The organism is Microbacterium sp. NPDC057741 (assembly GCF_042798735.1).
Lineage (GTDB): Bacteria > Actinomycetota > Actinomycetes > Actinomycetales > Microbacteriaceae > Microbacterium.
The window spans coordinates 1-54,382 of record NZ_JBHVJW010000008.1; the positions used below are offsets into that span (position 1 = coordinate 1).

Sequence of the window (54,382 nt, forward strand, 5' to 3'; positions counted from 1 at the left end):
CTTTGATCCAAAGGAATCTCCCCCAGCCGAAGCCGAGGCGAGGTTATTTGGCATTTGACAAGTGCACGCTGTTGAGTTCTCAAGGATCGGACGCACCCACACACCCACCAGAACCTGGAGGAGACGCGCAGGGCAACTTCACTATCTTATCCATCTCGCCCGATCTGTCAAACCGACGGATCGAAGGAGGAGGAAGCATGTCCGCCGCTTGGTGGGGAGCTGGGCCTTCCGGCCTTTCGCTCAACCGCTTGGGGCGAACAGGTAATAACTTACGCGGATCCCGAGGATCGGGCAAATCGACTCCGACGCTCTGGCGTGTCGCGCGCTGCTCCCCCGGATCGACGCGGGTCAGGCGCCGGTGTAGCCGGCGATGAACCCCTGCGCGAAGAACACCCCCGCAGCGAGCGTGCCGATCACGCTGATCGCAATACCCGCGATGCCGGCCCACCGCGGTCGGCGGAACACCGCGACGATCGACAGGACGAAACCGACCACCAGGACCAGTCCGCCGAGCAGCTCGGGGAGGATCCACGGTGTGCAGATCCCGACCGTTCCGATCACCGCCAGCGCAGTCCCCACGAACCCGATGGCGCTGCGACGTGGCTCTGTCGTCGCACTGGTGGTGATCTGCTCGGCCTCGCCGCCGATGGGCGCGTCACTCGACATGCCACGATCCTCGCAAAGATCACGGCCGATGCCCACCGCTCTCGCGGCACGGCGTGGACAGAGACGCGAAAAGCCCCGGCGATTGCCGGGGCTTTTCGATCTGGTGGACCCAGGGGGATTCGAACCCCCGACCTCTTCATTGCGAACGAAGCGCGCTACCAACTGCGCCATGGGCCCGAGGACTCAGCAACACTATCACGTGTTCAACCGGCCGCACGCCGCTCGAGCAGCTGACGCACGTGCGCCTCGATCTCGGCGTCGTCGACGAAACCCATCCGCGCGTAGGGTGAGGCGCTCTCGGCAGCGGGCAGGCTCACCGGCTCGGGCGGGGCGATCTCTTCGGCGCGTCGGCGGAGTTCTTCCCGCCGCGCCGCGCGCCGCAGCTCTTGCTGAGCTTCCAGTTGGGCCTGCGCCACCTGCGTGCGTGAGCCGGCGACCTGTGCCATCGACTGCGGCACCGGCCTGGGCGTCCAGGTCGCTGCGCCCTGGTCGTGCAGGGGCGGGGACACACGGACATCCGCGACCTCGGGCGTCACGACCCGTCGGTGGACTCGTGCGGCGACGCGACCCATCTGCACCAGCACGACGATGCCGGTGAGCATGGTCACTCCCCCCGCGATCAGCCACCCGAAGCCTCCAGTCGCCACCAGCTGCCATGCGCCGATACCGCTCATGCCGATTCCGAGCAGCAGGACGCCCAGCGCCACCTGGCGCGTCCGGCGGCGAGCACGCGCCTGTCGCAGCACAGGATCGTTGCGGGTCGCGGCGAGCTCCTCGCGCAGTCTGGCGAGCTCCACGTTCTCCCGCTCGTTCTGCACCCGCTTGGCCAGCCTCTGCTGCGCCAGAGCGGTGCGGGCGTTCAGCTCGAGACGCACCTCCTCGGGCGTCTCGCTGGTCTCGGCGAGCACTCTGAGGGCCTGATTCAGCCGCACTGCGTTCCGCTCGGCGGCGTTGTACTGATAGCGGCCGCGCCAGCTGGGCAGCAGGTAGAGCATCCACAGCAGCGCGGCTACGAGGACGATCACTCCCCCACTCAGAACCGGCCCGTTCATAGCTCAACGGTAAGCGACCGCGTCGGCGTGCCGTGCGCAGCGCCTCGCGTGTCGCCTCAGCCGGGAATCGGACCGGGCGAGGAATCCCGTCCGGGTGCGTTCGGGAGCGGGGGCACCGCCCCGGCATCCTTCGGCACCCCGCCCTGCAGCCACCGGGCCAGCACGCCCTGCGGGACGTCCTCCGACGTGAGTGCGAACGCGTGGTGGTCGCGCCAGTCGCCGTCGATGTGGATGTAGCGGCGGCGCAGCCCCTCATACCGGAACCCGAGCTTCTGCACGACCCGCAGGCTGGCGCGATTCTCAGGCCGGATGCAGATCTCCATGCGGTGCAGTCCGAACTGCGTGAAACAGGCGTCGGTGGCGAGGGCGACCGCGGTGGGAGTGACTCCCTTGCCCGCGAAGCGCTCGCTGACCCAGTACCCGATGGTCGCCGAGCACAGCGACCCCCGGGCGATGCCCCACACGTTGAGCTGCCCGGCGATCTCGCCGTCGTATTCCATGACGAACGGGTAGCCCGCACCGTCGCGGTACTGCTGCAGCAGCCGGCGGATGCCGACGCGCATATCGAAGGTGGGGACACCACCGGGGATGGTCGCCTCCCAGGGCTGCAGCCAGGAGCGGTTCGCGAGCAGCTCGTGCTGCAGGATGCGGGCGTCACGGGAGCGCACCAGGCGCAGCCCGATCGGGCCGTGCTGCAGGGGTGCCGGGGTGTCGAAGGGCATGGCCGTCTGCGCGATCGCCTAGAGGCGCTCCGCGAACTCCTTCAACCAGGGTCGCAGCTCGGGCCCCAGGTCGTCGCGGTCGGAGGCGAGCTGGACGATCGCCTTGATGTAGTCGACCCGATCGCCGGTGTCGTAGCGGCGACCGCGGAAGATCACGCCCACGACGCCCGGACCGCCGGGCGTGGTCGCGAGCTCCTGCAGCGCATCCGTGAGCTGTATCTCGCCGCCCTTGCCCGGCGGCGTGTGCTCCAGGACCTCGAACACGGATGCCGGCAGCACGTACCGCCCGATCACGGCGAGATTCGACGGGGCATCCTCTGGCGCCGGCTTCTCGACGAGCCCTGTGACGCGCACGACGCCGTCGTCGCCGGTTGGCTCGACGGCCGCCGCCCCGTACATCTGGATGCTGGCGGGGTCGACCTCCATGAGCGCGATGACGGCGGCACCGGTGCGCTCGTGCGCGGCGATCATGTTCACCAGCAGCGGGTCGCGCTCGTCGATCAGATCGTCGCCCAGCAGCACGGCGAACGAGCTGTCTCCGACATGGGTGCGGGCGCGCAGCACCGCGTGGCCGAGGCCCTTCGGCTCGCCCTGACGGACGAAGTGGATGTCGGCGATGTCGCTCGACGCCACCACGCGCTCGAGACGACCGGTGTCGCCCTTCTCCATGAGCTTCACCTCGAGCTCCGGCACGGAGTCGAAGTGGTTCGAGATGGCGTTCTTGTTGCGTCCGATGATGACGAGGACATCGTCGATGCCGGCGTTCGCCGCCTCTTCGACCACGTACTGGATCGCCGGTTTGTCGACGACGGGCAGCATCTCCTTGGGCATCGCCTTGGTGGCGGGGAGGAAACGCGTGCCGAGACCCGCCGCAGGGATGACAGCCTTCATGGGGGACTTCGCCATTCGGCCAGCTTAGCGGGGAGGCCGACGCAGGCCGCCTGTAAGATCGGAGGCATGCCGAACGAGGTCGAGCAGGAGAAGCGCGCGCTGCGGGCGGAGCTGCGGGAGCGCAGGCAGCTGCTCTCGGACGCACAGCGAGAAGCAGCGGCATCCGGCATCACGGAGCAGCTGGACGCGCTGGTCGCCGCGCACGGCGCATCGTCGGTCTCATGCTTCCTCTCCACCACCACCGAACCCGGCACCTGGGAGTTCGTCCGCGGGGCCGTGGCGCGCGGCATCCGGGTTCTGCTGCCGGTCACTCGTACCGACGGGCTGCTCGACTGGGCCGTCGCAGACGACTCCGACGAGGTCACCGAGGGGATGTTCGGCCTGCCCGAGCCGACCGGCGAGGTGCTCGGACCGATCGCCGTGAACGACGTGGACCTCATGATCATCCCCGCGGCTGCGGTCGACCGCGGCGGGATGCGGCTCGGCTGGGGCCGCGGCTACTACGACAAGACCATCGGATCGATGGAGCGCTGCCCGCCCGTCTACGCGGTGATCTATGATTCCGAGGTACTCGAATCGCTGCCGAGCGAGGTGCACGACCAGCCGGTGACCGGCGTCGTCACCCCCACGCAGACCGTCACGCTGCCCCTGCCGCAGCACTGAACACCCGGGGGAACCTTGCCCACCTACGCCTACGCCTGCACCTCATGCGGGCACAGTTTCGACGCCGTCCAGAGCTTCTCCGACGCGGCGCTCACCGTCTGCCCGGAGTGCGGCGGCGCGCTGCGCAAGCAGTACGGCTCCATCGGCGTCACCTTCAACGGCTCCGGCTTCTACCGCACCGACTCGCGAAAGGGTTCCGGTTCTGGCGGATCGAGCTCGGATTCGGCATCATCGAAGACGGCCTCGTCGTCGGCCGGATCGGCCGCTTCGAAGGCTTCGGCCTCGAACTGAGGCCAGACACCAAGAAACAGGGGGAACATCCATGATCAAGGGTTTCAAGGAATTCATCACCAAGGGGAACGTCATCGACCTCGCTGTGGCGGTCGTGATCGGCGCGGCGTTCGCCGCGGTCGTGAATTCGCTCGTCGAAGCCATCATCAACCCGCTTCTGGGCGCGTTCGTGCCCAGTGGAGACCTGGCGAAGTGGACGATCGACTTCCCGGGACTGTTCGCAGAGGTCCACCTGGGCATCGGCGCGATCATCTCTGCGGTCATCACGTTCCTGGCCACCGCGCTGGTCGTCTACGTGGCGCTGGTCCTGCCGATGAACAAGTACAAGGAGTTCCAGGCCGCGAAGAACCCGGCCGTCGAGGAAGAGACCCTTCCCTCCGAGCAGGAGTTGCTCATCGAGATCCGCGACGCCCTGCGCAAGAACGCCGCGAACTGACGAACGTCGTCGAGAAGGCCGTCCCACCGGGGCGGCCTTCTTCGTATCAGGGCGTCTCAGTAGTGCGGCGGCACCTCGCGCCGCATCCGCTCGTCGTTGGGCCCCTTGTCATCGGATGCCGCGGATTCCGCGGCATCCCGATCCCGTTCATCCGGCTCAGCCCAGGTGTCGGGCGCAGGGGTCAGCTTCGCGCGGCGTGAACCGGGGACCCGCACGACATGCTGACGCTCGTCGTCAGCCATCCGCCCCGAAATCCATCGGCTCGGTGTCGTGCTCGGCTCGCGCGGTCTCGGGCGAGATGCCGAGCACCTCGGCGATGCGCGCCGCGACGCCCGCCGGGTCGCTGTACAGATCGAAGGCGTGCACACGCACGTAGTGCCAGCCCAGCCTGCGCAGCACATGCGGGCGCAGGCGCAGGCTCTCGCGCAGCGACTCGCCGCGCGACTCGGGATCGGGTTCGATCACGACGGCCTTGCCTGCGTACTGGGCGACCAGCGGCAGCAGGCCGCGGTAGTCCACGTCGACGGATGCTCCGAGCCGGCGCAGCTCTCGGGCCAGGGCCAGCGTCAGCGGGTCGGCGAGATCCTCGAGCCGTGCGTCGCGGCCGCGCACGGCGAGTCCGCCGAGGATCGACATCAGCGTCGCAGCACCGTACTCCAGCCGACCCTCGTCGAACGACGACGGCCGGATCGACGACACGATCACCATCGAGCGACGCGCCCGCGTCATCCCGACCGTGAGCAGCCGCTCGCCGTCGGCAGAGGACAGGTCCCCGAAGTCGCTGAGCACCCGGCCGTGCTTGGTCAGGCCGTAGCCCAGCGAGAAGATCACGCGGTCACGGCTCTCCGCGACCGACTCCTCGAGCGTGAGCACCGCGAAGGGCTCCGCCGTGTCGCGGCCGACGAAGCCGGCGACATCCGAGCGTCCCGCGAACGCCGTCGTCACCGCCGCTCGCACGCGCTCTGCGTGCCGACGGCTCGCGGTCACGACCATGAGCGTGTCGTCCGGCCGGTGCACGGCGTGCTCGACGACCAGTGTGACGACCCTGGCGACCTCGGCATCCGGGCTCTCCACCGCGCCGGTCACGGGGTCGGGGGCTCCGACGCCGCCCTCGACGTAGTCGACGGTCAGACTGCCGCGGCCCAGGTACGAGCCCGCCCAGGGCAGCGACACGATTTCGCCGCCGTAGAAGGCATCGTTGATCAGCTCGGCGAGGTCCTCGCCGCCGGCACGGTAGCTACGGGTCAGCGTCGTCACCGGGAAGAGCTCCGCGAGCCGCTCGAACACCGAGACGTCGTCGAAGGCGACCTCGGGCTCCCAGGATTCGTCGCGGTCGGTGGCGACCTCGAACGGCGTCGGACGCTGGGTCACAGGATCCCCGAAGGCGACGACCTGCCGTCCGCGACGGATGGCGGGAGCCGCCTCGGCGAGGTTGATCGCCGCGGCATCGACCAGCAGCACGGTGTCGAACCGGATCTGCTCGGGGATGTCGGGCACCTCGTAGGGCGACGAGATCCACACCGGCGCGAGCACCTCGGTCAGCCGGGGTGCGGCCGCGACGATCTCCGCCGCGCTCGCCTGTCCGTGCTTCAGTGCGCTGCGCAGGTGCCGAGCCTCCTGCGGCTCATCGACCACCGCGATGCGCCACTGGTTCGCGAGATTCCACGCCAGAAGCGGTCCCGACATCGCGGCGTGCGCCTCGTCCACGAGCCGGAAGTCCTTCTCGAGCCGGTCGATGACCGCGGTGTTGGCTCCCAGCAGGGCGCGGTCCTCCTGCAGCGAGCGCTCGAGCAGCGACTGCCACCACGCGAACTCCAGTTCGTCGGCGACGCGCTCCTCCGGCACGTGCCGAACCGAGAGCTCGGTCAGCAGCGGCTCCAGCCCGAGCGCGTCGAGCTCGTCACGAAGCGTCGCCCTCTCGACGAGGTTGTCGAACACGTCGGACTTCGCTGCCAGGCCCGAGAGCGTACGTACGAGCCGATCGACGGGGAGGGACGAGAGCGGCTCGCGTCGGCCGATCGCGGCATCCAGCTCAGCGAGCTCGGCGTGCACGCGCTGCCAGGCGACCTGCACGTCGGCGAGTCCGAGCGGCACCTCGGGTGCGACGCCGGCCTCGACGTAGCGCTGCCACTGCGTGCGCTGCTGCTGGATGCGCAGCAGCGCCTCGTGCATCTCGGTGACGTGCGCGCCCGGTCGGACGTACTCGCGCGCCAGCCGCTTGAGCTGGCGACGGGATACCGCCGACATACCCGGCGAGTCCCGGCGCGAGCCGTGCGCCTGGATCAGCTCGCCGAGGGGCCGTTCGAACACCGTCGGGCTGAACCTGTCGAGAGTGTCCCTGATGCCCTGCAGCAGCCGCAGGTACTCCCCCAGCTCGTCGATGGTCGCGAACGGACGCATACGGGTCTGCGCGATCAGCTCGTACCCTCGCTCGAGCAGCGCAGGGACCGCGGTGCTGTGCAGGCGTCCGGCGAGCGCGTGCGCGCTGCGCGCTGCCTCGGTGGTCGCGAAGCTCACGCCGTACCAGGGCGAGTCGTCCGGTCCGAACCGGAACTCGCCGAGCCGTGCCGCCTGAGTGAGGCGGTCGGCGGCGGCGCCGCGCTCGCCCGCCAGCCGCTCCAGCGTCGGCAGCGAGAGTCGCGCCGTGGTGGACGGCGGCACCTCGAGCAGTGCGAGGCGGGTCAGATTGCGCGTGGCATCCAGCACCGAGGCGCCGGTCGAGCCGACCGGCGAGACCAGCGCATGACGATACGAGCGCAGCACGGTGCGCAGGCGCACCAGGGCGTCGTCCACGTCGGCGACCTTCGGCTGGGAGGCCTTCTCACAGCGCGCGATCGCCCGCACGAGGTCGCGGCGGACGGATGCCGGGGACGCAGCGAGTCCGTCCAGGCCGATGCCGCCCAGCCGGTGCCGCACACCGTGCAGGGTGGATCGGCGCGCGGAGACGACGAGGACCCTCTTGCCCGCGCGCACCAGCTCGCCGAGCGCGTTGATGACCGTCTGGGTTCCGCCCGTGCCCGGCAGCGTCGCGACGATCAGCGACTGACCGGCGACGATCCGTGCCAGGACGGCTTCCTGTTCTCCGTCGGCGTCGAGCAGCAGCGTGTCGGATGCCGGTGCACGGTCATCCGGGCTGCTCACGGGCGCCGCTGCGCGACTCGCCTCGGCGCGCCGTCCGACCAGGCTCTCACGGTCGTCGACATGACCGGCGAGCGCGTTCAGCACCGGATGGTCCAGGTCGGCCATGTCACGGACCATCGGACTGGCGACATCGGCGAACGTGGAGACCACCAGCCGCGGCTGCACGGCGAACGTGTCGATGTGCTTGGTCAGCGCGCGGAGCTGGTCGATGACGGGCTGCGGTTTGAAGATCCCGCCGTCATAGGCCAGTGCGGCGAGGTCGGCGGCGTCGAGCGAGAGCCCGAAGTGCTCGCGCACCAGACGTACGAGCTCGGGGTTCACCGCGAAGGAGCCGTGCAGCTTGAGCTCGAAGTCGGAATGATGCCGGCGGATCGCGAGCGGCCGGAGCAGCACAGGTGCCGAGAAGTCCGCGCCTCCGATGCGCCAGCGGGCGAGCCCGACGGCCAGTCGCACCGCGTCGATGCCGCGGACCGTGCGCAGCTCGGTGTTGCGCGCCGTGATCCGCTCCGCCGACAGACGCGCGGTTCGCAGCCCGACTTCGTCGCGGAACAGGTTCGAGAGCAGGGTGGAGCGTCCGGTGATGAACTGCGGCAGGCTCCCGGGATGCGCCTTGGAGATGTCGATCCCGTTGTCGCCGCGGTCGCGGAAGCCGGTGAGTGAGGACAGTCCGCCGAGGTCGGCCGCCTCGGCACGCAGGCGGGTGCGCTCGGCTTCGGCGGCATGCGCGATATCGACCCCGGTGCCCGTCTCTCCGAGCTCGCCCAGGGTCACCGCGGCATCCGTCTCTGCGTCTCCCGCCGGTTTCCCTTCACGTCGCCACACACGTCACAGACTAGGCGCGACGATGCGCCTGCGCTGGTATCCCTGGCCGCTTTCCCGTATTCCCGGGGTTTTCGACTCGTCCTGCACAGGCCGCTCGAGGTGATGAGTTCTCCACCGAGACGAGGATGCCGCAGGCGATCACTGCGCGAAGAACCCGCACGGCGACAGGATGGAGTCATGACCTTCCGCTACGACTTCGCGCCGACGCCGTTCGGCGACGCCCTCGCCGTCTTCTCCCCCGACGGCCTCGTCGCGCTCGACCTCTCCGAGACCGTCGATCCGCGTGCGCCGTGGCTGCTCGACGAGATCTCCCAACGGCTGCACGCGCTGCCGCAGCCCGATCCTGGCGCGGCCGATGAGCTCGCGCACCTGCTCGACCAGTACTTCGAGGGCGAGCCGATCCGGCTCGACGAGCGGGTGCGACTGGACTGGCGCCTGATCGACGGCTTCCCGCGCGCGGCGCTGCAGACCATCTGCGGCATCCCGTGGGGCGAGACCCTCAGCTACGGGGAGGTCGCCGTGCTCGCCGGCAGCCCCGGCGCGGCGCGAGCAGTCGGCACTGCGTGCCGGAACACTCCGTTCTCGATCGTGGTGCCGGTGCACCGGGTGATCCGCTCAGACGGAACACCCGGTCACTATGGTGCGCATCCTGAGCGCAAGCGGTTCCTGCTCGATCTCGAGCAGCAGGCGGCCGCCTGAGGAACGACGCGGACCCCGGTGTGTAGGCCGCCGGGGTCCGCGTATGAGTGTCTCCCGTGTCTCCGGACACATGGCTCCGGTCAGGGGCCACGCGCCCGGAGGCTCCGCGCAGCGCGCAGCGATGCGTGGAGTGGGCGTGGGGATCTAGTGCTCCACGGCCTTCTCGGCTCCGAAGCCGGTAAGCGAGCGCACCTCCATCTCGGCAGCCAGCTCGCGGGACTCGGCCGCCTTCGACGTGACCGTTCCCAGCCAGCCCAGGAAGAAGCCCAGCGGGATCGAGATGATGCCCGGGTTGTTCAGCGGGAAGATCGCGATGTCGATGCCCGGGATCATCGACTTCTCCGAGCCCGAGAACACCGGGGAGATCACGATCAGGGCGATCGCCGCGATCAGGCCGCCATACATGCTCCAGACCGCGCCACGGGTGTTGAACCTCTTCCAGAACAGCGAGTACAGGATGGTCGGCAGGTTCGCCGAGGCCGCGACCGCGAAGGCGAGCGCCACCAGGAACGCGATGTTCTGGTTCTGCGCCCCGATACCACCCACGATCGCCACGATGCCGATCACGATCACCGTGCGGCGCGCGACCTTCACCTCGCCGTTCGGGTCGGGGACTCCGTCACCCTTCTTGCCGCGCTTGATCACGTTCGCGTAGATGTCGTGCGCGAACGACGCTGCCGCAGTGATCGTCAGGCCGGCGACGACCGCGAGGATCGTCGCGAAGGCCACCGCGGAGATGAAGCCCATGAGGATCGGGCCGCCGAGCGCCTGCGCGAGCAGCGGGGCAGCCGAGTTCACGCCGCCCGGTGCCGCGAGGATCTTCTCCGGGCCGACCAGCGCACCGGCCCCGTAGCCGAGCACCAGAGTCAGCAGATAGAAGATGCCGATCAGCCAGATCGCCCAGACCACCGAACGACGGGCCTCCTTCGCGGTGGGGACCGTGTAGAAGCGCATCAGCACGTGCGGCAGGCCGGCGGTGCCGAGCACCAGTGCCATGCCGAGCGACAGGAAGTCGACCGGGTTCGCTCCGTACTGCAGACCAGGACCGAGGATCTTGTCGCCCGAGGGCGCCACAGCGACGGCCGACTCGAGCAGCGTGTTCAGGTTGAAGCCGTTCAGCGCGAGGACCCAGATCGTCATTGCGATCGCGCCGGCGATGAGCAGGACCGCCTTGACTATCTGCACCCACGTGGTGCCCTTCATGCCGCCGATCAGCACGTAGACGATCATCAGCACGCCGACGACGGCGATCACGATCGATTGCCCGATGTGGCTGTCGATGCCGAGCAGCAGCGAGACGAGGCCGCCCGCACCCGCCATCTGCGCGAGCAGGTAGAAGAAGCAGACCACGAGGGTCGTGATCGCCGCAGCCATGCGCACCGGCCGCTGCTTCAGGCGGAACGAGAGCACGTCGGCCATTGTGAACTTGCCGGTGTTGCGCATCATCTCCGCGACCAGCAGCAGTGCGACCAGCCAGGCGACGAGGAATCCGATCGAGTACAGGAAGCCGTCGTAGCCGTTCACGGCGATCGCGCCGCAGATGCCGAGGAAGGAAGCCGCCGACAGGTAGTCGCCGGCGATGGCGAAGCCGTTCTGCGGGCCGCTGAACGAGCGACCGGCCGCGTAGTAGTCCGCGGCGGTCTTGTTGTTCCGGCTGGCCCGGATCACGATGAACAGCGTCACCGCGACGAATGCGCCGAAGATCGCGATGTTCAGAACAGGATCGTTCTCGACGGCGGTGACTGCGGAATGGATGTTCATGCGTCAGCCTGCACCTTCTCGAGTTCATCCCTGATCGCTGATGCCTGCGGATCCAGCTTCTTGTTGGCGAAGGAGACGTACCACATCGTGATCACGAATGTGGTGACGAATTGACCGAGACCGAATAGCAGCCCGACGGTGATGTCTCCCCACACGCGCTGGCTCATGAATTCCGTCGCGAAAGCGGCGAGCAGCACATAGGCGAAGTACCAGATGAGGAAGAACGCAGCCAGCGGGAAGATGAACGAGCGCTGCGTCTTCTTGAGCGTCTGGAACTGCTCCGAATCCTGCACCGCGATGTAGTCGATCCCGTCCGGGGGAACGGGGTCATTCAGATCTGTCATGAGGCCTCCTTGCCGCATGTCATGGGCACGCACGGGCGTGCCGCACGGGTGATAGGGTCGACGCTACGAAAGGGCGGAACGGTGTCGTCACCCCCGAAAGTTGGTACTCGGTGAACACGACTTCGCAGCTGGAGTCCGAAGAGCAACTCGTCGCCGGCGCGGTGCGCGAGCTCTCCCGCCGCACCCGATTCCCGGTCGCGTTCGGCGGACTGGTGGAGCGCGGCGTCGTCTCGGTCACCAGCATCGTCGGCAACCGCACGCGCAGCCTCGACGGCCTGCGGGTGCGCCCGGATCGCGGCCTCGGCGGACGCGCCATGACCGAGCTGCGTCCGCGCATGACCAACAACTACCGCACCTCGCAGCAGATCACCCACGACTACGACATGTTCGTGCTCGGCGAGGGCCTGAGGACGCTGCTCGCGGTGCCGATCATCGTCGGCGGCCGGCCCCGCGGGGTGCTCTACGCCGGCGCGTGGGACGAGTCGCAGATCGGCGGCATCACCACAGCACCCGCGATGACAGTGGCCCAGTCGCTCTCGAGCGAGCTGCGCATCAGGGATGAGGTCGATCGGCGCATCGCGTCACTGTCGGCGCCGGTCGACCTCGCCCCGTCGCAGAAGGAGGAGCTGCGCGAGAGCTTCGCAGAGCTGCGCAGTGTCGCCGCCTCGGTCGACGACGCGGAGCTGCGCGAGCGCCTGGGCGGCGTGGAGCGCCGCCTGCTCGCGCTCACCGGAGACTCCCTTCCGCCACTGACCTCCCCGATTCCGACCGTGCATCTGTCTCCTCGAGAACTCGACGTGCTCTCCTGTGCCGCGCTCGGTTCCACGAATGCCGAGATCGCTGCGCAATTGGGCCTTCGAGAGGGAACTGTGAAGGCATATCTCGGGACGGCGATGTCGAAACTCGACGCCTCCACCCGGCATTCCGCCGTCGCCCGCGCCAGGCGCGCGAATCTTCTTCCATGAAACGCGCGGGAATTCTTGCCGATTCGAATTCCCTCCCTTACGTTTGTCGACATGGCTCGTAGAATTGTGCATCAACTGGTCGACGATATCGACGGAACCCTGCTCGAAGTCGGCGACGGTGAAACCATCCATTTCTCGATCGGCGGCACCGCCTACGAGATCGATCTGAACGACGCGCACGCGGAGGAGTTCCACGCAGCGCTTGCTCCCTACATCCAGGCGGGGCGCCGCGCAGGCTCGGCCGGCGCCGGCCGCACGACCTCGACGCGCAGGAGCGCCCCCCGCAACCCCGACACCGCGGCCATCCGCGAGTGGGCGGGCGCGAACGGGTACAAGGTGTCCGAGCGCGGTCGCATCTCTGCAGAGGTCGTCGACGCGTACCGCGCAGCGCACTGACTCATCAGCGAAGGCCCGGATCCCGCAGGACGCGGGTCCGGGCCTTCGTCGTGTCCGGCGTCAGGCCAGAACCGTCGTGCTGTCCGCCGCATCGATGAGGTGCCCGTCGTGCGACGCGACCAGCACGGCGATGCCGTCCTCGGCGAGCCCGCGCAGCAACGCGATGAGCTGATCGGCCGTCGCACGGTCCAGGCTCGCGGTCGGCTCATCAGCCATGATCACCGCCGGCTCGAGCAGCAGCGCCCGTGCGAACGCGACGCGCTGGCGTTCGCCCCCGGAGAGCCGATCCGGGTAGTGCGTCGCCCGCGGGCCGACGCCGAGCCTGTGCAGCAGGTCGCGTGCGCGGCGTGACAGAGCCCTGGTGCGCCGGTCCGGCACCGCGGGCAGAAGCACGTTCTCGAGCGCGGTGAGTCCGGGCACCAGACTGCCACGCTGGTCGAGATACCCGACGTGCTGCCGTCGTCGCGTGGTGACGACGTCATCGGCGAGTCCGGTGATCTCCATCCCCTCCCAGCGCACCGAGCCCGCAGCGGGCGGGACGAGCCCTGCGGCGACGCGCAGGATGCTGGTCTTGCCCGACCCGCTGCGCCCGGCGAGACAGTGCATGCTCCCGCGCTCGAGCGCCAGGTCGTAGTCGGCGACGATGCGCAGCGGATCGGCACCAGGGCGCTCGAACTGGACCCCGACCCCGCGCAGTTCGAGTGCGGCTCCGCCGCGATCGGGAATGGACCTGTCCGCTGCGGCATCCTGCGCATGCGTTGTCATCGTGAAGCTCCTCGTGGACGGAATGCGAACGTGACAAGTGCACTCAGTGCGCCTGCGGCGAGCGCGATCGCCGCGGAGTACCAGGCCACCTCGAGAAAGGTGATCGCCGTCGTCACGATCACGGCGACGACGAGCAGCGCCGGAAGCGCGATCGCCAGCCCCTCGGCGCGCTGGGCGCGTGCGATCTGCCGGCCGGTCCAACCCATCGCGCGAAGCGCCTCCCACTGCTCCGCGCGCCGGGCGAGGTCCGTCCGACGGGTGATCCGCGCGAGCAGCACACCGCCGATGACCCCGATGCCACCGAGCACCAGCTGCGGGCCGAGCTGCTGAGCGGCGACCAGCACGGCGAGACTGCTGAGGCCGATCGCGGACTGCCCGGTGCGCGCGGACTCCGCCACCGCGCCGGCAGCTAGCCCGATCACGACGATCGCGACGAGCTGCACGACCGCCGTCAGCGGGTGCACGCCCAACTGACGGATTCCGAATCCGAACACAGTGCGTGCCCCGTGAGTGCGGGAGCGCGCGTCCCTCGTTCCCGGGGACCGGGTGCGTGACGCGGACACGACGGCGATCCCGGCTCCGACGGTGATCGCGGCCATGGCAACCACGGACGAGATCGTGCTGACTGCGCTCCGTCCCGACAGCAGCCACGCACCGAGTGCGATCGCGAAGACCACGAGGATCCCGGGCAGTTCCTCACCCGCGAACCACCGCATGATCCGGGACCGCCGGAACCCGATCTCACGCATCACGAGCGATTGGTCGCGGCGGCCTGGGACGGCCGCGAGCTGTGTCGCGATCATCATGAGGACTCCCGCGCCCAGGGCGATCGCGAGGACCGCCCAGGAAGCCGCGGAGATCGACAGGGACACCCGTGCAGCAGCCCCCAGCTCCGACCATTTCTGGGTCATCGTGCCCAGGGTCGCGACTTCCTGACTCCCGGCCGGATCGTCCGTTCCGAACGCGTAGCCGTTCACGTGCACATCAGCATCGGCCGGACTCGACCCCGCGACGATCGTCGCCGTGAGACCGAGCCGCTCGATGCTGCGCGCGACCTCGATCACACGCTGCCGCCCGGCATCGTCGTAACCGTCGATACCGGCGACGCGCACGCGGATGGCGCTGATCGGGGCCTTGTCGTTCCAATAGGCCGCGGAGTGGATGGACCCGATCGCCACCGTGCGGGCGGAGACCAGACCGAGGCCGGACAGGCTCGGACGCATCGTGGTGCCGGCGTGGTCGCCCGCGGTGAGCGTGGTGCCGACGGGAGCATACGCCCCGAGCGGCACGTGGTCGGCCGCGTCCTCGTCGACACCGAGGTCTGCGGGATCGAACGAGCCGATCGGCAGTGCCAGCGAGTAGTCCTCGTTCCGCGTCGAGGCGTCGCTGATGATCCTCGGCTCGGCGTACATCGACTCGACACCGGGCCGGGTGCCGTCGCCGACGATGTGGAGCTTTCCCTCGGGCGTGTTCGCCGGTCGCATCGGATCGATGAATCCGGTGGCGTCCAGACGAACGCCCCCGCCGGGCGCCTCGCCGAAACCGGCGCCCTCCTGCTTGCCGACGACGCGCAGGTACCGGCCGTACGCCGACAGCGTCACGTCTTCCTTCGCCCCCGCGTCCTCGCCGGGCCAGGTGAGCACATCGGCCGCGGACGAGAACGGATTCAGGATGCCCGAGACGTCCCCCGCGGTGCTCCCGATCTCCACGCCCGGAGCGCCGGACGTCACGCTCTCGGGCACGACGTAGCCGAGAGCGGCAGCGTGCTCCGTCGGGCCGAATGCCTCCAGATCCACCCGCACGGTGAGCTGGGCGATCTGCGCCTCGTTGACGATCAGCGGCGTGATTCCCTCGCCCTCGAAACTCGCTCGGATCGCGGCGTCGTAGTCGAGATCGTTCTCCGCGTACAGCTGCCGCCACTCGCGGACCGTCTCCTCATCGGAGTCGGATGGGTGGATCAGGTCGCGCAGCATCCCCTCGAGCTGCTCCGCGGACGTGCCGCCCTTCTGCTCTGCCCAGGACGACACCCGATCGATGTCGACGCGTGTGGTCGTGTCGACATCGATGAGCGGGTCGAGGAACGCCCCGCGATCACCGAGCAGGTGCCGTTCCGATTCCGGATCGACCAGTGTGATGCGAGTGGTCGAGTCCGGAACGGCAGGCAGATTGAAGGCGATGGCGTCATCACCGGATCTCGCGAATCGCGAACTCCACGCGTCGTCGGACGGGAAGTTCACCGAAGGGCCGGTCCCGAATATCCGCCACCCGGAGGCACCGCACATGTTCTCGACGAGCGCGGGGTAGCGCGCGGGATCGACGTTGACCTGCACAGTATCGGTGAGGCCGAACGCCACAGTTCCAGCATTCGCACGGCAGGTCTCGATCTCCGCCGCGTTGGGCGACGGCTGTGCCGTGCCGTCGAAGACCAGCGGGATGCTGCGCCGGTCGACGATCCGCTCCCCCAGACCGTCATCGGTCGTGTACGTCGTCGTCAGGCGATAGGCCTCCGGTGCGGCCGCAGCCGCTCGCACCTTCTCTTCGGGGATCGCCAGCCACACGTCGGCGCGTTTCAGCGCGGGCACCAGCACCTCCCCGATCGGCGCCGCGACGTCCACCCCGTCGAGCTTTTGCACGCGCTGCCACTGGTTGAGACTCATCCCCGCTCCGCCACCGGAGAGTGCGTTCGGCGGCAGCATCCCGTCCACATCCGCCAGCTGTTCGCTCGCGGTGACGAGGATGTCGTAGTCGCCGCGCCAGTTCTCATCGACCGTGCTCGCCAGCATCGTCGCCGCGCCGCCATGCACACCCGCCGCAGCGATCGCGGTCGTGGACAGCAGCACCACCGACGTCACACGCAGCGGCTGCCGCAGGAGGCGACGCAGCGGCCCCGGCACACTCGTGCGGCTCACCGAGAACCCGCCGAACACACGGCGATCGGGCCTGTGGAACCGGCCTCGGTCGGAGCGACGAGCACGACCGTCGCGTCACCGTCACCGCAGATGTTCTCCGGGGCTGCGGGGATCGCGGAAATGCTGCCGAACGTCGCCCTCTCGACTCGCAGCGGGTCGCCGGCATCCGCCTTAAGCAGGTTCGTCGCGATCGCGACCAGCTCCGCAGGACTCGCCTGCGCGATCCGCGCCGCATCGGATGACAAGGTCGCGCGAGCAGCCGCGCAGACCGCCATGGCATCGACGGAGGACTCTTCGTCGATGCGATAGGAGACGGTGAAATACGCCGGATCCCCGGCATCCGCGCCCTCCACGCAGCTCAGCTGCCTCGATACGGACTCGCCCGCGACGGGTGCCGCGGTCTCCGCGCGCTGACTCTGCACGATCGCGACCGCGGCGGCCGACCCGCTCAGCAGCGTCGCGGCGATCAGCGCCGCCACCCCGGCGCGCGCCCTGCGGTGCCGGCGCCGGCCGAGTTCGTCGATCCGCTCCTCGACGTGCTCGCCGATCACGGCCAGCGCGGCGTCGAGGTAGACGCCCTCCTTGGGCCGTTCGCTCATGACTCACCTCGCAGCGACAGGCGGATGCCGGCGCGGGCGCGCTGCAACCGTTTCGCGAGCGCCGTCGTGCTGAGCCCGAGATGCTCGGCGGCCTCGTCGTACGAGTACCCCTCGACCAGGCAGAGCTGGATGATCCGCTGATCCATGCCGCCGAGCCGATCCACGGCCTGACGCACCCAGCTGAGCTCCTCGACCCGCTCCTGCCTGGTGGCATCGCCGGGCAGCAGCGACTCATCGAGTGGAAGCGCTCCGCGGCGCCCGCGGATCACGTTTCTGGCGTGGTTCCGGGTCGTGACCAGCAACCACGGCAGCGCCGAGGAATCCACGATCCGGATGTGCCTCAGCTTCCGCCAGGCGACGACGAAGACCTCCTGGGTGGCATCCTCGGCGTCATCGTCGGCACGCAGCATGCTCCAGGCATACAGATAAACCGGCTTCACGTGCCGCGAGTACAGCGCGGCGAACGCCCCGCGGTCGCCGCGTCGTGCCAGCCGGATCAGCTCGGCGTCGGCGTCGGTCTCGTACATGCATCCTCGCGATGGCTCGATGTGCTCTCACCCTGAAGTGTCGGCAGCACTCGAATCATGACATGCGAGTTTCTCGCTCTAGACTTAGACAGCGCCTTCGTAGCTCAGTTGGATAGAGCAGCCCTCTCCTAAAGGGCAGGTCGCAGGTTCGAATCCTGTCGAGGGCACGGATGTGTAAGGGGCCGCCCGGAGGGTGGCCCCTTACACATCCTCACCGCTCGTCAGCCGGGCCCCGTCGCGCAGGAGGCTACGCGCGTCGCCCTTCCGCACAACGCGACCTGCCTGCATCCCGCGGCGCGTGGAGGGCGCGATGGGGACGCGAGGGCACGGTGGGGACGCGAGGGCACGAACGCGAAGTCTGCTCCTTCGCATCGAAACCGCTCGGTCTCGCCGCCGTGGACGAGCCGTCATTATGCACCGGATCGATCCGCTATGTTCGTCCTTATCAGCCCGCACCCCCGAGCGGGCAACGACCTTGAGGATTCGACGACGATGACCGACCCTGCAGGCGCATCCGGCCAGCCCCCTTACGCCCCGCCTCCCGCTCCCGGGCCGACGTCTCCGGCGTCCTCTCCGTACCAGGGGGGCTCCCCTGTTCTTCCCGCGGCGAAGAAGCAGACCAGCCCCCGCACCTACAGCATCATCTCGCTGGTCGCCGGTGCCGTGTCGTTCCTGCTCTTCCCGATGATCGCGGGATTCGTCGGCGTGGTCGTGGGGATCACCACCATCGCTCAGAACCGCGGCGACATCAAGGCGGGTGCGCCGGGTTCCAGGGCTGTGCTGATCATGTCGAGTCTCGGCATCCTGCTCGGCGCCACCGGTCTGGTGCTCAACTACTTCATCCTCGACTGACCTGCAGATCACGCCGCGAGCGCCAAGTACGGCTCCCAGCACGGATCACTCCGCTCGGTGCCGCGCACGGTCCACGCCGTGCCATGTGGCGGACGCGGCGTGCTGCGCAGTTCCCAGCCCATCTCCTGGGGAGTCCGGTCGCTCTTGACGTTGTTGCAGCGCAGGCAGCAGGCCACCAGGTTCTCCCAGGAGTCCGCTCCCCCGCGCGAGCGTGGCATCACGTGATCGATGGTCGACGCAGTCTTGCCGCAGTACCCGCACCGGTGGCTGTCCCGACGCAGCACACCTCGTCTCGTGACGGGCACGCGACGCGACAGGGGCACGCGAACGTATCTGGACAGAATGATGACCGCTGGACGATCGTAGAAGCCGTGGGACGCCCAGACGGGGTCGTCCTCCACGCGTTCGATGACCGTCGCCTTGTCGTTCATGACCAGGACAAGGGCTCTCTTGAACGAGACCACCGCGAGCGGCTCGTATCCGGCGTTCAGTACCAGTGTGCGCATCGTCATCCTCTCGATCCGCCGGGATGGCTTCCCGGCACTCTCGACTCACACGACGTCGTACAGACAGCAGGCGACCCCAGGAGGACGAAAAAGGGCGCCGTCTCAGAGACAGCGCCCTTCGCGCTCGGCGGAACCGAGGCATCCGTGCGGACGATGCCGGAGCACCAGACGGCCAAGCGCATCCATGGTGCGGATGCTCGGCTTCTGATCCATCGGCTTCTCCCGTCAGTACGACGACGGGTTCAGGCTAACCCATGCGCGACACGCCCGGACGAAATCGCGGTGAACGCGCGGGGGCGTGTCGGCGCTTAGCCGGCGTTGGCGCGCAGCCAGGCGATCGGCTCGACGAGCGATCCGTTGATCTCCACCTCGAAGTGCAGGTGCGAGCCGTAGGAGCGGCCCGTGTTTCCGCGCTTGCCGATGAACTGCCCCGCGCTGACCGTCTGGCCGGTCTGCACCGCACGCGAGCCGTTGATCATGTGCGCGTACAGGGTGGAGACGCGCTTCCCGCCCACGACGCCGTCGATGACGACGGCGACGCCGTAGCCGTAGTAGCTCTCGCTCGAGATGCGCACACGACCGGCGGTGGCCGCGAAGATCGGCGTGCCTGCGGGCCCGGCCATGTCGGCGCCGTTGTGGCTGCTGCTGAGCGTGCGGCTGACGGTGTACGAGCCGGCCGGCAGCGGATAGCGCACCGCGCCCGAGCCCGCGGCGACGAGCTGCAGGTCGCCGCTGCTCACGCTGCTGCCTGTCGACGCCACACGAGCGGCCGCGGCAGCGCGATTCTTGGCTGCCTCCTCGGCCTTCTTCTTCGCGATCTCGTCCGGGGTCGTCGCGGAGTAGTTGCCCCGCGCGATCGGAGCGGCGGTGGCCTCCGAAGCCACCACGAGCGACTGGGCGTCGTCGACTGCGGCCTGGCGCAGCGACGTGGCCGATGCCGTGGTGGGCGTGGATGACGCCGCGTACGCCGGGAGGGCGACGGCGGCCACAAGGGCGCCGACCGCGGCGAAGATCGCCACGGTTCGCATCGGCTTCACGTTCCGAGTCCTGGGCTTCGCTCCGCGCTTGGCGGAGGTGCGCTGTTCAGATGTCGTATCGGGCTTCTCGATGTCTGCGGCCAAAAGGTGGTCCTCCTGCGCCTCCGCGCTTCGGGTGAGCGCAGGCTCGTCAGCAAGTCGTCAGTCGCGCACGCAAATATTGCGGCACGTTGTGCGTTCTCCGCGAAGACGACGAGCCCGGGAGGCAATCTTCACGTCAGTCGCCGGCGGGCTTCTTCGCCGACGACCCGAACGACGTTACCGGAAGATAACGATTCTGTCACCCTGCGAACCTGGCAATCCCCAGGATGAAGGTCGAAGGTCACGCGGGGCGACCCGGATCAAGCAGGGTCTCCGACCAGGAAGATGTGCGAGGCCAGCTCGACAGGCAGCTCCAGCCCTTCGTCCTGGCCCTCCATGCGGATCAGCACATACCCCTCGTTGTAGCGGTAGTCGCCGCGAGCACCGGGCACGACGCCCGCGTCGCGCAGCTGCTCGAGCAGCTCGGGGTCGACCTGCGCGGGCTCGGCGAGGCGTCGCACGGTGCCGTCGATCGGCGCGCCGGCGGCATCCAGCTTCTTGACCAGACCGATGACGCCCTCGTCGAAGGTGCGCGCGGGGACGTCGCCGAGCTGATCGAGCCCGGGAATGGGGTTGCCGTAGGGCGACTCGGTGGGATGGCCGAGCAGCTCGACCAGGCGGCGCTCGACCTGCTCGCTCATCACGTGCTCCCATCGGCAGGCCTCGTCGTGCACGAACGCCCAGTCCAGGCCGATCACGTCCGAGAGCAGGCGCTCGGCGAGGCGGTGCTTGCGCATGACATCGACCGCCTTGCGGCGCCCGGCATCCGTCAGCTCGAGAGTGCGGTCCTCGGACACGACCACCAGACCGTCGCGCTCCATGCGGCCGACGGTCTGCGACACCGTGGGCCCGGAGTGCCCGAGGCGTTCGGAGATGCGCGCGCGCAGCGGAACGATGTTCTCCTCCTCGAGTTCGAGGATGGTGCGCAGGTACATCTCGGTGGTGTCGATCAGGTCGGCCATGGAATCCCTCCGAAGTCTTCTTAGGCAAGCCTACATTCCAGGTCCGACACCGGGCGTCACAGGGTCGGGGGCGGATCGCCACCGCACCTACAATCGATCCATGGCGATCGAGATCCCCCGAGAACTCCTGCCCGTCGACGGCCGCTTCGGCTGCGGTCCCTCGAAGGTGCGTCCCGAGCATGTGGCCGCCCTGGCCGAGGTCGGTGCATCTCTACTGGGCACTTCGCACCGGCAGGCGCCGGTGAAGAACCTGGTCGGCAGCGTGCGCGAGCAGCTGGCGACGCTGTTCCGTCTGCCCGAGGGGTACGAGATCCTCCTCGGCAACGGCGGATCGACCGCGTTCTGGGATGCCGCGGCCTTCGGCCTGATCGAGAACCGTGCGCAGAACCTCGTGTTCGGAGAGTTCGGCGGCAAGTTCGCCAAGGCGGCAGCGGCCCCCTGGCTGCAGGCCCCCGACGTGCGCAAGGCCGAGCCCGGCTCGCGTGTCGATGCCGAGGTCGTCGAGGGCGTCGACGTCTACGCCTGGCCGCACAACGAGACCTCGACGGGTGTCGCCGCGCCGGTGCGTCGTGTCGCCGCCGAGGGAGCACTGACCGTCGTCGACGCGACGAGCGCCGCGGGCGGAATCGACGTCGACATCGCCGAGACCGACATCTACTACTTCGCCCCGCAGAAGAACTTCGCCTCCGACGGCGGCCTGTGGCTGGCCGCGGCGTCGCCGGCCGCGATCGAGCGCATCGAACGCGTCGCCGCCGGAGACCGCTACATCCCCGAGTTCCTCAGTCTCAAGAACGCGGTGGACAACTCCCGTCTGAATCAGACGCTGAACACTCCGGCGCTGACGACGCTGCATCTGCTCGACAGCCAGCTGCGATGGATGCTCGAGAACGGCGGGCTCTCCTGGGCGGCATCCCGGACGGCGGAGTCCTCCGGCATCCTCTATGACTGGGCCGCCGCATCGCCTGTGGCGACCCCCTTCGTCGCCGACCCGGCTGACCGCTCGCAGGTCGTCGTCACGATCGACTTCGACGACAGCGTCGACGCGGCTGCCGTCGCGAAGGAGCTGCGCGCGAACGGCATCGTAGACACCGAGCCCTACCGCAAGCTCGGCCGCAACCAGCTGCGCATCGCGACGTTCGTCTCGATCGAGCCCGACGACGTCCGACAGCTGACCCGCTCGATCGACCACGTGCTGGAGCACACCGCCGGCTGAGCGTCGCCGGTTCTCATGCGCCGGCGGCCCGTTCGCGCTGCTCTCCCCCGCCTGCGCGGCGCGAAACGGCGCCGCGCAAGCAGAGAAGTGCAGCGCGTGCCAGGTTCGGCGCAAAGGCCTGCAGCGCAAGCAGAGAGAAGCAGCGCGAACGCCGATGAACGGTGCGCCACGCGGACGCCCTTCACAACACCGAGACCCCGCCTGATTCGCGAATCAGGCGGGGTCTCGGCGTTCGTACGGGATTCCGTCTACTCTTCTTCGTCGGATGCCTCATCATCGGCATCACCGTCGACGTCGGTGTCCTCGTCGAGCTCGTCGATGTCGACGCCGTCCAGGTCACCGGCGTGCAGGATGTCGGCTTCCTCGGCATCGAGATCGTCGTCCTCGGCATCGAGCTCGTCCACGTCGAGCTCCTCGTCCGCAGCACCCTCTTCGGCCCCTTCAGCGGCGGCCTGCTCGGCCAGCTCGGCCTGGTGCGCACGGTACTCGGCGAGACGCTCGGCCCACGGCACCCAGTCCGGTGCGAGCAGTGCGCCATCGCCCGGCAGCAGCTCGACCTCGAGCACGGTGGGCTCTGCATCGTCCAACTGCGCGACGGTCACGGTCCAGTACCAGCCCGGGTATCCGGGGAGGCGGTTCTCGAAACGCAGCGAGACGGCACCGTCGTCCTCGGCGGAGTAGCCTGCGGCCGGTCCGACGGTCGCGGGAGCGGTGATCTCGTGCAGCGCGGCGATCGCCAGCTCACGGGATGCGGTGGCCAGGGTCTCAGGCGTCGAGGTCATCAGCGACCTTGCGGAGCACGGCCGCGATCTTGCGACCCTGAGCGGACGAGGGGTAACGGCCATGACGCAGATCGCCGCCGATGCCGTCGAGCAGCTTCACGAGGTCCTCGACGATGATCGCCATGTCATCGGCCGGCTTGCGCTTCGCCTTGGCCAGGCTCGGCGGGGCGTCCAGCACGCGCACCGAGAGCGCCTGCAGACCGCGCTTGCCGTCGGCGACGCCGAACTCCACCCTGGAGCCGGATTTCACGGCCGCCCCCGCGGGCAGGGCAGAGGCGTGCAGGAAGACGTCCTGGCCGTCATCGGTGGAGATGAAGCCGAACCCCTTCTCGTCGTCGTAGAACCTGACCTTGCCGGTGGGCATGCGAACAACCTCTTCTGCTGAGAGAAACGAAGACGTCGCGCGGGTGCGCGACGTCTCCAGCCTACCGGGTGAGCGCGGCCAGGGCCGCGGGCAGGGACTAGTCTGAGAAGGATGAGTGCGCAGCGGAGAAGGCCGGACGACAGCAAGCCGACGGGCGAAGTGCCCGACCTCCCGGTGCGCACGATCGACAAGGTGCTCGCGTACACCGCGCTCGGTCTTGCCGCAGCATCCGTGCTGTGCTTCTTCGCGATCATCATCGGCACGGCCTCCGGCATGAAGCAGGATGCGTTCGCGCACGGGGCCTGGCCGATCATCGCAGGACTGCCGTTGTATGGCCTGCCCATCGCCTTCGTGCTGATCATCACGCTGCTGGTCATGAGCATGATCCGCCGAGGACGCGCGGCGAAGCGGTCATAGGGCGCTTCGACATGAGCACTCATGCGCGTCCACTGGCCGTCAGGCTGGCTGCGGCGAGTGCTGACGAGCTGAGCACGCTGTTCCTGGCCCGCGGCGTCAAGGCGGATGCCCCCTGGCAGGACTTCTTCGATGCTGCCGAGGCGCTGTACGAGCCGGCCTCGATCGAGCGGGCGCTGATCGCGCTCCCCCGCCCGGATGCCGCTGCCCTGCTGCGCGCGGCAGGCGGCGGATCCGCGCCACTGCCCCATCTGACCGCGCTCGCGCTGCAGGACCCGACCGGCGCCGTCCCCGTACCTGTCGCGGAGCAGCTGGACGGACGCACGCTGCCGGATGCTGCGGACGAGCAGCCCCCGGCACCCGCCTCCGCCCGCGACGCCGCACCCGTCGCCGAGCAGGCGTTCACCACCGCGTCCCGCGTCGCGGACATGCTGCTGGTGGCGCGCGAGGTTCCGCTGGCGCTGCTCGCCACCGGATCGCTCGCCGCCGGCGAGAAGAAGCGGCTCGCCGAGGCCGGCATCGAGCACGACGCGGACGATCTGCGCACGATCGCTCAGGATGCCGGCCTGCTCGGAACGAGCGAGCGCCGAGTGCAGGTGACGACCGGATCGGATGCTTGGCTCGGCCTGCCCTTCGCCGAACGCTGGGCACGGCTGGCGACCGCATTCCGCGATACGCTGCCCACCGGCATCCGAGACGGTGCCGGCTGGCTGCCGCCGGCAGCCTGGGCGCAGGGCTATCCCTGGGACCCGTCATGGCCGGACCGCGAGGCCGGTCTGCAACGTCGGGCGCAGCTGCTCGGCCTGATCGCGGGGAACGGATCGGAGCCGGAATGGGCCGCGGCCCTGCGGCTCGGCAGGGCAGCGGACACCACGGCGCTCGAGGGTCTGGTGCCTGCCGAGGTCGACAAGGTCTTCCTGCAGAACGATCTGACCGCGATCGCCCCTGGTCCGCTGCAGCCGGGGCTCGAGGTGCGCCTGCGCGGTATGGCCGAGCGCGACTCCGCGCAGTCCTCGTCCTACCGGTTCACCGCGGAGTCGGTGAACCGGGCCCTCATCGAGGGCGAGACCGAGGCATCCATCCTGGAGTTCCTCGCCGCGCTCTCACTCACCGGTCTGCCGCAGCCGCTGGCGTACCTCGTGGCCCAGACCGCACAGCGGCACGGTCTCGTTCGTGTCTGGGCATCGGATGGCGGAACCGTCGTGACAAGCAGCGATCCCCATCTGGTCGAGGCGATCGGCATCGACCGCGGCCTGCGCCCGCTCGGCCTCACGGCCGAGGACGGCATGCTGGTCTCGCGCGTCAGCGCCGAGACCGTGTACTGGGCGATGGTGGATGCCCGCTACCCCGCGACGCTGGTCGACGCCGAGGGCAGCGCGATCTCCATGCGTCGCACGCCGCCCATCGAGCCTGCAGTCGCCGCCCTCCCGTCCTACGACGCCCTGATCGCGAGGCTGCGCGAGCGGCAGGGGCCGGACGCAGATGCCGCATGGCTGGACCGCGAGCTCGAAGCGGCCGTGCGCGCGAAGGCCCTGCTGATCGTCGACGTCGGGATGCCGGACGGCTCGACCCGCGAGCTGCTGCTCGAGGCCACCGGTCTCGGCGGCGGCCGCCTGCGCGGTCTGGACCGCGGCGCCGATGTGGAGCGCACGCTGCCGGTGCGCAGCATCCGCGCCGTGCGCCTCGCCGACGTGCCGACGCCCGGGTGACGCGCGACCGGTAGACTGGACAGCTATGTCTGACGGCCCTCTCATCGTCCAAAGCGACCGCACCGTGCTGCTGGAGGTCGCGCATGCCGATGCCGAGTCCGCACGGCACGAGCTCGCGATCTTCGCCGAGCTGGAGCGGGCGCCCGAGCACATCCACACCTACCGGATCACCCGGCTGGGCCTGTGGAACGCCCGCGCGGCAGGCCATTCCGCCGAGGACATGATCGACACACTCGATCGCTGGTCGCGCTTCCCGGTGCCGCCGTCCGTGGCCGTCGATCTGCGCGAGACAGTGAACCGGTACGGCCGACTCGTCATCGAGCGCGACGACGAGGGCACGCTCATCCTGCGCTCCACCGACCCGGCTGTGCTCACCCAGGTGGCGGGCAACAAGCGCATCCAGCCCCTGCTGATCGGCCACCCCGCTCCCGACACGTTCGTCGTGGATGCATGGGCGCGCGGCCAGATCAAGCAGGAGCTGCTGAAGATCGGATGGCCGGCCGAGGACCTCGCCGGCTACACCCCCGGCACCCCGCACGAGATCGACCTCGATGAGGACGGCTGGGCCATGCGGCCGTATCAGCACGACGCGGTCGACGCCTTCTCGAAGGACGGCTCCGGCGTCGTCGTGCTGCCCTGTGGTGCGGGTAAGACGATCGTGGGCGCCGGAGCGATGGCGGCCACGAAGACCACCACTCTGATCCTCGTGACCAACACGGTCTCCGCGCGGCAGTGGCGAGACGAACTGCTCAAGCGCACCTCGCTCACCCCCGAGGAGATCGGCGAGTACTCCGGCCAGGCCAAGGAGGTCAAGCCGGTCACGATCGCGACGTACCAGATCCTCACCGCGAAGCGGAAGGGCCAGTACGCGCACCTCGCGCTGCTGGACGCCATGGACTGGGGCCTGATCGTCTACGACGAGGTGCACCTGCTTCCCGCCCCGGTGTTCAAGCTCACCGCCGACCTGCAGGCTCGCCGCCGCATCGGCCTGACCGCCACCCTGGTGCGCGAGGACGGCCGCGAGGGCGACGTCTTCAGCCTGATCGGACCGAAGCGGTTCGACGCGCCGTGGAAGCAGATCGAGGCGCAGGGCTTCATCTCCCCTGCCGCCTGCTACGAGGTGCGCGTCGACCTGCCGCCGGGCGACCGGCTGGAGTACGCCGCGGCCACCGACGACGAGCGCTACCGTCTGGCGGCATCCGCTCCGGCCAAGATCCGCGCGGTGAAGGAGCTGATCGAGAAGCACCCCGATGAGCAGGTGCTGGTGATCGGTCAGTACCTCGACCAGCTCGACGTGCTGGCCGATGCCCTCGGCGCCCCGCAGATCACCGGGGCGACCCCGGTGGACGAGCGCGAGGTGCTTTACCAGCAGTTCCGCACCGGCGAGATCAAGGTGCTGGTCGTCTCGAAGGTCGCGAACTTCTCCGTCGACCTGCCGGAGGCGTCGGTCGCGATCCAGGTGTCTGGCTCGTTCGGCTCACGGCAGGAGGAGGCTCAGCGTCTCGGCCGCCTGCTGCGCCCGAAGCAGACCGACCACACCGCGAGCTTCTACACGCTGGTCGCGCGCGACACCGTCGATCAGGACTACGCCCAGAACCGGCAGCGCTTCCTCGCCGAGCAGGGCTACAGCTACACGATCATGGACGCCACCGACCTGCAGGCGGCCTAAGCGCGGGGCTCCTCGCCGGGCTTCAGCCCGCACCGCCAGCACGGCGCGGCGAGGTCGTCGAGCAGGGCGCCGCATTCCGGGCACACCTGGGCGAGCCAGCAGGCCGCGTCGCCGCCATCCTCGTCCTCGTCCATGTTCCGGATGCTACCCCTGTGACGGCGCCGCAGCGGGCGGAACCGGGAGCGGCGCGAGCACGGCCCGGCGCACGGTGCGGGTGCGCGCGATCGGCGTGCGCCGCTGCATCCATTCGACGGCCGCCACAGTCACCCCCAGCACGAGCACCGAGACGAGCAGGTCGACCGGTCCGCCCCCGGACGAGTTCGCATCGGCCAGCCCGAACGACGACAGCACGAAGATGCTCACATTGTTGACCACGTGCAGCGCGATACCGGCCTCAAGACCGCCGGTGCGCCAGGTCAGCCAACCCGCGGCGAGCGCGAATGCCGCGACGCTGAGCATGCCCCACACGTCGTAGAGGTGCCCGAAGACGAACAGCGGCAGGGGCAGCAGGATCGCGAACGCCGGATGCTTCAGCCACGACCCCACGGCCTGCATGAGGAATCCGCGGAAGACATACTCCTCGGTCGCGGACTGGAGCGGCACGAGCAGGATCACCAGCAGCAGCATCAGCCAGGGCTGCACGGTGACGCCGGTGACGAAGAGGTCCTCGCCCTGGGCCAGTGACACCCCCATCGAGATGCTCGTCTGCAGGGCGAAGACTGCGGCGGCGATGCCGAGACAGCGCAGCATCCATCCCCAGCGCAGTCGGCCCGTCACTGAGGACAGCAGCCCGAGGCCGCGCCCGGAGACGATCCGAGAGGCGATCAGCAGCGCGGGCAGCAGCAGGATGATCGACAGCATCGCGACCACGAAGGTCACCGGGTCGGTCAGATCCATGCCGCCGCTGGCGGCGACCTTGGTGAACGCCTGCATGACCTCGGGGACGAATGCCGCCATCACGGCGAACGGGACGACGAGCACGATGATCATGCCGATGTACAGCGCGAGTCCGAGCAGCCCGACCAGGATCGGACGCCACCAGCGCGGCTCGCGACCGCGTGCGAGGTTCAGGCGGTGGTATTCGACGTCGGAGGCGTCCTCGATGATCTCGACGATCGGAGCAGGCGCGGACGGCGCCTGCGGGACAGGTACTGCGACCGCAGCCGTCCACACCGGCGGGACAGCCGCCCCGGCGGGAACCCGCGGAGCGGGCGGAGGCGGAGGCGGGAACGGCGTCGACGCGGAACCGGGAGCGGTGTCGTCCGAGGGGAGCATGCTTCGATCATCGCGGATCAGGCTGGACCCCGCTGACCATCGCTCCGTCGCCCGTCGGTGGCCGCCAGTCGACGACCGGGATCAGCTGACGGATCGCGGTGTCCGATGAGAGGCTGCCCACGGTCCTGAGAAAGGTGTCCCGCAGCGCCCTCGCGACCGGACTGCGCAGCAGCGCCAGGGTTCCCATCCGGTGAGAGCGCCGGACGATGTCCGTGGTTCGGGGGTGACGCGCAGCGGTGTAGCCGACCAGCCCGTCCGGGCCGTCCAGTGCGTCGGCGAGTACGACGGCGTCTTCGATCGCCTGGCACGCCCCCTGCCCGAGGAACGGAGCCATGGGATGCGCGGCATCCCCGAGCAGCGCGACCCTGCCCCGATGCAGCGTGGTCAGCGGCGCGGCCAGTTCGGCGATGTCACCGCGCAGGACCGAGGCGGGCACGGCCGACTCGATGAGCTGCCGGATCGGTGCGTGCCAGTGCCCGAAGCGCCGCAGCAGCTCCGCTCGTTCATCATCTGCGGCGCGCTCGCCGGCAGGGGCGACGGCGGCGGCATAGAAGTAGGTGCGGTCATCGGCCAGCGGAACCAGCCCCACCACTCCCGCACCGCCCCAGGTCTCCCCGGCCTGCACAGCGACGGAGGCGGCGACGATGAACCGCCAGGCGGTCCATCCGGTCGAACTCGTCCCCGGGTGGTCGGGGAAGAGCACGCCACGAGCAGCGGAGTGCACCCCGTCCGCCGCCACCACCAGTTCGGCCTCTTCATCGCCTTCGGCGGTTCGGACGACAGCGGGGTGCTCTGCGTCACCTGCGTGGAGCACGGCGGCCGGCGTGTCTGCGCGCAGCGGGACATCGGCGGCGGCGGCGCGCAGGATGGCCGCCAGCCGAGTGCGCTCCAGCACCACCATCGGATCGCCGAACCGCGCCTGCACGGCCGCGGCGCTGGTTCGCGCCAGGTAGCGCCCGTCTGCTCGGCGCAGACCGCCGTCGCCCTGGATCGCGGCGAGGCCTCGCACGGTGTCGCCCGCGCCGAAGGCATCCAGCGCTCGCAGCGCGTTCGGCATCATCGCCAGTCCTGCACCCGCCGAGCCCGGCCATGGTCCCTTCTCGTACATGTGCACGGCCCAGCCCCGGCGACGCAGCGCCGCCGCCGCCGCGAGTCCGCCCAGCCCTGCCCCGATCACGATCGCGCGACGCCCACGCATGATGGCCTCCTGACCTCGTCGGAACCCGCGCTACCCGCCCGCCGTGGCGATGATGCACACGACGAGACACGGGAAGAAGACGAGCGCCGAGAACAGCATGTGGAACCTCGTGCGCCCGCCGAGGCGACCGGCGAGCGACACTCGCGCAGCCGGGATGTAGTCGCCCATCCCCGGGCGGGACTCCCCCAGCACTGTGCGCGCCCGCCGCACCATCGTCGCGTCCCCGAGTCCGATGAACAGCACGAGCACGACGAAGCCCACCCACGCCCACACGGGCGCGCCGGTCACGATGAAGACGATCCAGAGCGCGGCGAAGGCGATCATCGCCGCGGCATGGGTCAGCACAAGGCCGGCGTTGCGGCCCTTCGCGTACCGCGCCCACGAGACGAGCAGCGACACCCCGACGGAGGCCTGGATGATCCAGGCGACGAGCACGATGTATCCCATGCGCACACTGTACTACGTTCATAGTGCGATGGGTACTATGAATATAGTGTTATGCTCACCGAATGGCTACGACCCGCGAACGCGCCCTCGACGCGGCAGTCCGTCTCGTCGGCGAGCAGGGCGTGCGGGCGCTCACCCACGGCCGCGTCGACGCGGCCGCCGGGCTGCCGAAGGGGTCCACGTCGAACTGGTTCCGCACCCGCGACGCGTTGATCGCCGGCGTCCTGGTGTGGATCGCGGAACGCGAGCGCGCGGACCTCACCGCCGCCATGGATCCGGTGCAGACCCCGGACGAGCTCATCGACGTGCTGACGCGCATGCTCGAGGACGTCACCGGACGCGAGGCTGGGCGAACCCGGGCACGATACGCGCTGTTCTTCGAGACCGCGAACGCCCCGGGGGCGCGACCCTCGATGCGCGATCAGCGATCGATGTTCGAGAACTGGACCCGCGATCGTCTCGCGCTGCTCGGCGCGACCGACCCCACCCTCGCCGCCCGCGCCCTTCTCGCCACGAGCGCAGGCATCATCGTGAACCGTCTCACCGTGGCACCCGACGCGCCGATCCGCCCCGCCGTCGAGCTGGTGGTGCGCGCCTCACTGCCTCCGAGGTGACCAGGATTCCCTCGGCTGATCACCGCCGATCCGCACACAATCAGACACGGCATGGGTGGAGTCACCATAATGGGGGCATGACTGATGCGCGCATCCTGGTCGTCGACGACGAGCCGAACATCCGCGACCTGCTCTCCACGGGTCTCAGCTTCGCCGGTTTCCAGGTGAAGACCGTCGCCAACGGGGCGGCCACCATCTCCGCGGTCCTCGAAGAGGAACCGGACCTCATCATCCTCGATGTGATGCTGCCCGACATGAACGGCTTCAGCGTCACCAAGCGGCTGCGCGGTGCCGGATTCACCGCGCCCATCCTGTTCCTCACCGCGAAGGACGACACCCAGGACAAGATCGAGGGCCTGAACGCCGGCGGCGACGACTACGTCACCAAGCCGTTCAGCCTGGACGAGATCGTGGCCAGGGCGCAGGCCATCCTGCGCCGCACCATGCAGGCCGATGAGGAGTCCGTCATCCGCGCCGGCGAGCTGTCCATGGATCAGGACACCCACGACGTGTTCGTCGGCAAGGTCCCGATCGAGCTGAGCCCGACCGAGTTCAAGCTGCTGAAGTACCTGATGCTCAACCCCAACCGCGTGCTGTCGAAGGCCCAGATCCTCGACCACGTCTGGGAGTACGACTTCAACGGCGACGCCGGCATCGTGGAGAGCTACATCTCCTATCTGCGCCGCAAGATCGACCCGCACACGGAGGAGTCGCTGATCCAGACCAAGCGCGGCTTCGGGTACATGCTCAAGGTCGGCAAGACCGTCTGATCCGGCCCGGAGCACCCCATGGCGCACAGATCTGATGCCGTCACCTCCTGGTGGCGGCGTATCAGTCTGCGCGCCAAGGTGACCGGCGTCACCGTCGCGGTGCTCGCCCTGGGGCTTCTCGTCGCCGGGATCGGCACCGTCCCGATCCTGCGCAACGCGATGATCGGCAACATCAACGCGCAGCTGCCGGGACTGGTCTCCACCAGTCAGGCCGACCGGTTCTTCGTGGTCACCAACGAGGGCGGCAAGGCTGCCTTCACACCGCGCGACGGCGCGGTCTCGCGCGCCGACTACTTCGCCGCCTTCTACGACACGACGGGCAAGAAGGTCGCCGAGGCCGGCGGCCAGCCCGGCGCTGAGCGGCCGATGTTCCCTGAGACCTACACGCTGGCAGAGGCGCAATCCGCCTCCGACCAGGTGATCCCGCTGCGGGGCGAGGACGGCGGGGCGTTCAGCGCCGCCGCGGCGACCCAGGCAGCGGTCGGCGCCTCGGTCACCTATGTGCAGATCGTCGCGCTCCCCCTCGACGAGGCGGACCGGATCGTGGCCACGTACTTCGGCGTGTACACGACGGTCGCGCTGGTGACCATCCTGATCGCCGCGCTGCTCACCCGCGGTCTGGTGACGCTGACCTTCCGACGCCTCGGTCAGGTGGAGTCCACGGCGATGTCGATCGCCGCCGGGGACCTCAGTCAGCGCCTCACCGACCTGGAGCCGACCACGGAGGTCGGCAGGCTCAACTCCGCGATCAACACGATGCTCGACCGTGTCGACGGCGCGATCGCGCAGCGGGACCGCACGGTGCAGCACATGCGCCGTTTCATCGGCGACGCCAGTCATGAGCTGCGCACGCCCCTTGTCAGCGTGCGCGGCTACGCCGAGCTGTACCGGATGGGAGCCATCCGCGGTGACGAGGATGTCGCCAGGGCGATGGAGCGCATCGAGAAGGAGGCCATCCGCATGGGTGCGATGGTCGAGGACCTGCTCGCGCTCGCACGCCTGGACGAGGACTCCGGCCGCTCACTGGAGATCGTGCCGCTCGACCTGCGTCCGATCGCCCGCGATGCCGCGCTCGACATGCGGGTCACGGCCCCCGGACGCACCGTGACGGTCGTCGACACCACGGTGGATCTGCCCGCTGCGCCTGCTGCGCCACCGCTCGAGCCCACGACGCCTGCCCCCGATGCGCAGAAACCGGCCAAGACGAAGGACGCCACGACGCGCGGCACGGGCACGCGCGGGCTGACCGGTGCGGCGCTCGCGCGCCTGCGGCGTCGTCCCCGTGCAGAGGTCGTTCCGCAGATCGATTTCCACGAGACGCTCGACATCCCGGTGCGCACGCCTCCGATCGTGCTCGGCGACGAGAACAAGGTGCGGCAGGTGGTGACCAACCTGCTCGGCAACGCCCGACGGTTCTCACCCGAGGACAGCCCGATCGAGATCATCGTCGGCGTTGACAGGCTGCGCGGTATCGGCACGATAGCGATCGCCGACCACGGCGAAGGGGTGCCCCCTCAGATCCGGGACCAGATCTTCCAGCGGTTCTGGCGCGCCGACACGTCGCGCGCCAGGGAGACGGGTGGTTCCGGCCTCGGCCTGGCGATCGTCTCGTCGATCGTCGAGGCGCTGAACGGCTCGGTGCACGTCGAGGAGACGCCCGGCGGCGGCGCGACCTTCATCGTCGCCCTGCCCCTGGCGCCGGCCAGCGCGACGCCCGAGCACCTGCTCGAGGAGACCCAGCCGATCGAGCCTCTGGACCTCTGAGCGCCACTCTCCCTCCCCAATCGGGTTTCGCCCCGCTCTGTCCCGGAGACCGGAAATCCGGCATCGTCCGGTGCGCGCCGCGCTCTAGCGTCGGAAGCCCAACGAGAGGAGATCCCCCATGTCCGTCTTCACCGTCGACACGGAAGCGGTCCACGCCGCGAACGGCGCGACCAGAGCCACGATCGAGCGCCTGCAGTCCGAGTCGGCCGCCCTGATGTCGCAGCTGACGCAGCTGCAGTCGTCATGGACCGGCAGCGCTTCGATCGCATTCCAGCAGTGCAGTGAGCAGTGGCGCGGCGCACAGCTGCACGTCGAGCAGGTGCTGGCGTCGATCGGCACGGCGCTGGGCTCCGCGGCGACGCAGTACGCCGATGCCGACCAGTATTCCGCGAACCTGTTCCGCTGACCCCCAGCCCCTCGCGGAACGCAGAACGCCCCCGGCTCGAGAGAGCCGGGGGCGTTCTGTCAGTGAGGATGGATCAGAAGTCCATGCCGCCCGACGGGTCTGCCGGCATCGCCGGAGCCTTCTCGGGCTTGTCGGCCACGACCGCCTCGGTGGTGAGGAACAGGCCGGCGATCGACGCCGCGTTCTGCAGCGCCGAGCGGGTGACCTTGGCCGGGTCGATGATGCCCTGTGCGAACATGTCGCCGTACTCACCGGTCGCGGCGTTCAGGCCCTGGCCCGCGGGGAGCTCGGAGACCTTGTGCGCGACGACGCCGGGCTCGAGGCCCGCGTTGATGGCGATCTGCTTCAGCGGAGCCTCGATGGCGACGCGGACGATGTTCGCACCGGTCGCCTCGTCGCCGACGAGCTCGAGGGTGTCGAGCACCTTGGCCGACTGCAGCAGCGCGACGCCACCACCGGGGACGATGCCCTCCTCGACGGCAGCCTTCGCGTTGCGGACGGCGTCCTCGATGCGGTGCTTGCGCTCCTTGAGCTCGACCTCGGTGGCCGCGCCCGCCTTGATGACGGCGACGCCACCGGCGAGCTTGGCGAGGCGCTCCTGCAGCTTCTCGCGGTCGTAGTCGCTATCGGTGTTCTCGATCTCGCGGCGGATCTGGGTCACGCGACCCTCGATCTGCTCGGCGTCACCGGCACCCTCGACGATCGTGGTCTCGTCCTTGGTGACGATGACCTTGCGCGCACGGCCGAGCAGGTCGAGCGTGGTGTTCTCGAGCTTGAGGCCGACCTCTTCGGTGATGACCTGGCCGCCGGTCAGGATCGCGATGTCCTGCAGCTGCGCCTTGCGACGGTCGCCGAAGCCCGGAGCCTTGACGGCGACGGACTTGAAGATGCCGCGGATCTTGTTCAGCACCAGAGTCGCGAGAGCCTCACCCTCGACGTCCTCGGCGATGATGACGAGCTCCTTGCCGTCCTGGATCACCTTGTCGACGACGGGCAGAAGGTCCTTGATGTTGCCGATCTTCTGGTTCGCGATGAGGATGTACGGGTCCTCGAAGACCGCCTCCTGGCGCTCCGGGTCCGTGACGAAGTAGGGGTTCAGGTAGCCCTTGTCGAAGCGCATGCCCTCAGTGAGCTCGAGCTCGGTGCCGAAGGTCTGCGACTCCTCGACGGTGACGACACCCTCCTTGCCCACCTTGTCGATGGCCTCGGCGATCAGGGCGCCGATCTCGGGGTCGGCGGCGGAGATCGACGCGGTGGCGGCGATCTGGTCCTTCGACTCGACCTCCTTGGCGGTGGCGAGCAGGTCGGCGGTGATGGCGGCGACGGCCTTCTCGATGCCCTTCTTCAGGCTGATCGGGTCAGCACCGGCTGCGACGTTGCGCAGACCCTCGCGGACCAGCGCCTGGGCGAGGACCGTGGCGGTGGTGGTGCCGTCGCCGGCGACGTCGTCAGTCTTCTTGGCGACCTCCTTGACGAGCTCCGCGCCGATCTTCTCGTACGGGTCGTCGAGCTCGATCTCCTTGGCGATGGAGACGCCGTCGTTCGTGATCGTGGGGGCGCCCCACTTCTTCTCGAGCACGACGTTGCGGCCGCGCGGGCCGAGGGTCACCTTGACAGCGTCGGCCAGGGTGTTCAGGCCGCGCTCGAGACCGCGACGGGCCTCCTCATCGAAAGCGATGATCTTTGCCATGAGTAGTGTCGTCCCTCCTGGACGTAGACGTTGGGGTTTAGCACTCACCATGAACGAGTGCTAACGCCATTCTGGCACTCGCCTATGGAGAGTGCAAGCCGCGGACGCGCTACTCGGCAGGGGTCTCCGTACCCGCGGCCGCGCGGTCCATGCCGATCACGACGGCGAGCTGCTTGCCGCCGGATTCGTTGTAGTCCTTGTAGGCGTCGCTCTGCTGCACGTCAGCCCCGCCGATGACACCGGCCAGCCCGAGCGCGGCCTCCTTGTCAGCGGGGTCGGCGTAATACACCGTCGTCGTAGGGAAGTCGCGTGTGGAGGCGTCGATGCTGGAGATCTGACCACCCTTCCACCCCGCCTTGATCAGCTCATCCCGCATCGCGCCCTCCAAGGCGTCGTCCGGGGTGCCGTTGAGGATCAGCACGGCATAGGACGTGTCCACCGCTCCGGTGTCCTCGGGCGCGGGCGTCGCGGCCTGGCTCGGCCCGGCATCTCCGCCGAACGAGATGCGGTCCATCGCCACCAGCGACCCGAAGATGCCGAGGACGACGAGCACGAGCACGGCCGCAGCCGACCACAGCAGCACGATCCATCCGTTCATGCCAGGAACCTCGGCACGGTGCGCTCCGACACGTCCTGTGGCGTGCGGGACGTCGTCGAATCGATCACTGCGGGGCTTTGACACCCCTCGATGCTAGGGCATGTCCTCTGTGAAACCCCGTCTTCGCGTCAGCCGACGAAACCGCGCATTCGGGCGACGCGGCGATCCGTGCGCGCATCACGGATGCGGCGCAGGCGGCGCACCAGCAGCGGGTCGAACTCCAGCGCCTGCTCGGTCTCGATGAGACGTCCGAGCAGTTGGTAATAGCGTGCGGGACTCATGCCCAGCTGCGTTCGGATCCGCTCCTCCTTCGCGCCGCCGTGCCGCGGCCAGGCGGCTTCGAGGGCGAGGATCGCACGGTCGCGATCGGTGAGGTCTCCGAGCATGGCCCCAGGGTACGCGGCATCCTGCCCCTCATCCGCGCGCCACTCCCTGGCTGCGCGAGGGAGAATGGACGCATGGGTTACGACGTGGACAAGACCGAGAAGGAATGGCGCGAAGAGCTCGGCGACGCCGAGTACGCGGTGCTGCGCGAGGCGGCGACCGAGCGCCCCTGGACGGGTGAGCTGCTCGATGAGAAGCGCGACGGGCTGTATCGGTGCGGCGCCTGCGGCGCCGAACTGTTCCGGAGCGGCACGAAGTTCGACAGCGGATGCGGGTGGCCGAGCTTCTACGAATCGGTCAGGCCCGAGGCCGTGACGCTGATCGAGGACCGCACCCTGGGCATGGTGCGCACCGAAGTGCGCTGCGCGGCATGCGGCTCGCACCTCGGCCATGTCTTCCCCGACGGCTTCGGCACCCCCACCGGCGACCGGTACTGCATGAATTCGCTGGCGCTGTCGTTCAGCCCCACCGAGTCGTGAGCGCCCTCGACGCCGTCCTCGCCAGGAAGTCCTGGTCGAAGGTCGACGATGTCTCACCGACGCACGAGCAGCTCCTGCCGCTCGTCGCCGCAGCGGGGCGTGTGGCCGACCACTCGTCGCTGCGCCCGTGGCGGCTGATCGAGCTGCGCGGCGAGGACCGTGAGCGGCTCGGCGCCGCGATCGCGAAGGCCCAGGGCGACGACAAGCCGTCGTCCAAGCCGCTGCGCGCTCCGCTGCTGATCGCCGTCGTCGTGAGTCCGCGCAAGAGCGAGAAGGTGCCGTACTGGGAGCAGGAGGCCGTGGCATCCGGTGTCGCGCACACGCTCAGTCTGCTGCTTGATGAGGCGGGTTGGGGTGTGATCTGGCGCACGGGCCACTACACCCGCTCGAAGGCCGTCGCGAAGGCGCATGGGCTGAAGAAGAAGGAGCAACTGCTCGGCTGGCTCTACGTCGGCGGCAAGCCGGCCGGCAAGGACGGCGGGCGCCGCAAGGCGATCGACGCCGAGAGCGTGCTCGGCCGGATGCCGCGAAGCGGCGACTAGGCGCGCGCTACGCGGCGGCGACGCGGCAGGGCGACCACGACCGAGGCCACCGCGACGACGACCATGGTGATCAGCTGCCAGGGCGCCGGTCCGGCAGGCAGCGGCCAGATGAGATCGATCGCGATCGACGTGGTCAGCTGGCCGAGGACCGACCCGAGGCCGAGCAGCAGCACCCCCGTGTGCGCGACGAGGAACGCTCCCAACAGGATGTAGGCGAAGCCGAGCAGGCCGCCGAGATACAGCCACGGCTCCGTGGGCAGCGGCTCCGGCGGGCCGCCGACCGCAATGGTCGCGGCGGCTGCGACGACGAGCACGAGCGTGCCCGCGATGAAGCTCGTCAGCGTCGCGGTGAGCGGCGACTCCACCCGCTGAGCGAGCCTGCCGTTCGCGGCGGCCTGCCACGCGATCCCGCCCCCGGCCAGGAACGGCAGCAACAGGAGCCAGAGCGGTGCGGAGGCCAGCACTCCCCCGCCGAGCGAGACGCCGACGGCAGCGAGCGCGAGCGCGCCTCCCGTCACACGCCCCGGCGTGACCGCCACCACGCCGGCCGGCCCGACGCCGATGCGGTCGAGCACCAGACCGTGCACAGTCTGGCCGGCGACGACGCCGACCGTGAACAACGAGACGCCGAGAACCCCGGCGACGAGCCCCTGAGTGGAGACGGTGAGGGCGCCGCAGGTGCCGCCGAGGAGCATCCAGACCGGGATGCTGCGGCTGCGCACGCCCGAGACGAGGCGGCGCACACCGGCTCGACCCGCTGGCATCGCAGCGATGACGATGACGAGGAAGACGAGTCCCACGAGGAACGAGACGAGGCCGGCGACGACCCCGTCGCCCAGCCGGACGCCCAATACACCGTTGATGCGCGCCTGTACGGCGGTCATCATTCCGATCGCGACGGCGCCGCCGAGCGCGACGGCGGCGGGTAGGCGGCGAGTATCGGTCACCGACCGACCCTATCGGCCGCACGTCCGAAGCCCGGACTACGCTGGCCGCATGTGCGCCAGCTATGGTCTCGATCCCCGGTTCACCGATGCCGACGAACTCGCCGCGGCGGATGCAGCGATGCTGGAGGGACTGCGGCACTGGGCCGAGCAGAACGCCGGCGAGACGCTGCGCCCCACCGGCCGCAACCTGCGCAATCTGAACCCGGTCGTGCTGCCCGCCGACGACGGCGCCGTGCTCGAGCAGGCGTGGTGGGGGTTCCTCGTGAACGGCGCCCCGGCCAGGTTCCCCTCGATCAACACTCGATCGGAGCGACTGCAGGAGAAACCGGGAGCGCTGCGCGGCCGGGCGCTCGTGCCGTCCACGGGGTGGTTCGAGATGCAGAAGCCCGATCGCATCTGGCACGAGTTCGGGCTGGGCCGCGGCGCGCTGTTCGGCATGGCCGCGATCACGCAGCGGGGCAAGGACCCCGACGGCGAATGGCGCACCTGCTACTCGATCGTGATGCGTCCCGCGCCCCCGCAGGTCGCACACATCCACGACCGGGTCCCGCTGCTGCTGCCTGGGTCCTTCCAGGACGACTGGCTCACCGCCGACGGCTCGCGCGAGCTGATCGACGAGGCGCTGCTCGCCGCGGCATCCCTCGACGAGCGCATCGCCGCGGTCGCCCGCGACGACGACAAGGGCACAGACGGGCTGCTGTTCTGACGCGGGCGCGCCGAGGAAACGGAGCCTCCTGCCGGACTCGAACCGGCCACCTGCGGTTTACAAGGCCGCTGCTCTACCAGATGAGCTAAGGAGGCGAACGGTCACCAGCTTAGTGGCGACCGAGGGTCTCACTTCGCCGGGGTGGTGGCGGTGGGCGTCGGGGTCGGTGTGGACTCGCCGTAGTACGCGTCGCTCGCGACGGTCATGACGAACTGGGAGAACTCGGCCGGGTCGCTCATCGAACCGACGTAGGTCTCGCCATTGACGACGATCATCGGCGCCGCGTTCAGCTTGAGCTTCTTCGAGCCGGGCAGCGGCCCTTCGAGCGCACGAGTCGTGGCGTCCTTGGCCCAGGTCAGGTAGTCGCCGCCCTCGATGCAGGAGCGCACCTGCGCGGCGTTGTCGATCCCCACCGCGCCGGCGAGGTCGGCGAGCTCGACGTCGGTGCGCCCGTCGCTGTCGACCTTGGGCTGGTCGATCAGCAGCTCGTGGTTGTACGCGTAGAAGTAGTCCGGCGCATGGCTGGCCACGCAGGCGGATGCCGCGGCGGCGCGCAGCGAGTACTTCGTGCCGTTCGAGCTGGCGGTGAGCAGCGACACCGGGTGATACGTGACGTTGACGGCGCCCTCGGTGATCCACCCGGTCAGCTGGCGGGCGTTCGCGCGCTCGAACTCCCCCGCGTCAGGCGAGAGGTAGTCCACATAGATGTGCACGTCCACCGCACCGGCGGTCGGCGTCGGCTCAGGGGTCGGCGTGGCCGTGGCCGTGGCGCCCGAACCCGTCGGATCCGGTGTGGGCGTGCCCTCCGGCGCGGACTGCGGCGAGTTGACCGTGACTTCGCGGACGGTGACTCCGTCGCCCTCCATGCCCGCAGGGCTCAGGGTGGGCTTGGACACCGAGGAGGTGACCGCCCAGGTGACGGCGGTGCCCACGGCGCCGACGGCGACCACGGCCACGAGACCGATGATGATCCGGCGCATCGCACGCGCTCGGCGGTGACGGGAATTCACCTGCTGTGCCTTCTCCCGCACCGCCTCGCGTGATGAAGTCGCGGTGGAGACGTTCGGCGTTTCGTCGCTCGACATCGTTCCTCTTGAAAGTCCGGTGGGGACGGGTCTCCCCCGTTGGGCCGCCCGAAGCGGCCGGCAGCCGCATGAAGCAGCGCCGGGTTCGATGTTATCCAGACCTCCTGGGAAGTTACCCAGCAGGCGGGAGCTCGTGCCATACTGAACCTGGCCCGATGGCGGGCCACGGCGGGCGACCCCGCCGCTTCCATCACAACGGATCGTCCGGCACGTACCTGCCGGTGAAGGAGAAATCAATGGCAACCGTGACCTTTGACGACGCCACCCGCCTCTACCCCGGAGGCACGCGCCCCGCGGTCGACAAGCTGAACATCGAGATCGCCGATGGCGAGTTCCTCGTTCTCGTCGGCCCCTCCGGTTGCGGAAAGTCCACCTCGCTGCGCATGCTCGCAGGCCTCGAAGAGGTCAACGCCGGCCGCATCCTCATCGGCGACCGTGACGTCACCGACGTGCCGCCGAAGGACCGCGACATCGCAATGGTGTTCCAGAACTACGCGCTGTACCCGCACATGACCGTCGCCGAGAACATGGGCTTCGCTCTGAAGATCGCCGGCATCGGCAAGGAGGAGCGCGCCTCGCGTGTCCTTGAGGCCGCGAAGCTGCTCGACCTCGAGGAGTACCTGACCCGCAAGCCGAAGGCCCTCTCGGGTGGTCAGCGTCAGCGCGTGGCCATGGGCCGTGCGATCGTCCGCCAGCCGCAGGTGTTCCTCATGGACGAGCCGCTGTCGAACCTCGACGCCAAGCTCCGCGTGCAGACCCGCACCCAGATCGCCTCGCTGCAGCGCCGCCTCGGCGTCACCACGGTCTACGTCACGCACGATCAGACCGAGGCCCTCACCATGGGCGACCGCATCGCAGTGCTCAAGGACGGCATCCTGCAGCAGGTCGGCACCCCGCGCGACCTGTACGAGAACCCGAAGAACGTCTTCGTGGCCGGCTTCATCGGCTCGCCGGCGATGAACCTGTTCCCGGTCGACCAGGCCGAGGGCGGCGTCAAGTTCGGCACCAAGGTCGTCCCGACCGAGGCCGCCGCGATCAGCAAGGCCAGCGGCAGCCAGGTCACCATCGGTATCCGCCCCGAGGACATCATCGTCGCCCCCGAGGACGGCCAGGGCCTCACGGTCACGGTCGACCTGGTCGAGGAGCTCGGCGCCGACGGCTACCTGTACGGCCACTCCGAGGTCGACGGCAAGCGCACCGACATCGTCGCGCGCGTCGACGGCCGCCGCCACCCGAACGCGGGCGACAAGGTCGTGCTGGCTCCGATCCCGGGCCACGTGCACCTGTTCGACCTCGAGTCGGGCGAGCGCCTGAACGAGCAGGCCATCGCCTCGGCCTGACCTACTCTCACGCAGCGCGGCGCGGGCGGACCTCTGGGTCGCCCGCGCCGCGTCGTCTTTCCCCTGAGGTTCTCACCCACGCATCCGAGGAGCGCACATGGCCGACACCGAGCGTCTGTCCAGCACCCTGCGCATCACCGCCAGCACCGTCGACCCCGGCCTGCTGACGCTGCCCTGGTCGACGCCGCTCGGCAAGTGGCCCAGCGAGCACATCGTGTCACTGCCGAAGGGCCTGTCCCGTCACCTGGTGCGGTTCGCGGACCTGTCCGGCCGTGTGGTCGCCGTCAAGGAGACCACGACGGAGATGGCCCAGCGCGAATACGAGATGCTCGGCAGCCTGGCCCGCCTCGATGTCCCCTGCGTCAGCCGCGTCGCGGTGATCGCCGGACGACAGGATGCTGACGGCAGGCCGCTTCCCGCGGCGCTGGTGACCTCGCACTTGAAGTTCTCGATGCCGTACCGTGCGCTGTTCACCCAGATTCTGCGCCCCGACACCGCCACCCGCCTTGTCGACGCGCTGGCCCTGCTGCTGGTGCGGCTGCACAACGTCGGGTTCTACTGGGGCGACGTGTCGCTGTCCAACACCCTGTTCCGCAGGGATGCCGGCGCATTCGCGGCCTACCTGGTGGATGCCGAGACCGGCGAGCTGCACGAGGAGGGCCTGACGGTCGGTCAGCGCTCCTACGACCTCGATCTGGCGCGCACCAACATCGCCGGCGAGATCCTCGACCTGGCCGCAGGCGGGCGACTCGAGAACGGCGTGGACGCGGTGGCGATCGCCGACGGCATCGTCTCGTCGTATCGAGCGCTGTGGGCAGCGCTGACCGACGAGGAGTCGTTCTCGTCGAACGAGACCTGGCGCATCACCGAGCGCGTCGAGCGCCTGAACGCCCTCGGCTTCGACATCGACGAGATGTCGATGAACACCACCGCGGACGGCGCGGTCGTGCACATCCAGCCGAAGGTCGTGGATGCCGGACACCACCAGCGCCGCCTCATCCGGCTGACCGGACTCGATGTCGAGGAGAACCAGGCGCGTCGGCTGCTGAACGACCTGGACGAGTTCCGGGCCCGTTCGACCAAGCAGTGGGCGGACGAGGAGATGTACGCGCACGAGTGGCTCACCCGGGTGTTCGAACCGGTCGTCCGTGCTATCCCCTACGACCTGCGCGCGAAGCTCGAGCCCGCTGAGGTCTTCCACCAGGTGCTCGAGCACCGCTGGTACCTGTCGCAGGCGCAGGGCCGGTCTGTGCCGATCGCCGAGGTGCTGACCAGCTACATCAACGACGTGCTGCGGCACCGGCGCGACGAGGCCACGATCATGGGCCCGCCCACCGAGACGATGAGCCTGCCCGTCGTCACCGGTGCCGTGGACGTGTCCGACGACACCGGTGAGGTGGACTGGCGCGACCTCGTCTGAGTCCTAGTACCCGACGGTGAACCGCTCGCGGCCGTGCTTCGGCGTCTCGATCTCGTCGACGATGGCGACCGCGAAGTCGGCACCGGAGATCGTCGAGGTACCGTCCTCTGCACGCACGAGCACGTCGCCGCCGTCACGGTAGGACCCGGTGCGCTCGCCCTCGGCCCACGGGCCGAACACCTCGGCAGGGTGCACGAAGAACCAGTCCAGCCGGGCATCCGAGTCCTGCAGCAGGGCGAGCTCATCGATGCCGACCTGCGCCTCGTGCTTGTACTCCTCGGGGAAGTCCAGGTCGAAGAGACGCGGACCGCCGGGGGCGACCAGGCTGCCGCCGGCGCCGCCGACGACGCCGAGGCGTGTAGATGTGCCGGTCAGCTTCGCGGCCAGCGCCTGCAGCGCGCCGGTGGCCTTGTCGGTCATGTCTCCGCGAGGCGAGATCGCCGAGACGACGGCGTCCGCTCCGTCGAAGACGTCGCCGAGGCCGGCGATGTCGAGCGCGGAGCCCTGCACATGGGTCGCACCCTCGATCGGGGTGTCCGGCGTGCTGCGCGCGATGGCGACCACGTCGTGTCCTCGGCTCACCGCCTCGCGAACGATGTGCGCTCCGGCGTATCCGGTTCCTCCGACGACGATGATGCGGGCCATGCGATTCCTCTTCTCAGGGCGACGCGCCGCGATCGCGGCACACAGATGCCAACGAGTCCCGGAGCGGCCTCATTCCCCGCGCGGCGATCCGTGCGCTCTGAGTCAAGCCCCGCGCAGCGTCGCGACCTGGTAGAGCGCGACGGATGCCGCGATGCCGGCGTTCAGCGACTCGGTCGCCGCGGAGATGGGAATCGACACGATCTGGTCGCAGGTCTCGGTGACCAGGCGCGAGAGCCCCTTGCCCTCGGAGCCGACCACGATCACGACCGGGCGGTCGGCGAGCTCGAGCGCAGGCAGCGCCACGTCTCCCCCGCCGTCCAGGCCCAGCACGAACACGCCCTGCTTCTTGAACTCCTTGAGCTGCGTAGTGAGGTTCGAGGCCAGGGCGACGGGGAGGCGCGCGGCGGCACCGGCGCTGGTCTTCCAGGCCGCCGAGTTCACGCTCGCCGAGCGACGCTGCGGCAGGATGATGCCGTGCCCGCCGAAGGCGGCAGTGGAGCGGATGATCGCACCGAGGTTGCGCGGGTCGGTGATGCCGTCGAGGGCCACGAACAGCGGCATCTCACCGCGGTCGATCACCTTCTCGAGCAGGTCCTGCGGGTGCGCGTACTCGTACGGCGGAACCTTGAGGGCGACGCCCTGGTGCACGCCGTCGAAGCCGGCCATGCGGTCGAGCTCCTGTCGGGTGACCTCGAGCACCGGGATCTCCCGGTGCCGCGCGATCGCGAGCATCTCCTTGACGCGGTCGTCCATCTCGACGCGCTGCGCGATGTACATCGTGGTCGCCGGGATCTTGGTGCGCAGCGCCTCGAGCACCGAGTTGCGCCCGGTGACGGTCTCGGTGTCGTCGGTCGACTTGGCCCGCGCGCTCCGGTTCATGTCGCGGTTCTGCGGCTTCTGACCGGGACGCCCCTTGCCGCCGGCAGCCGCGTAGCGCTCGGCCGCGGCCTTGCGCTTGCCTGCCACGTGCCAGGCGCGGTCCTCGGCCTTCGGGGTCGGCCCGCGACCCTCGAGAGCCTTGCGGCTGTGACCGCCGGTGCCCTTCGAGGCGCCCTTCTTCTTGCTGTTGCCCGCTCCGGGGCGACTCGGCTTAGCCATCGATACTCCAATGTGTTCCGTCCGGAGTGTCCTCCAGAGTGATGCCTGCGGCCGCGATCGCATCGCGGATGCGATCTGCCGAGGCCCAGTCCTTGTCAGTGCGCGCCTGCGCACGCTGCGCGATCATCGTCTGCACGAGCGCGTCCAGAGCGGATGCCTCGGCATCCGACCCTCCGGTGCGCCACTCGTACGCAAGGGGGTCGATGCCCAGGATGCCCGCCATCTCCCGCACCTGCATGGCGATGAGCTGACCGTCGCCGGTCTCGCCGGCGTCGAGCGCCGTGTTGCCTGCGCGAACCGTCTCGTGCAGCACGGCGAGCGCCTGCGGAACGCCGAGATCATCGTCCATCGCTGCGATGAATGCGGCAGGCAGAACCTCCAGCGGCGGCTCCGCGTCCGCTGCGGGGCGCTCCGCCGACCAGGCGAACTCGGCAGGCAGGCGCGCCGCGCGGTCGAGGAACGACCTGATGCGCCCCATCGCGGCATCCGCCTCGACGAACGACGATTCCGTGACATCCAGGCTGGATCGGTAGTGCGCGGCGGCCAGCGCGTAGCGCGCCACCAGCGGGTCGAACTCGTCGAGCATCTGGGACGCGAGGATGAAATTGCCGAGCGACTTCGACATCTTCTGCCCACCCACCGTCACCAGGCCGTTGTGCACCCAGTACCGCGCGAATCCGTCGCCCGCCGCAGTGGACTGGGCCATCTCGTTCTCGTGGTGCGGGAAGCGCAGATCAAGACCGCCGCCGTGGATGTCGAACTCGGCACCGAGGTAGCGCCGCGACATGGCGGAGCACTCGATGTGCCATCCGGGCCGGCCGGGTCCCCAGGGCGAGTCCCAGGTCGCATCCGCCGGCTCACCGGGCTTGGCGCCCTTCCACAGCGCGAAGTCCTGCGGGGCGCGCTTGCCGCGCGGATCCGCGTCCTCCGCGGCCTCCATGGCGTCGACCGACTGGTGGGTCAGCTCGCCGTAGGCGGGCCAGGAGCGCACGTCGAAGTAGACGTCGCCGGAGCCGTCCGGTGCCGGGTAGGCGTGACCGTTCTCGATGAGCCGCTCGATGAGCTCATGCATCTGCGGGATGAAGCCGGTGGCGCGCGGCTCGTAGGTCGGCGGCAGGATGCGGACCGCCTCGTACGCCGCGGTGAACTCCTTCTCCATCCGGTAGGCGAGCGCCCACCACGGCTCGGCATCCGTGCCGTTCACGAGGATCTTGTCGTCGATGTCGGTGACGTTGCGCACCAGGGTCACCCGGCCGTAACGCCGGCCGAGCCAGCGTCGCAGGATGTCGAAGCTCAGCGCCCCGCGGACGTGCCCGATGTGCGGTCCGGACTGCACGGTCGGCCCACAGACGTACATCGTCACGTTCTCGGGATCGAGAGGGACGAAGTCGCGCAGCTGCTGGGCGCGGGTGTCGTACAAGCGGAGAGTCACTGCACTAGCGTACCGGGGCCCCCTGGACGGCGACCACCAGTGCCACCGCCGTCACGGCGATGCCCTCGCCCCGTCCCGGGAACCCGAGGCCGTCCGTCGTCGTCGCCGCCACGGCGACCGGCGCACCGCCGAGCGCGGCCGACAGCGCCTGCTCGGCCTCGGCCCGACGCGCGCTGAACCGAGGTCGATTGCCCTGGAACTGCACCGAGACGTTGCCGATCACGAAACCCGCCTCGCCGAGGAGCTCACGGGTGCGGGCGAGGAAGACGTCGGCGTGCGCGCCGGCGTACTCCGGATGCGCGGTGCCGAAGTGCTCGCCGATGTCACCGAGTCCGGCCGCGGCGAGCAGCGCGTCGACGATCGCGTGCGCGACCGCATCGCCGTCGGAGTGCCCGGAGAGCGGCTGCTCCCCCGGCCATTCCAGGCCTGCCAGCCAGAGATTCCCCTCTCCGCCGAAGGCGTGCACGTCGGTGCCGACTCCGACTCGCGGCAGCGATACGGCAGAGTGTCTCGGCGCGCGCGCCGGTTCCGCGGCATCCGCCAGCAGGTGCCGTGCGCGCTCCAGGTCGTCGGGGACGGTGATCTTGAAGGCCCTCTCCGCACCGGAGATGTGCCGCACCGCATGCCCCGCTGCCGCGAACAGCGCAGCGTCGTCGGTGTACTCGGCGCCCGATGCGAGCGCCACCGCGTACGCAGCCTCCAGCTGCTCGCGAGGGAAGCCCTGGGGCGTCTGCGCCGCGGCGAGGATGCTGCGATCGACAGCGGCCACGACGTCCGCCGCCTCGACGCGCTTCAGCGTGTCGACGACGGGGAGCGCCGGAATCACTCCGGCATCCTCCCCGCCGCGGACCGACTCCGTGACGGCGTCGATCAGGGCTGACGGGGTGAGCGCACGCGCCGCGTCGTGCACGAGCACGATGCGCGCATCCGCCCAGAGCGCGGCGAGGCCGGCGGCGACGGAGCGCTGACGCGTGTCGCCTCCGACGACGACGCGGCCGAGGTCTGCGCGATCCCCGGCGGCCGCGCGCAGCTCGGTCTCGGCATCACCCTCGAATCCGGCGGGGGCGACGACGATCACCTGCATCGGCGCCGCTGCGAAGACGCCGTCGAGCGCGTGTCGCAGGATCGTGCGATCGTCGATGCCGACCAGGGCCTTCGGGGCATCCGCGCCGAGGCGGGTGCCGGAGCCGGCCGCGACGACGATGATCGCGGCATCCGGAACAGGGAGCACAGTCACGCTCTCAGGGTATCGCCGCCCCGGTGACGACGAAGGGCCGGATGCCGCAGCATCCGACCCTTCGTCGTGAAACCTTGACGCTCTGCGTCAGGAGGCGAGCACCTCGTCGAGCAGCTCGCCGGCCTTGTCCTCGTCGATCTTCTCGGCGAGCGCGAGCTCGGAGATGAGGATCTGCCGGGCCTTCGCCAGCATCCGCTTCTCCCCGGCCGACAGGCCGCGGTCCTGGTCACGGCGCCACAGGTCGCGGACGACCTCGCTGACCTTGATCACGTCGCCGGAGGCGAGCTTCTCGAGGTTGGCCTTGTAGCGGCGCGACCAGTTGGTCGGCTCCTCGGTGAACGGCGCGCGCAGCACCTCGAACACGTGGTCGAGGCCCTCCTTGCCGATCACATCGCGCACGCCGACGAGGTCGACGTTCTCAGCCGGGACCTCGATGATGAGATCGCCCTGGGTGACGTTGAGCTTCAGGTACTTCTTCGTCTCACCCTTGATCACGCGGTCCTTGACCTCGATGATCGTCGCAGCCCCGTGGTGCGGGTAGACGACGGTTTCGCCAACCTCAAAAAGCATAAAAACGTGTCCTTTCGGCAACCTCCAGGATACCACAACCGACATGTACTAAGGTTCGCCGCCGCAGGCCTCACGGCGACGCGCCCACAGGATTCCCCCAGCACCCACTAGACTTGTGGCGGCCCATCGATCGCACCTCTGGAGGATCCGTGAAATCGCGCCCTGCTGCGTCCATCGCCCCGCGCCTGCTGGCGTCGATCGCGCTCACCGCGGTCGCCCTGCTCGGCACCACCGGATGCACGTTCATCACCGAACAGGCGACTGAGATCCCCTACTCGCCCTCCGACGGCGTCAACGTCAACAACGACGCCGGCCCGGTCAAGGTCCGCAACGCGATGATCGTCGCCACCGAGGACGGCGCCACCGGCAACCTGGTCGCCGGCCTGGTCAACGACACCGCCGACGACGAGACCATCACGATCTCGCTCGAGGGCCACGACCCGTTCGAGGTCGACGTCCCCGCAGGCGAGCGCGTCAGCCTCGGTGCCGACGAGGACCCGCTGCGCATCGACGACCTGAACGTGCAGCCCGGCGCCACCGTCAAGGTGCTGTTCCAGTCCGGTGACTCGACCGGCAGCAGTGCCGCCGTGCCCGTGCTCGACGGCACCCTGCCGTACTACTCCGACCTGGTGCCGGAAGACGCTCCGGTCATGCCGACGCCCGTCGGCACGCCGACCGAGACGCCCGCGTCCTAGCATCCGCTTCCACGACGAAGGCCGGCCCGCGATGCGGCCGGCCTTCGTCGTCTCCCCGGGCTCAGCCCTCGAAGCGGTATCCCAGTCCGCGCACGGTGACGAGCATGACCGGTTCGGAGGGGTTCTCCTCGATGCGCGAGCGGATGCGCTTGATGTGCACGTCGAGCGTCTTCGTGTCACCGAAGTAGTCGCTGCCCCACACCCTGTCGATCAGCTGGCCGCGGGTGAGCACGCGACCGGAGTTGCGCATCAGCACCTCGAGAAGCTCGAACTCCTTGAGCGGCATGTTGATCTGCTCACCGGCGACGGTGACGGTGTGCCGGTCGATGTCCAGACTCACCCGGCCCCCGTCGAGCACCCGCTCCTCGAGCTCGTCCTCATCGGGCACAGCGCGACGCAGCACGGCACGCATGCGCGCGAGCAGCTCGCGCGACGAGTACGGCTTGGTAATGTAGTCGTCAGCACCGAGCTCCAGCCCCACCACGATGTCGATCTCGGAGTCCTTGGCGGTCAGCATGATGATCGGCACCGCGGAGGACTGCCGGATCTGCTTGCAGACCTCGGTGCCCGGCATGCCCGGCAGCATCAGGTCGAGCAGCACGATGTCCGCTCCGCGCTCTCGGAAGGCGGCGAGAGCGCCCGGTCCGTCCTCGGCGATCTCGACCTCGTTGCCCTCTCGGCGCAGCAGGTACGCCAACGGGTCCGCGAGGTCGGGTTCGTCCTCGACGAGCAGGATGCGGGTCATGCGTTCTCTCCGTTCCGGGTGCGGGCGGCGACGTCCTTCTTCGCCCGCTTCTTCTTTTTCTTCTTCTTGCCCGCCTGATCGCTCCCCGGCGCGTCGATGCGCGGCAGCCTGATGGTGAAGGTCGATCCACGGCCGGGGCGCGACCACAGCCGCACCTCGCCGCCGTGCCGCTGCGCAGCGTGCTTCACGATCGACAGGCCGAGCCCCGTGCCGCCGGTGCGGCGGGAGCGTGCCTCGTCGGCACGATAGAACCGCTCGAAGATGCGCTCACGATCAGCCTCGGCGATGCCGATCCCCTGATCGGTCACGGCGATCTCGACGACCTCACCCTCCACGCGCACGCCGACGCCGACGCGCGAGCCCTGCGGCGAGTACGCGATCGCGTTCACGACCAGATTGCCGACCGCCTCGATGAGGATCTGAGCGTCGCCGAGCACCCAGGCGCCGCGATCGCCGCCGCGGACCAGCTCGACAGCGGCGGAGTCGGCCTGCACGCCGTGCGCCTCGATGGACGACGCGATCACCTCGTCGACCGAGACAGGACGCAGGTTCGCCAGCCCGTCGGAGGACTGCAGACGGGACAGGCTCATGATGCGGCCGGTGAGCTGACCGAGCCGGCCGGCCTCGGCCTGGATGCGGGCGGCGAACTTCCGCACCTGCTCGGGATCGTCGGCGGCCGATTCGATCGCCTCTGCGAGCAGGGTCACCGCGCCCACCGGCGTCTTCAGCTCGTGGCTGGTGTTCGCGACGAAGTCGTTGCGCATCTGATCGAGCCGCTCCTGCTCGGTGACATCCCGGATCACCAGCAGCGTGAGCCGCGCGCCCATCGCGCTGGCGCGCGCGGCGACCAGACGCGGATCCAGACGCACACCACCGCGCGAGATGCGCAAAGTCTCGGTCGCGCTGCCTCCGGACTGCCGCACCGCGCGCACCAGCTGGCGCAGCTCGGCGTTCTCGAGCACCGCGCTCGCTTCGATGCCGAAACGCGCGGCCGCCTGCGACACCGCCAGCACCAGACCCGAGGCATCCAGCACGCACGCGGCATCGTCCATGCTCGCGAGCACATCGATCGTGCCGGTGGGAACGGCCTGGGAGGTCTCCTCTGCGGCCTGGGCACGGGCACGATACGCCCAGCCGACGAGCAGCACGAGGCCCGCTCCGATGATCGCGCCGACGGCAAGGGCGAACAGCGCGAGATCGGGCGAGGTCATGCCACCAGCGTAGGGCCGCAACGAGCAGGTCACCTGCCGTTCGCCCGGACTTCCGCGGGCGCACGGCATACTGTTCACATGCCGGGCACCGTCCGTTAACCTTCGGCGGACACAATCGCCCAGGGCGTGCCGCAGGCGCTGTACGCGCCTACCACCCGGCGACACCGGCCCGGGTCCACGACGAAAGGTTGCGCCGACAATGCGCGAAGTCTTCCACCAGTCCCTCGAGGATCTGCAGGCCCAGCTGGTCGAGATCGCCGAGCTCGTCACCGTCTCGATCGACAAGGCGACTCGCGCCTTCGCGACCAGCGACGTCTCTCTCGCCGAGGAGGTCATCGCCGATGACGCGCGGATCGACGAGATGGCCGTCAACCTCGACGAGCGCGCCATCGAGATCCTCGCCCGCCAGCAGCCGGTCGCCCGCGACCTGCGCATCGTCATCACCGCGCTGCGCGTGAGCGCGTCCCTGGAGCGGATGGGCGACATGGCCGAGCACATCGCCCAGCTGGCCCGCCTGCGGTTCCCTGAGCGCGCCATCCCGAAGGGTCTGAAGAGCACCTTCACCCGGATGGGCGAGCTGGACGTCGAGATCGCCCGCACCCTCGCCGAGCTGCTGCGCACTCAGGACCTGCGCCTGGCCGACGCCATCCGAAACGCGGATGACGACGTCGACGAACTGCACGCGCGCGTGTTCGAGAAGGTTCTCAGCGACAACTGGAAGGGTGAGGCGACCGCGACCGTGGATGCCACGCTCGCCAGCCGCTACCACGAGCGCTTCGCCGACCACGCGGTCGCCGTCGCGAAGAAGGTCGTCTATCTCGCCACCGGCGACTGGGCGGTCGACGAGGAGGACATCACCCTCGCCGCCGAGGCGCAGGAGCAGGAGGAGACCGGCTCGGGCCACGCCTGAGGTCTCGACACCGTCCGGTGCCGTCCGATCGGGGCGCCGTCGCTCGCGCTGGACTTCTTTGTCCGCGCGGCGTGAATACGCGCCGCGCGAGCAGAGGGCAGCCGCGCGGACGGCTCCGGATGCCGGGAAGAGCAGCGCGAACCGGATCCGCAGCGCGATTGCGCCCAGCACCGAGCTCCGGCATCCGCCCGGCGCTCGCGCGGCATGTCTTTGTCCGCGCGGCGTGAATACGCGCCGCGCGGGCAGAGAACCGCAGCGCGAACGGCCCAAGATGCGGAAGAGTGCCGCGCGGGCGAGAAACAGCAGCGCGAAGGAACACACCGAGGCCCCTCCTGATCCGCGGATCAGGAGGGGCCCCGACGTCGTGAGGGCGCGGTTACTTCTTGCCCTGCGCGGCGACCGCGGCAGCGCCGGCGGCCGCCGCCTCGGGGTCGAGGTAGCGGCCAGGGGCTACGGGCGTGTTGTTCTCGTCGAGCTCGTAGACCAGCGGGATGCCGGTGGGGATGTTCAGCTCGGCGATGTCGTCGTCGCTGATTCCCTCGAGGTGCTTCACCAGGCCGCGCAGGGAGTTGCCGTGCGCGGTGACCAGAACCGTCTTGCCCGCGTTCAGGTCGGGCACGATCGCCGACTCCCAGTACGGCAGCAGACGGTCGATGACGAGCTTGAGCGACTCGGTGCGCGGGATGTCGCCGTCGATGTCCGCGTAGCGGGGGTCGCCGACCTGGCTGAACTCGCTCGCGTCGTCGAGCAGCGGCGGCGGCACGTCGAAGGACCGGCGCCACAGCTGGAACTGCTCCGGGCCGAACTCGGCCAGGGTCTGCGCCTTGTCCTTGCCCTGCAGCGCGCCGTAGTGACGCTCGTTCAGACGCCACGAGCGCGTCACCGGGATCCACAGGCGGTCGGCGGTGTCCAGCGCGATGTTCGCGGTCTGGATCGCACGGCTCAGCAGCGACGTGTGCAGCACATCGGGAAGCAGACCCGACTCGGCCAGCAGCTCGCCACCGCGGCGCGCCTCGGACTTGCCCTGCTCGGTGAGACGGACGTCGACCCAGCCGGTGAAGAGGTTGAGTTCGTTCCATTCGCTCTGGCCATGGCGGAGCAGGATGAGGGTGCGGGTCATGAGTGCCAGCCTATCTTTTTCTCTGTCCGGGGCGGGCTCCGTGACGTTCCCTGCGCTCGCAGAGCGGGTTCCTTCCCGCTTCGCGGGCCCCTCCCGATGCTCGCTCCGGGAACGTCACTGCGCCCTCGTGCTTCTGGGGAAGGCGCCGCGCCTGGGGGTGGTGGGTATTGGCAGGTGATGTGTCTGGAGAACTGGGAGCTTTGGGAGAATCGAGGCATGGCGGGAGTGATCGGGCAGGCGACGCGGGGGACGACGGGGACGAACCGGCTGCGGCGGAACGATCGGGCCATCGCGGCTTCGGAGGCGTTCCGCAAGGCGAACGACCCGCTCGTGATCGACCTGGGGTTCGGGGCGAGCGGGGTCACGGCCTTCGAGCTCGCACGGCGTCTGCGCAAGGTACGGCCGGACTCCTCGGTGCTCGGGCTCGAACTCGACCCAGAACGCGTGGCGACGGCAACCGCGCAGCTCGAGGAGGTGCGCGCGGGCGCAAGCTCCTTCCCGGCGGACCTGCCCGTGTCGTTCGCACGCGGCGGGTTCGAGGTGCCGCTGCCCGACGGACGGCGGCCCGCGGCGATCCGAGCCATGAACGTGCTGCGGCAGTACGACGAGGCCCAGGTGCCCGACGCCTGGGGCCGGATGACGTCACGGCTCGCGCACGGCGGCCTGCTCTTCGAGGGCACCTGCGACGAGATCGGCCGCATCGCATCGTGGGCCGAGGTCGACGAGCACGGCATCCCGCAGCGCTTCACCATCTCGCTGAAGCTGTCCGATCTCGAGCATCCGAGCATCGTCGCGGAGCGACTGCCGAAGGCCCTCATCCACCGCAACATCCGCGGCGAACGAGTGCACGACCTGCTCACCGCCCTGGACCGGGAATGGGACCGCGCCGCCCCGCTGTCCGCCTTCGGCGCCGCGCAGCGCTTCATCGCCGTCGCGGCGGGGCTACGCGATCAGGGCATTCCGGTGCTCGGCGACCGCCGCCGCTGGCGGCTCGGAGAGCTGACGGTGCCCTGGCGCACCGTCGCCCCGGCCTACGAGCTCTGACGTCCCGCAGCGCCGCAACAGGTCACCGTCCTCCCGTTCCGGTCTCACTCGTTGCGGGCGTCCGCAGCCAAACACCCACAACGAGTGAGACCGGAGCAGGGCGAGCACGCGGGCTCACGGCGCTGGCGTCAAGACCGCACTCGCGGAGCGAGACACGACACGTCGGAACCGCGAGAAAGACCTTCGAAGAATCCTCAGGCGCTGCGGGGGTCCTGACCCGCCGGGCGACGGGACAGGCGGGTGAGTCGAGGGACCTCGGCGGTGGCACCGGCATCCGCCGGCACGATCACCTGCTGTGCGGCGGCGATGTCGACGCCGTCGGCGCGCACGACGAGATCGCCGGTCGGCGCGCGACGGGACAGGATCGCCAGCGCGATCGGGCCGTCCTCATGATGCCGGGCCGACGACGTCACGTGCCCGACCTCAGTCTCGCCGGCGAGCACCGGCGCACCGGGCTCCGGCAGAACCGCGTCGCTGCCGTCGAGATGAAGCAGGGCGAGCCGGCGGGGAGGATGACCGAGGTTGTGCACCTTGGCGACCGTCTCCTGCCCGCGATAGCAGCCCTTGTTCAGGTGCACGGCGCTGCGGATCCAGTCGGCCTCGTGCGGGATCGACTTCTCGTCGACCTCGAACTTCCAGCGCGGCCGCCAGGCCGCGATGCGCAGCGCCTCCGCGGCGAGCGCACCGGCGACCTCCCCGCCTGCCAGCGACGACGGGTCGGTCACGATCGCGACGCGCCAGGCAAGCTCCGTGCCGGGATGCTCGGTCACCT

The 54,382-nt window shown here is 69.4% G+C and carries 58 protein-coding genes and 3 tRNA genes (1 of these 61 cut by a window edge); 24 read left to right on the top strand and 37 right to left on the bottom strand.

Translation table 11 applies throughout. The features are described from left to right. Positions 1-348: 348 nt before the first annotated feature. The 5 genes from ACFVDO_RS18950 to galU form a co-directional block, all read right to left on the bottom strand. Positions 349-666, bottom strand: coding sequence for a hypothetical protein (locus ACFVDO_RS18950; RefSeq protein WP_378859742.1), 318 nt, complete (start codon positions 664-666; stop codon positions 349-351). A gap of 101 nt (positions 667-767) precedes the next feature. After that, positions 768-843 (bottom strand) — tRNA-Ala (locus tag ACFVDO_RS18955). A 26-nt stretch (positions 844-869) separates the two neighbouring features. Next, a complete protein-coding gene (locus ACFVDO_RS18960; RefSeq protein WP_378859743.1) occupies positions 870-1,718 on the bottom strand; it encodes a hypothetical protein in 849 nt (282 codons plus the stop codon). Between the two features lie 56 nt (positions 1,719-1,774). After that, the gene (locus ACFVDO_RS18965; protein WP_378859744.1) at positions 1,775-2,440 is read right to left on the bottom strand and encodes a GNAT family N-acetyltransferase; all 666 of its coding nucleotides are present in this window, start codon (positions 2,438-2,440) and stop codon (positions 1,775-1,777) included. 18 nt (positions 2,441-2,458) lie between these two features. Further along, positions 2,459-3,346 carry a UTP--glucose-1-phosphate uridylyltransferase GalU gene (gene galU / locus ACFVDO_RS18970; RefSeq protein WP_378859745.1) on the bottom strand — a complete coding sequence of 296 codons (888 nt, stop codon included), beginning with the start codon at positions 3,344-3,346 and terminating at the stop codon, positions 2,459-2,461. A 51-nt stretch (positions 3,347-3,397) separates the two neighbouring features. Here galU and ACFVDO_RS18975 point away from each other — a divergent pair, with 51 nt between their 5' ends. Genes ACFVDO_RS18975 through mscL form a run of 3 tightly spaced genes read left to right on the top strand, consistent with a single transcriptional unit; the run spans position 3,398 to position 4,721 of the window. Then, complete coding sequence (locus tag ACFVDO_RS18975; protein WP_378859746.1) at positions 3,398-3,994, top strand: 5-formyltetrahydrofolate cyclo-ligase; 597 nt, start codon at positions 3,398-3,400, stop codon at positions 3,992-3,994. Positions 3,995-4,009: 15 nt separating this feature from the next. After that, complete coding sequence (locus ACFVDO_RS18980) at positions 4,010-4,285, top strand: FmdB family zinc ribbon protein (RefSeq protein ID WP_378859747.1); 276 nt, start codon at positions 4,010-4,012, stop codon at positions 4,283-4,285. Positions 4,286-4,316: 31 nt separating this feature from the next. Then, positions 4,317-4,721, top strand: a complete 405-nt coding sequence (gene mscL / locus ACFVDO_RS18985) for a large conductance mechanosensitive channel protein MscL (protein ID WP_378859748.1) — start codon at positions 4,317-4,319, stop codon at positions 4,719-4,721. Between the two features lie 56 nt (positions 4,722-4,777). Here the strand turns inward: mscL and ACFVDO_RS18990 are convergent, their stop codons facing one another. Both ACFVDO_RS18990 and ACFVDO_RS18995 read right to left on the bottom strand, forming a co-directional pair. After that, positions 4,778-4,963, bottom strand: coding sequence for a hypothetical protein (locus ACFVDO_RS18990; protein ID WP_378859749.1), 186 nt, complete (start codon positions 4,961-4,963; stop codon positions 4,778-4,780). After that, entirely contained in the window at positions 4,956-8,633 is a 3,678-nt protein-coding gene (locus ACFVDO_RS18995; RefSeq protein WP_378886876.1) for an AAA family ATPase, read from the bottom strand. The genes ACFVDO_RS18990 and ACFVDO_RS18995 overlap by 8 nt, the downstream gene beginning before the upstream one ends. Before the next feature lie 228 nt (positions 8,634-8,861). On the opposite strand from ACFVDO_RS18995, the gene ACFVDO_RS19000 reads away from it, so the two are divergent. Further along, positions 8,862-9,383 (top strand): methylated-DNA--[protein]-cysteine S-methyltransferase, encoded by a 522-nt coding sequence (locus ACFVDO_RS19000; protein ID WP_378859751.1) that lies wholly within the window; start codon positions 8,862-8,864, stop codon positions 9,381-9,383. A 144-nt stretch (positions 9,384-9,527) separates the two neighbouring features. Here ACFVDO_RS19000 and ACFVDO_RS19005 read toward each other — a convergent pair whose 3' ends face one another. Continuing rightward, entirely contained in the window at positions 9,528-11,144 is a 1,617-nt protein-coding gene (locus tag ACFVDO_RS19005; protein WP_378859752.1) for a cation acetate symporter, read from the bottom strand. Next, positions 11,141-11,488: a DUF485 domain-containing protein gene (locus ACFVDO_RS19010; RefSeq protein WP_378859753.1), complete on the bottom strand. Its 348-nt coding sequence runs from the start codon at positions 11,486-11,488 to the stop codon at positions 11,141-11,143. The genes ACFVDO_RS19005 and ACFVDO_RS19010 overlap by 4 nt, the downstream gene beginning before the upstream one ends. 110 nt (positions 11,489-11,598) lie before the next feature. On the opposite strand from ACFVDO_RS19010, the gene ACFVDO_RS19015 reads away from it, so the two are divergent. Continuing rightward, positions 11,599-12,453, top strand: coding sequence for a LuxR C-terminal-related transcriptional regulator (locus tag ACFVDO_RS19015; RefSeq protein ID WP_378859754.1), 855 nt, complete (start codon positions 11,599-11,601; stop codon positions 12,451-12,453). A 51-nt stretch (positions 12,454-12,504) separates the two neighbouring features. Then, positions 12,505-12,849, top strand: a complete 345-nt coding sequence (locus ACFVDO_RS19020) for an Lsr2 family protein (protein ID WP_378859755.1) — start codon at positions 12,505-12,507, stop codon at positions 12,847-12,849. A gap of 60 nt (positions 12,850-12,909) precedes the next feature. On the opposite strand, the gene ACFVDO_RS19025 is transcribed toward ACFVDO_RS19020, so the two are convergent. Genes ACFVDO_RS19025 through ACFVDO_RS19040 form a run of 4 tightly spaced genes read right to left on the bottom strand, consistent with a single transcriptional unit; the run spans position 12,910 to position 17,649 of the window. After that, positions 12,910-13,614 (bottom strand): ABC transporter ATP-binding protein, encoded by a 705-nt coding sequence (locus tag ACFVDO_RS19025; protein WP_378859756.1) that lies wholly within the window; start codon positions 13,612-13,614, stop codon positions 12,910-12,912. Beyond that, on the bottom strand, positions 13,611-16,523 hold the full coding sequence (locus ACFVDO_RS19030; RefSeq protein WP_378859757.1) for a hypothetical protein: 2,913 nt from the start codon (positions 16,521-16,523) through the stop codon (positions 13,611-13,613). The genes ACFVDO_RS19025 and ACFVDO_RS19030 overlap by 4 nt, the downstream gene beginning before the upstream one ends. Continuing rightward, positions 16,520-17,122 (bottom strand): hypothetical protein, encoded by a 603-nt coding sequence (locus tag ACFVDO_RS19035; RefSeq protein WP_378859758.1) that lies wholly within the window; start codon positions 17,120-17,122, stop codon positions 16,520-16,522. The genes ACFVDO_RS19030 and ACFVDO_RS19035 overlap by 4 nt, the downstream gene beginning before the upstream one ends. After that, complete coding sequence (locus ACFVDO_RS19040; protein WP_378859759.1) at positions 17,119-17,649, bottom strand: RNA polymerase sigma factor; 531 nt, start codon at positions 17,647-17,649, stop codon at positions 17,119-17,121. The genes ACFVDO_RS19035 and ACFVDO_RS19040 overlap by 4 nt, the downstream gene beginning before the upstream one ends. 93 nt (positions 17,650-17,742) lie before the next feature. On the opposite strand from ACFVDO_RS19040, the gene ACFVDO_RS19045 reads away from it, so the two are divergent. Together ACFVDO_RS19045 and ACFVDO_RS19050 are read left to right on the top strand one after the other, a co-directional pair. Continuing rightward, a tRNA-Arg gene (locus tag ACFVDO_RS19045) sits at positions 17,743-17,816 on the top strand. A 325-nt stretch (positions 17,817-18,141) separates the two neighbouring features. Then, positions 18,142-18,501, top strand: a complete 360-nt coding sequence (locus ACFVDO_RS19050) for a hypothetical protein (protein WP_378859760.1) — start codon at positions 18,142-18,144, stop codon at positions 18,499-18,501. An 8-nt stretch (positions 18,502-18,509) separates the two neighbouring features. Here ACFVDO_RS19050 and ACFVDO_RS19055 read toward each other — a convergent pair whose 3' ends face one another. The 3 genes from ACFVDO_RS19055 to ACFVDO_RS19065 all read right to left on the bottom strand — a co-directional run bounded on the left by ACFVDO_RS19055 (position 18,510) and on the right by ACFVDO_RS19065 (position 21,087). Then, a complete protein-coding gene (locus ACFVDO_RS19055; RefSeq protein ID WP_378859761.1) occupies positions 18,510-19,007 on the bottom strand; it encodes an HNH endonuclease in 498 nt (165 codons plus the stop codon). A gap of 308 nt (positions 19,008-19,315) precedes the next feature. After that, complete coding sequence (locus tag ACFVDO_RS19060) at positions 19,316-20,035, bottom strand: M23 family metallopeptidase (RefSeq protein WP_378859764.1); 720 nt, start codon at positions 20,033-20,035, stop codon at positions 19,316-19,318. Between the two features lie 350 nt (positions 20,036-20,385). Further along, on the bottom strand, positions 20,386-21,087 hold the full coding sequence (locus ACFVDO_RS19065) for a metal-dependent transcriptional regulator (RefSeq protein WP_378859762.1): 702 nt from the start codon (positions 21,085-21,087) through the stop codon (positions 20,386-20,388). A 100-nt stretch (positions 21,088-21,187) separates the two neighbouring features. Between ACFVDO_RS19065 and serC the strand changes: the two genes are divergently transcribed. Beyond that, on the top strand, positions 21,188-22,300 hold the full coding sequence (gene serC / locus ACFVDO_RS19070; RefSeq protein WP_378859763.1) for a phosphoserine transaminase: 1,113 nt from the start codon (positions 21,188-21,190) through the stop codon (positions 22,298-22,300). A 248-nt stretch (positions 22,301-22,548) separates the two neighbouring features. Here the strand turns inward: serC and ACFVDO_RS19075 are convergent, their stop codons facing one another. After that, positions 22,549-23,082, bottom strand: a complete 534-nt coding sequence (locus tag ACFVDO_RS19075) for a DUF3027 domain-containing protein (RefSeq protein WP_378860029.1) — start codon at positions 23,080-23,082, stop codon at positions 22,549-22,551. Further along, complete coding sequence (locus ACFVDO_RS19080; RefSeq protein WP_378860030.1) at positions 23,066-23,446, bottom strand: cold-shock protein; 381 nt, start codon at positions 23,444-23,446, stop codon at positions 23,066-23,068. Before ACFVDO_RS19080 ends, ACFVDO_RS19075 begins: the two co-directional genes overlap by 17 nt. Before the next feature lie 111 nt (positions 23,447-23,557). On the opposite strand from ACFVDO_RS19080, the gene ACFVDO_RS19085 reads away from it, so the two are divergent. Genes ACFVDO_RS19085 through ACFVDO_RS19095 form a run of 3 tightly spaced genes read left to right on the top strand, consistent with a single transcriptional unit; the run spans position 23,558 to position 27,238 of the window. Next, positions 23,558-23,863, top strand: a complete 306-nt coding sequence (locus ACFVDO_RS19085; protein WP_378860031.1) for a multidrug ABC transporter ATPase — start codon at positions 23,558-23,560, stop codon at positions 23,861-23,863. An 11-nt stretch (positions 23,864-23,874) separates the two neighbouring features. Then, a complete protein-coding gene (locus ACFVDO_RS19090) occupies positions 23,875-25,569 on the top strand; it encodes a helicase-associated domain-containing protein (protein WP_378860032.1) in 1,695 nt (564 codons plus the stop codon). Between the two features lie 25 nt (positions 25,570-25,594). Beyond that, positions 25,595-27,238: a DNA repair helicase XPB gene (locus tag ACFVDO_RS19095; protein WP_378860033.1), complete on the top strand. Its 1,644-nt coding sequence runs from the start codon at positions 25,595-25,597 to the stop codon at positions 27,236-27,238. Here ACFVDO_RS19095 and ACFVDO_RS19100 read toward each other — a convergent pair. From ACFVDO_RS19100 to ACFVDO_RS19115, 4 genes are read right to left on the bottom strand one after another with little or no spacing between them, the layout of a single operon-like run. Further along, positions 27,235-27,372 (bottom strand): hypothetical protein, encoded by a 138-nt coding sequence (locus ACFVDO_RS19100; protein ID WP_378860034.1) that lies wholly within the window; start codon positions 27,370-27,372, stop codon positions 27,235-27,237. The genes ACFVDO_RS19095 and ACFVDO_RS19100 overlap by 4 nt on opposite strands. A 10-nt stretch (positions 27,373-27,382) precedes the next feature. Beyond that, positions 27,383-28,513 (bottom strand): CPBP family intramembrane glutamic endopeptidase, encoded by a 1,131-nt coding sequence (locus ACFVDO_RS19105; protein WP_378860035.1) that lies wholly within the window; start codon positions 28,511-28,513, stop codon positions 27,383-27,385. A 7-nt stretch (positions 28,514-28,520) separates the two neighbouring features. Then, a complete protein-coding gene (locus ACFVDO_RS19110) occupies positions 28,521-29,711 on the bottom strand; it encodes an FAD-dependent monooxygenase (RefSeq protein WP_378860036.1) in 1,191 nt (396 codons plus the stop codon). Positions 29,712-29,741: 30 nt separating this feature from the next. Next, positions 29,742-30,158, bottom strand: coding sequence for a hypothetical protein (locus ACFVDO_RS19115; RefSeq protein ID WP_378860037.1), 417 nt, complete (start codon positions 30,156-30,158; stop codon positions 29,742-29,744). 62 nt (positions 30,159-30,220) lie between these two features. On the opposite strand from ACFVDO_RS19115, the gene ACFVDO_RS19120 reads away from it, so the two are divergent. The 4 genes from ACFVDO_RS19120 to ACFVDO_RS19135 all read left to right on the top strand — a co-directional run bounded on the left by ACFVDO_RS19120 (position 30,221) and on the right by ACFVDO_RS19135 (position 33,712). Next, on the top strand, positions 30,221-30,772 hold the full coding sequence (locus ACFVDO_RS19120; RefSeq protein ID WP_378860038.1) for a TetR/AcrR family transcriptional regulator: 552 nt from the start codon (positions 30,221-30,223) through the stop codon (positions 30,770-30,772). Positions 30,773-30,849: 77 nt separating this feature from the next. After that, positions 30,850-31,542: a response regulator transcription factor gene (locus tag ACFVDO_RS19125; protein ID WP_236125319.1), complete on the top strand. Its 693-nt coding sequence runs from the start codon at positions 30,850-30,852 to the stop codon at positions 31,540-31,542. 18 nt (positions 31,543-31,560) lie between these two features. Then, the gene (locus tag ACFVDO_RS19130; RefSeq protein ID WP_378860039.1) at positions 31,561-33,306 is read left to right on the top strand and encodes an ATP-binding protein; all 1,746 of its coding nucleotides are present in this window, start codon (positions 31,561-31,563) and stop codon (positions 33,304-33,306) included. Positions 33,307-33,424: 118 nt separating this feature from the next. Then, positions 33,425-33,712 (top strand): WXG100 family type VII secretion target, encoded by a 288-nt coding sequence (locus ACFVDO_RS19135; protein ID WP_378860040.1) that lies wholly within the window; start codon positions 33,425-33,427, stop codon positions 33,710-33,712. A gap of 73 nt (positions 33,713-33,785) precedes the next feature. Here the strand turns inward: ACFVDO_RS19135 and groL are convergent, their stop codons facing one another. The 3 genes from groL to ACFVDO_RS19150 all read right to left on the bottom strand — a co-directional run bounded on the left by groL (position 33,786) and on the right by ACFVDO_RS19150 (position 36,386). After that, on the bottom strand, positions 33,786-35,402 hold the full coding sequence (groL, locus tag ACFVDO_RS19140) for a chaperonin GroEL (RefSeq protein WP_378860089.1): 1,617 nt from the start codon (positions 35,400-35,402) through the stop codon (positions 33,786-33,788). A 109-nt stretch (positions 35,403-35,511) separates the two neighbouring features. Continuing rightward, a complete protein-coding gene (locus ACFVDO_RS19145) occupies positions 35,512-36,084 on the bottom strand; it encodes a LytR C-terminal domain-containing protein (RefSeq protein ID WP_378860088.1) in 573 nt (190 codons plus the stop codon). A 44-nt stretch (positions 36,085-36,128) separates the two neighbouring features. Next, complete coding sequence (locus ACFVDO_RS19150; RefSeq protein ID WP_378860087.1) at positions 36,129-36,386, bottom strand: DUF3263 domain-containing protein; 258 nt, start codon at positions 36,384-36,386, stop codon at positions 36,129-36,131. A 72-nt stretch (positions 36,387-36,458) separates the two neighbouring features. Here ACFVDO_RS19150 and msrB point away from each other — a divergent pair, with 72 nt between their 5' ends. After that, a complete protein-coding gene (gene msrB / locus ACFVDO_RS19155) occupies positions 36,459-36,863 on the top strand; it encodes a peptide-methionine (R)-S-oxide reductase MsrB (protein ID WP_378860086.1) in 405 nt (134 codons plus the stop codon). Continuing rightward, a complete protein-coding gene (locus ACFVDO_RS19160) occupies positions 36,860-37,405 on the top strand; it encodes a nitroreductase family protein (protein WP_378860085.1) in 546 nt (181 codons plus the stop codon). Before msrB ends, ACFVDO_RS19160 begins: the two co-directional genes overlap by 4 nt. Here ACFVDO_RS19160 and ACFVDO_RS19165 read toward each other — a convergent pair. Beyond that, positions 37,402-38,352, bottom strand: a complete 951-nt coding sequence (locus ACFVDO_RS19165) for a DMT family transporter (protein ID WP_378860084.1) — start codon at positions 38,350-38,352, stop codon at positions 37,402-37,404. The two genes, ACFVDO_RS19160 and ACFVDO_RS19165, sit on opposite strands and share 4 nt — an antisense overlap. Before the next feature lie 49 nt (positions 38,353-38,401). On the opposite strand from ACFVDO_RS19165, the gene ACFVDO_RS19170 reads away from it, so the two are divergent. Next, positions 38,402-39,058 (top strand): SOS response-associated peptidase family protein, encoded by a 657-nt coding sequence (locus tag ACFVDO_RS19170; RefSeq protein WP_378860083.1) that lies wholly within the window; start codon positions 38,402-38,404, stop codon positions 39,056-39,058. 22 nt (positions 39,059-39,080) lie between these two features. Here ACFVDO_RS19170 and ACFVDO_RS19175 read toward each other — a convergent pair. Together ACFVDO_RS19175 and ACFVDO_RS19180 are read right to left on the bottom strand one after the other, a co-directional pair. Continuing rightward, positions 39,081-39,153 (bottom strand) — tRNA-Thr (locus ACFVDO_RS19175). A 33-nt stretch (positions 39,154-39,186) separates the two neighbouring features. Then, positions 39,187-40,143 (bottom strand): DsbA family protein, encoded by a 957-nt coding sequence (locus ACFVDO_RS19180; protein ID WP_378860082.1) that lies wholly within the window; start codon positions 40,141-40,143, stop codon positions 39,187-39,189. Between the two features lie 236 nt (positions 40,144-40,379). Between ACFVDO_RS19180 and ACFVDO_RS19185 the strand changes: the two genes are divergently transcribed. Together ACFVDO_RS19185 and ACFVDO_RS19190 are read left to right on the top strand one after the other, a co-directional pair. Beyond that, entirely contained in the window at positions 40,380-41,483 is a 1,104-nt protein-coding gene (locus ACFVDO_RS19185) for an ABC transporter ATP-binding protein (protein ID WP_378860081.1), read from the top strand. A 97-nt stretch (positions 41,484-41,580) separates the two neighbouring features. Next, positions 41,581-42,903, top strand: a complete 1,323-nt coding sequence (locus ACFVDO_RS19190) for a DUF4032 domain-containing protein (RefSeq protein ID WP_378860097.1) — start codon at positions 41,581-41,583, stop codon at positions 42,901-42,903. A 3-nt stretch (positions 42,904-42,906) separates the two neighbouring features. On the opposite strand, the gene ACFVDO_RS19195 is transcribed toward ACFVDO_RS19190, so the two are convergent. The 5 genes from ACFVDO_RS19195 to ACFVDO_RS19215 form a co-directional block, all read right to left on the bottom strand. Further along, positions 42,907-43,548, bottom strand: coding sequence for an NAD(P)-dependent oxidoreductase (locus tag ACFVDO_RS19195; protein ID WP_378860098.1), 642 nt, complete (start codon positions 43,546-43,548; stop codon positions 42,907-42,909). 102 nt (positions 43,549-43,650) lie between these two features. Further along, entirely contained in the window at positions 43,651-44,646 is a 996-nt protein-coding gene (gene rlmB / locus ACFVDO_RS19200) for a 23S rRNA (guanosine(2251)-2'-O)-methyltransferase RlmB (protein WP_378860099.1), read from the bottom strand. Beyond that, complete coding sequence (gene cysS / locus ACFVDO_RS19205) at positions 44,639-46,078, bottom strand: cysteine--tRNA ligase (protein WP_378860100.1); 1,440 nt, start codon at positions 46,076-46,078, stop codon at positions 44,639-44,641. The genes rlmB and cysS overlap by 8 nt, the downstream gene beginning before the upstream one ends. A 4-nt stretch (positions 46,079-46,082) precedes the next feature. After that, the gene (gene ispD / locus ACFVDO_RS19210) at positions 46,083-47,315 is read right to left on the bottom strand and encodes a 2-C-methyl-D-erythritol 4-phosphate cytidylyltransferase (protein ID WP_378860101.1); all 1,233 of its coding nucleotides are present in this window, start codon (positions 47,313-47,315) and stop codon (positions 46,083-46,085) included. An 87-nt stretch (positions 47,316-47,402) separates the two neighbouring features. After that, positions 47,403-47,885, bottom strand: coding sequence for a CarD family transcriptional regulator (locus ACFVDO_RS19215; protein ID WP_116241884.1), 483 nt, complete (start codon positions 47,883-47,885; stop codon positions 47,403-47,405). A 149-nt stretch (positions 47,886-48,034) separates the two neighbouring features. On the opposite strand from ACFVDO_RS19215, the gene ACFVDO_RS19220 reads away from it, so the two are divergent. Further along, positions 48,035-48,580 carry a DNA modification methylase gene (locus ACFVDO_RS19220; RefSeq protein WP_378860102.1) on the top strand — a complete coding sequence of 182 codons (546 nt, stop codon included), beginning with the start codon at positions 48,035-48,037 and terminating at the stop codon, positions 48,578-48,580. Between the two features lie 61 nt (positions 48,581-48,641). Here the strand turns inward: ACFVDO_RS19220 and ACFVDO_RS19225 are convergent, their stop codons facing one another. After that, the gene (locus ACFVDO_RS19225; RefSeq protein WP_378860007.1) at positions 48,642-49,325 is read right to left on the bottom strand and encodes a response regulator; all 684 of its coding nucleotides are present in this window, start codon (positions 49,323-49,325) and stop codon (positions 48,642-48,644) included. Then, entirely contained in the window at positions 49,322-50,536 is a 1,215-nt protein-coding gene (locus tag ACFVDO_RS19230; RefSeq protein ID WP_378860008.1) for a sensor histidine kinase, read from the bottom strand. Before ACFVDO_RS19230 ends, ACFVDO_RS19225 begins: the two co-directional genes overlap by 4 nt. Before the next feature lie 199 nt (positions 50,537-50,735). Here ACFVDO_RS19230 and phoU point away from each other — a divergent pair, with 199 nt between their 5' ends. After that, positions 50,736-51,446: a phosphate signaling complex protein PhoU gene (gene phoU / locus ACFVDO_RS19235; RefSeq protein ID WP_378860009.1), complete on the top strand. Its 711-nt coding sequence runs from the start codon at positions 50,736-50,738 to the stop codon at positions 51,444-51,446. A 376-nt stretch (positions 51,447-51,822) separates the two neighbouring features. On the opposite strand, the gene ACFVDO_RS19240 is transcribed toward phoU, so the two are convergent. Then, positions 51,823-52,566, bottom strand: a complete 744-nt coding sequence (locus ACFVDO_RS19240; protein WP_378860010.1) for a phosphoglyceromutase — start codon at positions 52,564-52,566, stop codon at positions 51,823-51,825. 216 nt (positions 52,567-52,782) lie between these two features. Between ACFVDO_RS19240 and ACFVDO_RS19245 the strand changes: the two genes are divergently transcribed. Next, positions 52,783-53,610, top strand: coding sequence for a class I SAM-dependent methyltransferase (locus ACFVDO_RS19245; protein ID WP_378860011.1), 828 nt, complete (start codon positions 52,783-52,785; stop codon positions 53,608-53,610). 194 nt (positions 53,611-53,804) lie between these two features. On the opposite strand, the gene ACFVDO_RS19250 is transcribed toward ACFVDO_RS19245, so the two are convergent. Beyond that, on the bottom strand, positions 53,805-54,382 hold the 3' portion of the coding sequence (locus ACFVDO_RS19250; protein WP_378860012.1) for a YgfZ/GcvT domain-containing protein. The gene runs 523 nt beyond the window's last position; the window shows 578 of its 1,101 coding nt (coding positions 524-1,101); the start codon falls outside the window, past its right edge — the gene reads right to left on this strand; its stop codon occupies positions 53,805-53,807.

Bases quoted from the DNA above. Each gene is read 5' to 3' on its own strand.
- ACFVDO_RS18990 (WP_378859749.1), bottom strand. From the start codon at position 4,963: ATGGCTGACGACGAGCGTCAGCATGTCGTGCGGGTCCCCGGTTCACGC.
- galU (WP_378859745.1), bottom strand. From the start codon at position 3,346: ATGGCGAAGTCCCCCATGAAGGCTGTCATCCCTGCGGCGGGTCTCGGC.
- ACFVDO_RS19240 (WP_378860010.1), bottom strand. From the start codon at position 52,566: ATGACCCGCACCCTCATCCTGCTCCGCCATGGCCAGAGCGAATGGAAC.
- ACFVDO_RS19170 (WP_378860083.1), top strand. From the start codon at position 38,402: ATGTGCGCCAGCTATGGTCTCGATCCCCGGTTCACCGATGCCGACGAA.
- ACFVDO_RS19190 (WP_378860097.1), top strand. From the start codon at position 41,581: ATGGCCGACACCGAGCGTCTGTCCAGCACCCTGCGCATCACCGCCAGC.
- ACFVDO_RS19010 (WP_378859753.1), bottom strand. From the start codon at position 11,488: ATGACAGATCTGAATGACCCCGTTCCCCCGGACGGGATCGACTACATC.
- groL (WP_378860089.1), bottom strand. From the start codon at position 35,402: ATGGCAAAGATCATCGCTTTCGATGAGGAGGCCCGTCGCGGTCTCGAG.
- ACFVDO_RS19110 (WP_378860036.1), bottom strand. From the start codon at position 29,711: ATGCGTGGGCGTCGCGCGATCGTGATCGGGGCAGGGCTGGGCGGACTC.
- ACFVDO_RS19230 (WP_378860008.1), bottom strand. From the start codon at position 50,536: ATGACCTCGCCCGATCTCGCGCTGTTCGCCCTTGCCGTCGGCGCGATC.
- ACFVDO_RS19215 (WP_116241884.1), bottom strand. From the start codon at position 47,885: ATGCTTTTTGAGGTTGGCGAAACCGTCGTCTACCCGCACCACGGGGCT.
- ACFVDO_RS19095 (WP_378860033.1), top strand. From the start codon at position 25,595: ATGTCTGACGGCCCTCTCATCGTCCAAAGCGACCGCACCGTGCTGCTG.
- ACFVDO_RS19120 (WP_378860038.1), top strand. From the start codon at position 30,221: ATGGCTACGACCCGCGAACGCGCCCTCGACGCGGCAGTCCGTCTCGTC.
- ACFVDO_RS19050 (WP_378859760.1), top strand. From the start codon at position 18,142: ATGACCGACCCTGCAGGCGCATCCGGCCAGCCCCCTTACGCCCCGCCT.
- ACFVDO_RS18975 (WP_378859746.1), top strand. From the start codon at position 3,398: ATGCCGAACGAGGTCGAGCAGGAGAAGCGCGCGCTGCGGGCGGAGCTG.
- ACFVDO_RS19130 (WP_378860039.1), top strand. From the start codon at position 31,561: ATGGCGCACAGATCTGATGCCGTCACCTCCTGGTGGCGGCGTATCAGT.
- ACFVDO_RS19075 (WP_378860029.1), bottom strand. From the start codon at position 23,082: ATGACCTCGACGCCTGAGACCCTGGCCACCGCATCCCGTGAGCTGGCG.
- ACFVDO_RS19005 (WP_378859752.1), bottom strand. From the start codon at position 11,144: ATGAACATCCATTCCGCAGTCACCGCCGTCGAGAACGATCCTGTTCTG.
- ACFVDO_RS19150 (WP_378860087.1), bottom strand. From the start codon at position 36,386: ATGCTCGGAGACCTCACCGATCGCGACCGTGCGATCCTCGCCCTCGAA.
- ACFVDO_RS19020 (WP_378859755.1), top strand. From the start codon at position 12,505: ATGGCTCGTAGAATTGTGCATCAACTGGTCGACGATATCGACGGAACC.
- ACFVDO_RS19000 (WP_378859751.1), top strand. From the start codon at position 8,862: ATGACCTTCCGCTACGACTTCGCGCCGACGCCGTTCGGCGACGCCCTC.
- ACFVDO_RS19035 (WP_378859758.1), bottom strand. From the start codon at position 17,122: ATGAGCGAACGGCCCAAGGAGGGCGTCTACCTCGACGCCGCGCTGGCC.
- ACFVDO_RS19135 (WP_378860040.1), top strand. From the start codon at position 33,425: ATGTCCGTCTTCACCGTCGACACGGAAGCGGTCCACGCCGCGAACGGC.
- ACFVDO_RS19065 (WP_378859762.1), bottom strand. From the start codon at position 21,087: ATGGCCGACCTGATCGACACCACCGAGATGTACCTGCGCACCATCCTC.
- ACFVDO_RS19080 (WP_378860030.1), bottom strand. From the start codon at position 23,446: ATGCCCACCGGCAAGGTCAGGTTCTACGACGACGAGAAGGGGTTCGGC.
- phoU (WP_378860009.1), top strand. From the start codon at position 50,736: ATGCGCGAAGTCTTCCACCAGTCCCTCGAGGATCTGCAGGCCCAGCTG.
- ACFVDO_RS19245 (WP_378860011.1), top strand. From the start codon at position 52,783: ATGGCGGGAGTGATCGGGCAGGCGACGCGGGGGACGACGGGGACGAAC.
- ACFVDO_RS19225 (WP_378860007.1), bottom strand. From the start codon at position 49,325: ATGACCCGCATCCTGCTCGTCGAGGACGAACCCGACCTCGCGGACCCG.
- ACFVDO_RS19115 (WP_378860037.1), bottom strand. From the start codon at position 30,158: ATGGGATACATCGTGCTCGTCGCCTGGATCATCCAGGCCTCCGTCGGG.
- mscL (WP_378859748.1), top strand. From the start codon at position 4,317: ATGATCAAGGGTTTCAAGGAATTCATCACCAAGGGGAACGTCATCGAC.
- ACFVDO_RS19125 (WP_236125319.1), top strand. From the start codon at position 30,850: ATGACTGATGCGCGCATCCTGGTCGTCGACGACGAGCCGAACATCCGC.
- ACFVDO_RS19185 (WP_378860081.1), top strand. From the start codon at position 40,380: ATGGCAACCGTGACCTTTGACGACGCCACCCGCCTCTACCCCGGAGGC.
- ACFVDO_RS19100 (WP_378860034.1), bottom strand. From the start codon at position 27,372: ATGGACGAGGACGAGGATGGCGGCGACGCGGCCTGCTGGCTCGCCCAG.
- ACFVDO_RS19180 (WP_378860082.1), bottom strand. From the start codon at position 40,143: ATGTCGAGCGACGAAACGCCGAACGTCTCCACCGCGACTTCATCACGC.
- ACFVDO_RS19105 (WP_378860035.1), bottom strand. From the start codon at position 28,513: ATGCTCCCCTCGGACGACACCGCTCCCGGTTCCGCGTCGACGCCGTTC.
- ACFVDO_RS19025 (WP_378859756.1), bottom strand. From the start codon at position 13,614: ATGACAACGCATGCGCAGGATGCCGCAGCGGACAGGTCCATTCCCGAT.
- serC (WP_378859763.1), top strand. From the start codon at position 21,188: ATGGCGATCGAGATCCCCCGAGAACTCCTGCCCGTCGACGGCCGCTTC.
- ACFVDO_RS19060 (WP_378859764.1), bottom strand. From the start codon at position 20,035: ATGCGAACCGTGGCGATCTTCGCCGCGGTCGGCGCCCTTGTGGCCGCC.
- ACFVDO_RS18950 (WP_378859742.1), bottom strand. From the start codon at position 666: ATGTCGAGTGACGCGCCCATCGGCGGCGAGGCCGAGCAGATCACCACC.
- ACFVDO_RS18965 (WP_378859744.1), bottom strand. From the start codon at position 2,440: ATGCCCTTCGACACCCCGGCACCCCTGCAGCACGGCCCGATCGGGCTG.
- ACFVDO_RS19040 (WP_378859759.1), bottom strand. From the start codon at position 17,649: ATGTACGAGACCGACGCCGACGCCGAGCTGATCCGGCTGGCACGACGC.
- ACFVDO_RS18960 (WP_378859743.1), bottom strand. From the start codon at position 1,718: ATGAACGGGCCGGTTCTGAGTGGGGGAGTGATCGTCCTCGTAGCCGCG.
- ACFVDO_RS19085 (WP_378860031.1), top strand. From the start codon at position 23,558: ATGAGTGCGCAGCGGAGAAGGCCGGACGACAGCAAGCCGACGGGCGAA.
- msrB (WP_378860086.1), top strand. From the start codon at position 36,459: ATGGGTTACGACGTGGACAAGACCGAGAAGGAATGGCGCGAAGAGCTC.
- ACFVDO_RS19055 (WP_378859761.1), bottom strand. From the start codon at position 19,007: ATGCGCACACTGGTACTGAACGCCGGATACGAGCCGCTCGCGGTGGTC.
- ACFVDO_RS19195 (WP_378860098.1), bottom strand. From the start codon at position 43,548: ATGGCCCGCATCATCGTCGTCGGAGGAACCGGATACGCCGGAGCGCAC.
- rlmB (WP_378860099.1), bottom strand. From the start codon at position 44,646: ATGGCTAAGCCGAGTCGCCCCGGAGCGGGCAACAGCAAGAAGAAGGGC.
- ACFVDO_RS19090 (WP_378860032.1), top strand. From the start codon at position 23,875: ATGAGCACTCATGCGCGTCCACTGGCCGTCAGGCTGGCTGCGGCGAGT.